General features: G+C 49.2%; 49 protein-coding genes (2 of these 49 running past the window's edge). 33 read left to right on the top strand and 16 right to left on the bottom strand.

The features are described from left to right. A protein-coding gene (locus tag ABEA14_RS15925) for an amidohydrolase family protein (protein WP_345341280.1) crosses the window boundary here: on the top strand, nt 1–2,247 show its 3' portion. The gene continues 945 nt to the left of window position 1, outside the view; 2,247 of the gene's 3,192 nt are visible here — the last part of the coding sequence; the start codon falls outside the window, past its left edge; it ends in the stop codon at nt 2,245–2,247. Nucleotides 2,248–2,316: 69 nt separating this feature from the next. Here the strand turns inward: ABEA14_RS15925 and ABEA14_RS15920 are convergent, their stop codons facing one another. Further along, complete coding sequence (locus ABEA14_RS15920; protein ID WP_345341278.1) at nt 2,317–2,937, bottom strand: hypothetical protein; 621 nt, start codon at nt 2,935–2,937, stop codon at nt 2,317–2,319. Between the two features lie 69 nt (nt 2,938–3,006). Beyond that, the gene (locus ABEA14_RS15915; protein ID WP_345341276.1) at nt 3,007–3,591 is read right to left on the bottom strand and encodes a DNA-3-methyladenine glycosylase I; all 585 of its coding nucleotides are present in this window, start codon (nt 3,589–3,591) and stop codon (nt 3,007–3,009) included. Between the two features lie 123 nt (nt 3,592–3,714). On the opposite strand from ABEA14_RS15915, the gene glyQ reads away from it, so the two are divergent. The 4 genes from glyQ to ABEA14_RS15895 all read left to right on the top strand — a co-directional run bounded on the left by glyQ (nt 3,715) and on the right by ABEA14_RS15895 (nt 9,672). Further along, nucleotides 3,715–4,626 carry a glycine--tRNA ligase subunit alpha gene (gene glyQ / locus ABEA14_RS15910; RefSeq protein WP_345341274.1) on the top strand — a complete coding sequence of 304 codons (912 nt, stop codon included), beginning with the start codon at nt 3,715–3,717 and terminating at the stop codon, nt 4,624–4,626. After that, on the top strand, nt 4,623–6,695 hold the full coding sequence (gene glyS / locus ABEA14_RS15905) for a glycine--tRNA ligase subunit beta (protein WP_345341272.1): 2,073 nt from the start codon (nt 4,623–4,625) through the stop codon (nt 6,693–6,695). The genes glyQ and glyS overlap by 4 nt, the downstream gene beginning before the upstream one ends. A 254-nt stretch (nt 6,696–6,949) precedes the next feature. Beyond that, the gene (locus tag ABEA14_RS15900; protein WP_345341270.1) at nt 6,950–7,387 is read left to right on the top strand and encodes an early set domain-containing protein; all 438 of its coding nucleotides are present in this window, start codon (nt 6,950–6,952) and stop codon (nt 7,385–7,387) included. Between the two features lie 89 nt (nt 7,388–7,476). After that, nucleotides 7,477–9,672: an alpha-amylase gene (locus ABEA14_RS15895; protein ID WP_345341268.1), complete on the top strand. Its 2,196-nt coding sequence runs from the start codon at nt 7,477–7,479 to the stop codon at nt 9,670–9,672. Between the two features lie 783 nt (nt 9,673–10,455). Here ABEA14_RS15895 and gyrB read toward each other — a convergent pair. The 4 genes from gyrB to dnaA are packed head-to-tail and all read right to left on the bottom strand — an operon-like array spanning nt 10,456 to nt 16,562. Continuing rightward, the gene (gyrB, locus tag ABEA14_RS15890) at nt 10,456–12,873 is read right to left on the bottom strand and encodes a DNA topoisomerase (ATP-hydrolyzing) subunit B (protein ID WP_345341266.1); all 2,418 of its coding nucleotides are present in this window, start codon (nt 12,871–12,873) and stop codon (nt 10,456–10,458) included. A 7-nt stretch (nt 12,874–12,880) separates the two neighbouring features. Beyond that, complete coding sequence (gene recF, locus ABEA14_RS15885; RefSeq protein ID WP_345341264.1) at nt 12,881–13,996, bottom strand: DNA replication/repair protein RecF; 1,116 nt, start codon at nt 13,994–13,996, stop codon at nt 12,881–12,883. A 3-nt stretch (nt 13,997–13,999) separates the two neighbouring features. Beyond that, the gene (dnaN, locus tag ABEA14_RS15880; RefSeq protein ID WP_345341262.1) at nt 14,000–15,103 is read right to left on the bottom strand and encodes a DNA polymerase III subunit beta; all 1,104 of its coding nucleotides are present in this window, start codon (nt 15,101–15,103) and stop codon (nt 14,000–14,002) included. Nucleotides 15,104–15,140: 37 nt separating this feature from the next. Further along, complete coding sequence (gene dnaA / locus ABEA14_RS15875) at nt 15,141–16,562, bottom strand: chromosomal replication initiator protein DnaA (RefSeq protein WP_377776217.1); 1,422 nt, start codon at nt 16,560–16,562, stop codon at nt 15,141–15,143. A gap of 407 nt (nt 16,563–16,969) precedes the next feature. Here dnaA and rpmH point away from each other — a divergent pair, with 407 nt between their 5' ends. The 5 genes from rpmH to mnmE all read left to right on the top strand — a co-directional run bounded on the left by rpmH (nt 16,970) and on the right by mnmE (nt 20,883). Next, nucleotides 16,970–17,104, top strand: coding sequence for a 50S ribosomal protein L34 (rpmH, locus tag ABEA14_RS15870; protein ID WP_105051306.1), 135 nt, complete (start codon nt 16,970–16,972; stop codon nt 17,102–17,104). Nucleotides 17,105–17,114: 10 nt separating this feature from the next. Beyond that, nucleotides 17,115–17,474: a ribonuclease P protein component gene (gene rnpA / locus ABEA14_RS15865; RefSeq protein ID WP_345341255.1), complete on the top strand. Its 360-nt coding sequence runs from the start codon at nt 17,115–17,117 to the stop codon at nt 17,472–17,474. Continuing rightward, nucleotides 17,438–17,686: a membrane protein insertion efficiency factor YidD gene (gene yidD, locus ABEA14_RS15860; protein ID WP_345341253.1), complete on the top strand. Its 249-nt coding sequence runs from the start codon at nt 17,438–17,440 to the stop codon at nt 17,684–17,686. The genes rnpA and yidD overlap by 37 nt, the downstream gene beginning before the upstream one ends. Nucleotides 17,687–17,698: 12 nt before the next feature. After that, on the top strand, nt 17,699–19,354 hold the full coding sequence (gene yidC / locus ABEA14_RS15855; protein ID WP_345341251.1) for a membrane protein insertase YidC: 1,656 nt from the start codon (nt 17,699–17,701) through the stop codon (nt 19,352–19,354). A 152-nt stretch (nt 19,355–19,506) separates the two neighbouring features. After that, nucleotides 19,507–20,883 (top strand): tRNA uridine-5-carboxymethylaminomethyl(34) synthesis GTPase MnmE, encoded by a 1,377-nt coding sequence (gene mnmE, locus ABEA14_RS15850; protein ID WP_345341249.1) that lies wholly within the window; start codon nt 19,507–19,509, stop codon nt 20,881–20,883. A 64-nt stretch (nt 20,884–20,947) separates the two neighbouring features. On the opposite strand, the gene ABEA14_RS15845 is transcribed toward mnmE, so the two are convergent. From ABEA14_RS15845 to ABEA14_RS15815, 7 genes are all read right to left on the bottom strand, one after another. After that, complete coding sequence (locus ABEA14_RS15845; RefSeq protein WP_345341247.1) at nt 20,948–22,327, bottom strand: sensor histidine kinase; 1,380 nt, start codon at nt 22,325–22,327, stop codon at nt 20,948–20,950. A gap of 14 nt (nt 22,328–22,341) precedes the next feature. After that, nucleotides 22,342–23,691, bottom strand: coding sequence for a sigma-54-dependent transcriptional regulator (locus tag ABEA14_RS15840; RefSeq protein WP_345341244.1), 1,350 nt, complete (start codon nt 23,689–23,691; stop codon nt 22,342–22,344). A gap of 76 nt (nt 23,692–23,767) precedes the next feature. Beyond that, nucleotides 23,768–24,982 carry an ABC transporter permease gene (locus ABEA14_RS15835; RefSeq protein WP_345341242.1) on the bottom strand — a complete coding sequence of 405 codons (1,215 nt, stop codon included), beginning with the start codon at nt 24,980–24,982 and terminating at the stop codon, nt 23,768–23,770. 13 nt (nt 24,983–24,995) lie between these two features. Beyond that, a complete protein-coding gene (locus ABEA14_RS15830) occupies nt 24,996–26,297 on the bottom strand; it encodes an ABC transporter permease (protein WP_345341240.1) in 1,302 nt (433 codons plus the stop codon). 10 nt (nt 26,298–26,307) lie between these two features. Continuing rightward, nucleotides 26,308–27,024, bottom strand: coding sequence for an ABC transporter ATP-binding protein (locus tag ABEA14_RS15825; protein ID WP_345341238.1), 717 nt, complete (start codon nt 27,022–27,024; stop codon nt 26,308–26,310). Between the two features lie 16 nt (nt 27,025–27,040). After that, on the bottom strand, nt 27,041–27,271 hold the full coding sequence (locus ABEA14_RS15820; RefSeq protein ID WP_345341236.1) for a hypothetical protein: 231 nt from the start codon (nt 27,269–27,271) through the stop codon (nt 27,041–27,043). 20 nt (nt 27,272–27,291) lie between these two features. Then, nucleotides 27,292–28,554 (bottom strand): efflux RND transporter periplasmic adaptor subunit, encoded by a 1,263-nt coding sequence (locus ABEA14_RS15815; RefSeq protein WP_345341234.1) that lies wholly within the window; start codon nt 28,552–28,554, stop codon nt 27,292–27,294. 513 nt (nt 28,555–29,067) lie between these two features. On the opposite strand from ABEA14_RS15815, the gene mioC reads away from it, so the two are divergent. The 20 genes from mioC to ABEA14_RS15715 all read left to right on the top strand — a co-directional run bounded on the left by mioC (nt 29,068) and on the right by ABEA14_RS15715 (nt 51,832). Then, nucleotides 29,068–29,520: an FMN-binding protein MioC gene (gene mioC, locus ABEA14_RS15810; RefSeq protein ID WP_345341232.1), complete on the top strand. Its 453-nt coding sequence runs from the start codon at nt 29,068–29,070 to the stop codon at nt 29,518–29,520. A gap of 373 nt (nt 29,521–29,893) precedes the next feature. Continuing rightward, the gene (gene mnmG, locus ABEA14_RS15805; protein ID WP_345341230.1) at nt 29,894–31,783 is read left to right on the top strand and encodes a tRNA uridine-5-carboxymethylaminomethyl(34) synthesis enzyme MnmG; all 1,890 of its coding nucleotides are present in this window, start codon (nt 29,894–29,896) and stop codon (nt 31,781–31,783) included. Continuing rightward, nucleotides 31,783–32,406, top strand: coding sequence for a 16S rRNA (guanine(527)-N(7))-methyltransferase RsmG (gene rsmG / locus ABEA14_RS15800; protein ID WP_377776216.1), 624 nt, complete (start codon nt 31,783–31,785; stop codon nt 32,404–32,406). Before mnmG ends, rsmG begins: the two co-directional genes overlap by 1 nt. Nucleotides 32,407–32,423: 17 nt before the next feature. Beyond that, nucleotides 32,424–33,215: a ParA family protein gene (locus tag ABEA14_RS15795; protein ID WP_345341228.1), complete on the top strand. Its 792-nt coding sequence runs from the start codon at nt 32,424–32,426 to the stop codon at nt 33,213–33,215. 16 nt (nt 33,216–33,231) lie between these two features. After that, nucleotides 33,232–34,140 carry a ParB/RepB/Spo0J family partition protein gene (locus tag ABEA14_RS15790; protein ID WP_345341225.1) on the top strand — a complete coding sequence of 303 codons (909 nt, stop codon included), beginning with the start codon at nt 33,232–33,234 and terminating at the stop codon, nt 34,138–34,140. 128 nt (nt 34,141–34,268) lie between these two features. Further along, nucleotides 34,269–34,649, top strand: a complete 381-nt coding sequence (locus ABEA14_RS15785) for an ATP synthase subunit I (protein WP_345341223.1) — start codon at nt 34,269–34,271, stop codon at nt 34,647–34,649. A 12-nt stretch (nt 34,650–34,661) separates the two neighbouring features. Continuing rightward, complete coding sequence (gene atpB, locus ABEA14_RS15780; protein ID WP_345341222.1) at nt 34,662–35,543, top strand: F0F1 ATP synthase subunit A; 882 nt, start codon at nt 34,662–34,664, stop codon at nt 35,541–35,543. Between the two features lie 45 nt (nt 35,544–35,588). After that, nucleotides 35,589–35,819 (top strand): F0F1 ATP synthase subunit C, encoded by a 231-nt coding sequence (atpE, locus tag ABEA14_RS15775; RefSeq protein ID WP_345341221.1) that lies wholly within the window; start codon nt 35,589–35,591, stop codon nt 35,817–35,819. Nucleotides 35,820–35,869: 50 nt separating this feature from the next. Continuing rightward, nucleotides 35,870–36,340, top strand: coding sequence for a F0F1 ATP synthase subunit B (gene atpF, locus ABEA14_RS15770; RefSeq protein WP_345341219.1), 471 nt, complete (start codon nt 35,870–35,872; stop codon nt 36,338–36,340). Between the two features lie 15 nt (nt 36,341–36,355). Continuing rightward, complete coding sequence (gene atpH / locus ABEA14_RS15765) at nt 36,356–36,889, top strand: F0F1 ATP synthase subunit delta (protein WP_345341217.1); 534 nt, start codon at nt 36,356–36,358, stop codon at nt 36,887–36,889. 14 nt (nt 36,890–36,903) lie between these two features. Then, nucleotides 36,904–38,445 (top strand): F0F1 ATP synthase subunit alpha, encoded by a 1,542-nt coding sequence (gene atpA, locus ABEA14_RS15760; RefSeq protein ID WP_345341215.1) that lies wholly within the window; start codon nt 36,904–36,906, stop codon nt 38,443–38,445. Between the two features lie 53 nt (nt 38,446–38,498). Further along, nucleotides 38,499–39,359: a F0F1 ATP synthase subunit gamma gene (gene atpG / locus ABEA14_RS15755; protein ID WP_345341213.1), complete on the top strand. Its 861-nt coding sequence runs from the start codon at nt 38,499–38,501 to the stop codon at nt 39,357–39,359. Between the two features lie 28 nt (nt 39,360–39,387). Beyond that, the gene (gene atpD / locus ABEA14_RS15750) at nt 39,388–40,776 is read left to right on the top strand and encodes a F0F1 ATP synthase subunit beta (protein ID WP_345341211.1); all 1,389 of its coding nucleotides are present in this window, start codon (nt 39,388–39,390) and stop codon (nt 40,774–40,776) included. Between the two features lie 43 nt (nt 40,777–40,819). Beyond that, on the top strand, nt 40,820–41,245 hold the full coding sequence (locus tag ABEA14_RS15745; RefSeq protein WP_345341347.1) for a F0F1 ATP synthase subunit epsilon: 426 nt from the start codon (nt 40,820–40,822) through the stop codon (nt 41,243–41,245). 97 nt (nt 41,246–41,342) lie between these two features. Beyond that, entirely contained in the window at nt 41,343–42,704 is a 1,362-nt protein-coding gene (glmU, locus tag ABEA14_RS15740; protein WP_345341209.1) for a bifunctional UDP-N-acetylglucosamine diphosphorylase/glucosamine-1-phosphate N-acetyltransferase GlmU, read from the top strand. 273 nt (nt 42,705–42,977) lie between these two features. After that, complete coding sequence (locus ABEA14_RS15735) at nt 42,978–43,754, top strand: DeoR family transcriptional regulator (protein ID WP_345341346.1); 777 nt, start codon at nt 42,978–42,980, stop codon at nt 43,752–43,754. A 17-nt stretch (nt 43,755–43,771) separates the two neighbouring features. Beyond that, a complete protein-coding gene (glmS, locus tag ABEA14_RS15730; RefSeq protein ID WP_345341206.1) occupies nt 43,772–45,604 on the top strand; it encodes a glutamine--fructose-6-phosphate transaminase (isomerizing) in 1,833 nt (610 codons plus the stop codon). A gap of 159 nt (nt 45,605–45,763) precedes the next feature. Continuing rightward, nucleotides 45,764–47,788 carry an NAD(+) synthase gene (gene nadE, locus ABEA14_RS15725; protein WP_345341204.1) on the top strand — a complete coding sequence of 675 codons (2,025 nt, stop codon included), beginning with the start codon at nt 45,764–45,766 and terminating at the stop codon, nt 47,786–47,788. A gap of 177 nt (nt 47,789–47,965) precedes the next feature. After that, nucleotides 47,966–49,627: an aspartate:alanine exchanger family transporter gene (locus tag ABEA14_RS15720; RefSeq protein ID WP_345341202.1), complete on the top strand. Its 1,662-nt coding sequence runs from the start codon at nt 47,966–47,968 to the stop codon at nt 49,625–49,627. Nucleotides 49,628–49,909: 282 nt separating this feature from the next. Further along, the gene (locus ABEA14_RS15715; RefSeq protein WP_345341200.1) at nt 49,910–51,832 is read left to right on the top strand and encodes a hypothetical protein; all 1,923 of its coding nucleotides are present in this window, start codon (nt 49,910–49,912) and stop codon (nt 51,830–51,832) included. Between the two features lie 68 nt (nt 51,833–51,900). On the opposite strand, the gene ABEA14_RS15710 is transcribed toward ABEA14_RS15715, so the two are convergent. The 3 genes from ABEA14_RS15710 to ABEA14_RS15700 all read right to left on the bottom strand — a co-directional run bounded on the left by ABEA14_RS15710 (nt 51,901) and on the right by ABEA14_RS15700 (nt 56,235). After that, nucleotides 51,901–52,782 (bottom strand): transporter substrate-binding domain-containing protein, encoded by an 882-nt coding sequence (locus ABEA14_RS15710; RefSeq protein WP_345341198.1) that lies wholly within the window; start codon nt 52,780–52,782, stop codon nt 51,901–51,903. 104 nt (nt 52,783–52,886) lie between these two features. After that, nucleotides 52,887–55,265 carry a putative bifunctional diguanylate cyclase/phosphodiesterase gene (locus tag ABEA14_RS15705; RefSeq protein WP_345341196.1) on the bottom strand — a complete coding sequence of 793 codons (2,379 nt, stop codon included), beginning with the start codon at nt 55,263–55,265 and terminating at the stop codon, nt 52,887–52,889. A gap of 10 nt (nt 55,266–55,275) precedes the next feature. Further along, entirely contained in the window at nt 55,276–56,235 is a 960-nt protein-coding gene (locus tag ABEA14_RS15700; RefSeq protein ID WP_345341193.1) for a polyamine ABC transporter substrate-binding protein, read from the bottom strand. A 228-nt stretch (nt 56,236–56,463) separates the two neighbouring features. On the opposite strand from ABEA14_RS15700, the gene rsuA reads away from it, so the two are divergent. The 3 genes from rsuA to ABEA14_RS15685 all read left to right on the top strand — a co-directional run. Then, on the top strand, nt 56,464–57,162 hold the full coding sequence (gene rsuA / locus ABEA14_RS15695) for a 16S rRNA pseudouridine(516) synthase RsuA (protein ID WP_345341191.1): 699 nt from the start codon (nt 56,464–56,466) through the stop codon (nt 57,160–57,162). 51 nt (nt 57,163–57,213) lie between these two features. Then, nucleotides 57,214–57,462, top strand: a complete 249-nt coding sequence (locus ABEA14_RS15690) for a DUF2960 family protein (RefSeq protein WP_345341189.1) — start codon at nt 57,214–57,216, stop codon at nt 57,460–57,462. A gap of 117 nt (nt 57,463–57,579) precedes the next feature. Continuing rightward, on the top strand, nt 57,580–57,671 hold the beginning of the coding sequence (locus ABEA14_RS15685; RefSeq protein ID WP_345341187.1) for a hypothetical protein. Its footprint extends 280 nt past the window's final position; 92 of the gene's 372 nt are visible here — the first part of the coding sequence; the start codon lies at nt 57,580–57,582; the stop codon falls past the right edge of the window.

Raw genomic sequence — 57,671 nt, 5'->3', positions numbered from 1 at the left:
GAGCTGAGTTTGTCGTCTGGTGATAGCCGCGAAGTCGACTTTCATGTGCAGACAGAGAAGCAGGTTCAACGGGCGCTGAGCTACAAACAACGTGTATCGCCAGGCAACTTTGAAGTCAAAATGGTGCGCTTTACTCAGGTATCGCCTTCTGGTTACAACCTGGTATTCGAAGCATTGGGTAAGCTTTGGCTGAAAGAGCTGCCTTACGGCAAACCTCAGCGCCTGACCAAACAGGAAAGCCACTTTGAGCTTTACCCGCAATGGTCAAGAGATGGCAAAAAGCTGATCTACACCACCTGGCATGACCAACGCCAAGGCAGTGTGCGGGTGGTGGATGTCGAATCAAAAAATGAAACGGTACTGACCAATGAACCGGGTAAATACATTGAACCGACGTTTTCTGCCGATGGTAAGACAGCTGTCTATCGAAAGGTGGTTGGCAACAGTCTACTTTCCCATAGCTGGTCGCAGCGCCCTGGGATCTACAAGATAGAGCTGGATAACAAACAAAACGCTGTTCCTGAGTTGGTCACAGAAAAAGGATTTTCACCACAGTTTGGCGCCAGCAGTGACCGTGTTTATTTGACCGAGATTGCTGAGTCACCACAGCTTATCAGTGTCGATCTGAATGGTTACAACTACAAGGTTCACTACACCAACAAACGTGCGACAGAATACAAGCTCAGCCCCAACGGCAAACAACTCGCTTTTGCCGAAGGTTTTCGCATCTATGTCACCCCCTTTATTGAACGGGGCGAAGCGATAGCACTCTCCCCTGAAGGTACCAATGTACCTGTCACCCAACTATCTAAAAAAGCGGGAGAGAGCATCAGTTGGACCGCCGACAGTGAGGTGATTTACTGGACGCTGGGCCCAGAACTGTTCAGTCAATCTGCGAAAAACATGTTTGCGCTTAACAGCCCATCAGACGAGTTGGATCTGTTGTCGCTATCTCAAAATGGCCAGTACATAGGCTTCATGCAGCGCAGTTACCAGCCGAGAAACAAGATCGCTTTTGTCGGCGGTAACATTATCACCATGGAAAAGGGCAAGGTGATAAAGAACGGCACCCTGGTGGTTGATGGTAAGCGCATCATCGCCTTGGGCGAGAAAGGCAAGGTACAGATCCCAGCCGACGCCATCATTATCGATATCACAGGTAAAACACTGATGCCTGGATTGATTGATGCCCACGCACATGGCGCCCAAGGTAGCGACGAGATTATTCCGCAGCAAAACTGGAAAAACTACGCCGCCCTCACCTTTGGCGTGACCACACTGCACGACCCATCGAATGATACTACTGAGATATTCGCGGCCAGCGAACTTCAAAGAGCCGGTTATATCGTAGCCCCCCGAATATTCTCTACCGGCGCAATTCTTTATGGTGCTGAATATCCTGGGCTGACAGCGAAAATCGAAACATTGGAAGATGCACGGTTCCACGTGGAACGTTTGAAACGTGCGGGTGCATTCAGTGTGAAGAGCTACAACCAACCCCGGCGAGACCAACGCCAGAAGATCATTCAAGCCGCCCGGGAAATGAACATGCTGGTAGTGCCGGAAGGCGGATCTCTACTCCAGCATAACCTGACCATGCTGGTGGATGGACACACCACCATTGAGCATTCCATCCCAACGGCAAAGGTCTATGACGACATAAAACAGCTGTGGTCCCAGGTCAAAACGGCGTACACACCCACCATGGGCGTTGCATTTGGCGGTATTGCCGGAGAGAACTACTGGTATGCACATGAAGAGATCTGGCTGCATGAAAAACTGATTAAGTATGTACCCGGCGACATTCTCCAGCCTCGCGCAATGCGCCGCCCCATCGCCCCCCTGCACCACTACAACCACTTTAATGTTGCGCGTGTAGCGAAAGAACTAATGGACCAGGGCGTGATTGCCAACATGGGGGCTCATGGTCAGCGAGAAGGTTTGGCTGCTCACTGGGAGATCTGGATGTTCCACCAGGGAGGGATGACCGCAATGCAGGCGCTCGCAACAGGCACCATAAATGCGGCCAAGACCTTGGGATTGGACGACGAACTGGGTTCGTTGAAAGTAGGAAAACTTGCTGACTTAATGGTCATTGATGGAGACCCACTGAAAGACATCCGCCAATCTGAGAAAGTGGTTTACACCATGGTGGGTGGCCGATTATTCGATGCCACGAAAATGACCGAAGTTAATGGCCCAGCAAAATCTCGCCAAGCCTTCTATTTCGAGACTGAGTCGCCTTAGTAAAGGTAGACGCAAAGTTTGACAGTAAAAGAAAGCCCCATAAAGGGGCTTTCTTCTTTCGGGGTATTGCTAACAGCTAGTTCTCCTCACTCGGCCAGCAAAAGCAACAATCAAAATTCCCAATCCAAGTAACCATGATGGTGGCGTTGGGATCATAGCGCGTGTAACAACCCGCACCCAATCACCCGGCTCTTTTACTCGAGAGTTTAGAGTGAACAAATTACCGGCAACAGAATAACTGTCGTTGCGCTCAAGGCCGCGTAGCCAGAAGGATGCAGGATAACTGGTTCCGCCAGCACCCAGCAGCTCACTGGATGCTGCTTCCAACTTACCGTTTCTATCTGACATCACGCCGATGATCTTGCCATCGAACCACCAATCTACACTGAGGCTGGCAAACAATCGCCCTTCGGTGTTAAGAAATATCATGTGGCTGTTGACGTCCCCACCCAGGATCTCACCGCCATCAACTTCAAGCGGAGCAGCAAGCGAAACGCCCTGCTTTTCATCAAATCCCAGCATTTCGCATGATTGTTCAGGTGAAAACGCGGTACACATAATAGAGTCATCATCGATGACAGCAGGCGCATCAATCAAGCGTCCTCCATCACTCACACCGATAATCGCTGCTAAAGCAGAGGAAGCAAATAGAGTTGCAAATCCTGCAACAAGCCACTTTAACTGAATCATGGCGCTATCCTTATCTATCTACCCATAAATAAGTATAGACTAAAATTATTAACCATAATAAATACGGGGTTATTTGGTTTTCTCCATGCAAACCTGATAGCAGTGACAATCAACCAGATGGTCATTAACCATACCTACCGCCTGCATAAAGGCATAACATATGGTGCTGCCAACAAAATTGAAGCCTATTTGCTTTAACGCCCTGGACATCGCATCTGACTCTGGGCTGGTTGCGGGGACCTGCTCCATTGAATGCCACTGATTAACTTTCTGTGAACCACCGACAAATGACCAGAGAAATTCACTAAAGCTTCCCTGCTCTTGCTGATAGTTAAGAAAGGCTCTGGCATTTTTGATGATCGATTGCACTTTGAGACGGTTCCGAACAATGCCCTTATCCTGCATCAGCGCCTCAATTTTTTCATCGTCATACAGCGCGATAAGCTCTGGATTAAAGTTGTCATAAGCGCGACGATAACCCTCTAACTTGCGCAATATCGTTATCCACGCCAGTCCTGCTTGTTGACCATCCAAGCAGAGTTTTTCGAATAATTCCCGGTCATCATAAACGGGCCGCCCCCAAACCTTATCGTGGTAATTCACATACAAGGGATCGGTTCCTGGCCAGGGACAGCGAGTTTTGTTGTCACACATCACGAAACATCCTTTAGCTACGGCGTTTAGGCGTCAAATTAGCCTACATTCTGTCGCTTGCAAACGGTATACTTGGCGGATTTTCTGTCAATCGACCGTCAGCGATATCGCTGCAGGACCATCATGCAAAAGTTCGATGTAAAGACTTTCCAGGGTCTAATCCTAGCGCTGCAGGATTTCTGGGCACGCCAAGGCTGCGTCATTGTGCAACCACTCGATATGGAAGTGGGTGCCGGCACCTTTCATCCAATGACCTTTCTACGCTCATTGGGGCCAGAGCCAAACAACGCTGCCTACGTGCAGCCAAGCCGTCGCCCTACCGATGGTCGCTACGGCGAAAACCCTAACCGTTTGCAGCACTACTACCAATTTCAGGTGGTACTTAAGCCATCGCCACCAAACATTCAGGAGCTGTACCTGGAGATGCTGAACATGCTCGGCATCGATACACAGGTGCACGACATCCGCTTTGTGGAAGATAACTGGGAATCGCCGACCCTTGGCGCCTGGGGCCTAGGTTGGGAAGTGTGGCTGAATGGCATGGAGGTTACTCAGTTTACATACTTCCAGCAGGTTGGCGGTTTGGAGTGTAAGCCCGTCACTGGTGAGATCACTTTGGGTATCGAGCGACTGGCGATGTATATCCAGGATGTCGATTCTGTGTATGACCTGGTATGGGCTGATGGCCCTATGGGTAAAGTAACCTATGGCGACGTGTTCCACCAGAATGAAGTTGAGCAATCTACCTACAACTTTGAACACGCCGACGTACCCGCTTTGTTTGCTCTGTTCGACCAGTGCGAGAAAGAGAGCGCTGAGCTGATCGAAGCTGGTCTACCATTGCCAGCCTACGAGAAAGTGGTTAAAGCTTCCCACGCATTCAACATGTTGGATGCACGCCATGCGATCTCAGTAACCGAACGCCAACGCTATATTTTGCGTGTTCGCACGCTGGCGAAAGCTTGCGCAGAAACCTATTACAACGCCCGCGAAGCCCTCGGCTTCCCCATGTGTAAAGCACAGGAGGCCAAATGAGCACACAAAACCTGCTGATTGAAATTGGCACCGAAGAACTGCCGCCAAAATCACTTAAGAAACTCGCGATTGCATTTGCAGATAACGTGCAGGAAGGCTTGGAAAAAGCAGAACTGGCATTTGAGAACGTCAGTTGGATGGCCTCCCCCCGTCGATTGGCCGTTCGTGTCACAGCACTGAGTGATGCACAGCAAGACAAAGTTGTAGAGAAACGTGGTCCTTCAGTAAAAGCAGCGTTTGACGCCGATGGTAATCCAACCAAAGCAGCCGAAGGTTGGGCTCGCGGGAATGGGATCACTGTTGAACAGGCTGAACGCCTTGAAACGGACAAGGGTGCCTGGCTGTTACATAGAGCTGAAGTAAAAGGCCAAAAAGTTGATGCCCTGCTGCCAGGGATCACGACGGAAGCCCTGGCCAAACTACCGATTCCAAAACCCATGCGTTGGGGCTGTTCAGATGCGACCTTTATTCGTCCTGTACACACCATCACTCTGCTGTACGGTGGTGAGCTGATTGATGCCACGATCCTGGATATTCAATCTAATCGTGTTGTTCAGGGTCACCGTTTTCACGGTGAAGCTGCTGTCACGTTGGATCATGCTGATAGCTATGAGCAGGTGCTCGAAGAGCAAGGCTTTGTTATCGCCGACTTTGCTCGTCGTCGCGAGATGATCAAAGAGCAGGTTGAAGCAGTTGCAGCACAGGAAGGTGGCGTAGCAGCAATTGATGAAGACCTTCTTGACGAAGTAACCGGATTGGTCGAGTGGCCTGTCACTCTGGTTGGTGGGTTTGAAGAGAAGTTCCTGGAAGTCCCAGCGGAAGCTCTTATCTACACCATGAAGGACAACCAAAAGTACTTCCCAGTGCTAAGCAAAGATGGCGAGCTGATGAACCGCTTTGTCTTTGTTAGCAACATTGCCAGCAAGCAGCCTGAAGCAGTTGTTGAAGGTAATGAAAAGGTTGTACGCCCGCGCCTGGCGGACGCAGAGTTTTTCTTTAATACAGACAGAAAAACAACACTGGCTGACCGCATAGCAAGCCTAGACAACGTTCTCTTCCAAAAGCAGTTGGGTACACTTAAAGAGAAGTCCGAGCGCATCGCTTCGCTGTCTGGTGCTATCGCACAAAAGATTGGCGCAGACAGTTCACTGGCTACCCGTGCAGGTCTGTTATCCAAGACGGATCTGATGACAGAGATGGTGATGGAGTTCCCTGATGTTCAGGGCGTCATGGGCATGTACTATGCACGCTACGATGGCGAAAACGATGCCGTTGCCACAGCCCTGAACGAGCAGTACATGCCACGATTTGCCGGTGATGCATTGCCACAAGGTGATATTGGTGCCGTCGTGGCTATCGCTGACAAGCTGGACACGCTGGTTGGTATCTTTGGTATTGGTCAAACACCAAAGGGCGACAAAGACCCATTTGCGCTTCGTCGCGCTGCACTGGGTCTGTTACGTATTATCGTTGAGAAGCAGCTACCTCTTGATCTTGTTGAACTGGCAGAAATAGCTAAAGCACAGTTTGGCGACAAACTGACCAACGACAGTGTTGTTTCTGATGTGTTTGAGTTTGTACAAGGCCGTTTCCGCTCCTGGTACCAGGATCAGGGCTACCCGGTAGATGTAATCCAAGCGGTTCTGGCGCGTAAACCAAGCAAACCAGCCGACTTTGACGCCCGAGTTAAAGCAGTGGAATCCTTCCGCAAACTTCCTCAAGCAGCAGCTCTGGCTGCGGCTAACAAGCGCGTGGGTAACATCCTTGCCAAGCAGGAAACCGAAGTCAGTAGCTCTATCAACCTTTCCTTGTTGGCAGAAGAGCAGGAAAAGGCGCTGGCCAATGCTGTAGCTCATCAGCAGGAAGCATTAGCACCAATGTTTGCAGACAATAATTACACTGCAGCGCTGGAACAGTTGGCCGCTTTGCAGCCTGAAGTTGATGCCTTCTTCGATGGCGTAATGGTAATGGCAGATGATCTTGCGGTTCGAAACAACCGCTTGGCACTGTTACTTCAATTACGTCAGATGTTCCTCGAGATCGCAGATATAGGTCTTTTGCAGTCATAGTTGAATAATTTCCAGCTGGTTGTAATTTAAACAAAAGGCGGTTAACTGAGAGGTTAATCGCCTTTTTGCCTTATTTCATGGGGCTTCCAGCCTATCCAACTGAAAAAATTTGCAGTTCATCAACTTTCCAAGCCGACGATTTTGTTATAAAAATCCAGCTCCTTAATCAACTGGATTTCTGACCCCATCAGGAACCTAGCAAGGACGTCTAGACACAATCGGATATATCCAAAAGAAAAATATAGGGAATGGCTATGTTTAAGAAACTATTACTCGTAACTCTGGCAGCTGCTGCTCTGGCAACAGGTTGTTCAGGCGGCGGTTCAAGCGGCAGCGGCAAACGTGACCTGAGCGAATTCATGTACCTGCGTGGTGTATTCACTTGGTGGGATGCAGAGCCAGAATTCCAACTGAAAAAAGCTGACAAGCCAGACGTATACTTTGCTTCAGCTGAATTGGTAGCCGACGGCCAGCCTTACGACTTCAAATTTGCTGACGCAGGTTGGAGCGCAGGCAGCAACTGTGGCTTCAAAGGTAAAGAAGACGAAGTTGTTGAAGTTGGTAAGCGTGTTAAATCTAACTGCTCTTCAGCTTTCGAGAACTTCAAGTTCACTCCACCTGAAACTGCAGTATATGACTTCTTCATCGATGTTTCTGGTGAAGTACCAGAAGTTTACATCGAAAAGCAGTAAAATCGGGTAACATACCTCGAGATAACGCCAGCCAATAGGCTGGCGTTTTTGTATCAGCGTCATATATGTAAGCGGTTTAGGATTTTCTTATGCACGGTAAGCACACTCTCAACTTAGTTGCTGGCGCCGTTATGCTGGCAAGCCTTTCAGGCTGCGGCAGTAACGATGTTGCCGAACACTCGCCCGGCCCACTCAATACGCCAATTTATCTCTACTACCCTGGCGGCGCCGGTTGGCAAATGGACCAGAAGTTGAAGCATATTGGTGACGGTGTTTACCGGGCTGAAATGACTTTGGGCAAAGGCCAGTTTCAATTTCGAATCGCAGACAGTGGTTTCACCTGCGGTACCAACTTTGCTGCGATTGACAGCACGCGTTTAAAACTCAATCAAAGTACAAAGCTAAATAGCTGCAACTCTAAGCAAAATTTCCAGCTTAAAGTTTTCCGCTCAGGTAAATATGAAATTCTGTTAGATCCAGCTGCCGAGTCAATTCAAATTTCGTTGGTTGTTCCTCCAGAGGAAAAAGCGGCCGCTCAGACCGCCTCAGCGCCACAACAGTGCGAAGCTTGGGATGGAGGTGACGTTACTGTTGCAGTGGGTGATACATTCGCTGAGGGCAGCCTGGTGCGTGATTTCTACTCGGGTGCCACAGCAACCGTTATTGGTGGAAATGTGACGCTGACACCAGCCCAAGAAAGTGAGGGCTTACTTCTGCTGGAACCAGCAGAAAAAGAGGTTTCTGACGAATTTAGTTGGGATAACGCTACCGTTTACTTTGTTCTTACTGACCGCTTTGAAAACGGCGATCCCAGCAACGATAACAGCTATGGCCGCCAAAAAGATGGCAAAGACGAGATCGGCACCTTCCATGGTGGCGACTTAAAAGGCCTCACAGCCAAACTGGACTATCTGGATGAATTAGGTGTTAACGCAATCTGGCTATCAGCCCCATACGAGCAGATCCATGGCTGGGTCGGAGGTGGTATTCGTGGTGACTTCAAACACTACGCCTATCATGGCTACTATGTTCTCGACTACACCAAGGTTGATGCCAACATGGGTACCGAGGAAGAGTTCCGCACCTTTGTAGACGAAGCACACAAGCGTGGTATCCGTGTTGTAATGGACATAGTGATGAACCACACCGGTTATGCAACGCTCGGTGACATGCAGGAGTTCAAGTTTGGTGCTTTCCAGGAATTTGAACAGCCACTGCAAGAAATTATTGGTGTCGAGAGCTGGAACGACTGGGAGCCAGGCCCCGGCGAAACCTATCACAGCTTTAACAACCTGGTAGATTACGGCAACCCTATCTGGACCGAGAACTGGTGGGGACGTGATTGGATTCGTACAGATATCGCCGGACATAAGAAGCCCGGGCGCAACGACAGAACTATGATGCTGGCCTACCTGCCAGACTTCATCACTGAGTCAACACAGGCAGTTGATCTCCCCCCTATTCTGGCGAACAAACCCGACACCAAGGCAAAACCGATTGAAGGATCCACGGTGCGTCAGTACCTGATTACCTGGCTGACGGATTGGGTGCGCGAGTACGGCGTCGATGGCTTCCGTGTTGATACCGCCAAACACGTTGAGATGGAAGCCTGGGCCGAACTAAAAGTTGAGGCAACAAAGGCATTGGCCGAGTGGAAAGCAGCGAACCCAGACAAGGCAATCGACGATAAGCCGTTCTGGATGACAGGTGAGGTTTGGGGACATGGCGTCAACAAATCCAACTACTTCACTGAAGGCGGATTCGATTCGATCATTAACTTCCGCTACCAGAACGATGGTGCGTTACAGGGTATGGAGTGCTTCAGTAAGTCTGAAGAGGTTTACAACAACTACGCGGCTAAGATTAACAGTGATGACAGCTTTAACGTACTCACCTATCTGTCTAGCCACGATACTAAGTTGTTCTATAACCGTAACGCCAAAGATAACGTAGCGGACTATAAGCAAGTGGCTGCGCCGTTCTTGTTACTACCAGGCGGCGTTCAAATCTTCTATGGTGACGAATCAGCGCGTCCATTTGGTCCTACAGGTTCTGACAAACATCAGGGTACACGTTCAGATATGAACTGGGCTGACATTGCTGAAGGCGGTGATGCCGAACGTGCCGACTTACATAAGCATTGGCAAAAGCTGGCGCAGTTCCGTCGTAAGCACAATGCTATTGCAGCAGGTCAGCACCAGAAACTCAGCGAGTCTCCTTACGCATTTAGCCGTACACTTGGCGAAGATAAAGTTATGGTAGTGTTTGGTGGTAAGCCGATGTAACACCCTGAACGTTAGACTATAAAAAGCAGCTTTCGGGCTGCTTTTTTTTGCGAAGAATTTAGTAAATGACAAGGTTTGGGATACCCTAGCTACCCTAGAAGAAAATCGACCTAATGGTTGTCGGCCTTTTGCTGGCTTATGCTTGGTTACTCAGTAGCTAGTTACTTAGCGGCTTAGTTTTTAACTTGCTCACTTAGCGTTTAGTGCCTAGATTGATGCCCTTCGAGATCATGGCACTCTTCTATATTGGGCGGGCGCTTCCAGTTGATTCTGTTGCCATAATTACAGATATGAGCGCAGCCTCCACCAATGTGTTCACCCAAGCCTTTATTAAAGCAATAGACATAGCAATCATCTATTGGGTTGCAGCGCGAAGCCAATTTCTCAATAACACACAAATGCTGGGCATCAGCTACCACCGTCTCTTTGATTTCATAGTTACAAGTACCGTCTAATCTCTGTCTCATCTCCAGCAAATCATCTCTATATGACGAGTCGGCCAAAACGGCTGCTATGGAAAAAAGAGAGATCACAATGAGAAGTGACCGAAAGAGAACCTTCACGCGAGCTGTTTTCAAGGTTACATCCACCCGATGTATCAAGAGGGAGTGTTATACATACTATGAAATCAGGGACGTCATTCAAACGCTCAACGGAAATCAAGTTATATCAACCAGAGAACCACACACATAGAAGTCAGTATACCTCTTTGGACATCATTAATGTTTGCGCATAAAAAAAGCGGCCTTTTAGAGGCCGCTTTTTCACTTTGGTTGATGCTAACTACACGTCGAGGTTAGCAACCTTCAATGCGTTGGTTTCGATAAACTCACGACGGGGTTCAACCTGGTCACCCATCAGGGTAGAGAACAGCTGATCCGCGCCGATCGCATCTTCAATCGTTACCTGCAACATACGGCGAACTTCAGGATCCATAGTAGTTTCCCAAAGCTGGTCAGGGTTCATTTCTCCCAAACCTTTATATCGCTGAATGTATTGGCCACGCTTAGATTCCGCCATAAGCCAATTTAGCGCTTCTTCAAAACTGCCAACGCTCTTCTTACGCTCGCCACGTACAACGTAACCGCCCTCTTCTATCAGGCCATTAACTTCAGTCGCCAAATCAGCGAGAACTTTGTAGTCGCTGCCATGGAAGAAGTCATAACCCAGTTCGTAACGGTATTCGACGCCATGATGACGTACATTGAACACAGGGAAGAACAGGCTTCTTTCATCATCGTGTGCGACTTCACCAGTAAACTGAGTAGCACCAGCACCCGATTCTTGCAGTGAGGTAAGAATACCCTGCAGCCAGTTTTCAACATTGGCTTTGTCAGCAAGCGCTTCAACAGACAACGCCGGCGCATAGATGAGTTGGTTCATCAAACCTTCGTTGTAGCGACGCGCTAATCGCTCTACTGTCACCATACCTTTCTGATACAAGCGAACGATGCTTTCCAAACCCACGCCTGTAATCGCAGGAGAGTCTGCATTTACATGCAACGCTGCGTTATCAATTGCCAACGTAGTCAGGTACTCATTCAGCACATCATCATCTTTGATGTAACGTTCTTGCTTACCTTTCTTCACTTTATAAAGTGGCGGCTGAGCAATATAGATATGACCACGCTCAATCAACTCAGGCATCTGACGATAGAAGAAGGTCAACAGCAGTGTACGAATGTGGCTACCGTCGACGTCGGCATCGGTCATGATAATAATATTGTGATAACGCAGCTTATCTGGGTTGTACTCATCACGGCCGATACCACAACCCATCGCAGTAATAAGGGTTGCCACCTCTTGAGATGAAAGCATCTTATCGAAACGCGCTTTTTCTACGTTAAGGATCTTACCTTTCAGCGGCAGAATCGCCTGATTCTTACGGTTACGCCCCTGCTTCGCTGAACCACCCGCAGAATCACCCTCCACAATATAGAGTTCAGAAAGCGCAGGATCTTTCTCTTGGCAATCGGCCAACTTCCCAGGCAAACCGGCTAAATCCAAGGCGCCTTTACGGCGCGTCATTTCACGCGCTTTACGAGCAGCTTCGCGGGCACGCGCGGCGTCAACAATCTTCATCACGATAGTTTTCGCATCGCCAGGTTTTTCCAGCAGGTATTCACCCAGCTTCTCACCCATGGCCTGCTCTACTGCCGTCTTCACTTCTGAAGACACCAGTTTATCTTTCGTTTGAGAAGAGAATTTAGGGTCAGGCACTTTAACGGAGATAACTGCGGTCAAACCTTCACGCGCATCATCACCAGTAGCAGAAGACTTCATCTTTTTATTGAGGCCTTCTTTCTCCATGAAGTTATTCAAAGTACGGGTAAGCGCAGCTCGGAATCCAGCTAGGTGTGTACCACCATCTCGCTGAGGAATGTTGTTAGTGAAGCAGTATATATTTTCTTGGAATCCATCATTCCACTGCATCGCAACTTCTACCGCAGTGCCGTCTTCGCGCTCACTCGTGAAGTGGAAAACATCCTGGTGAATAGGTGTTTTGTTTTGATTCAAGAACTGAACAAACGCCTGAATACCACCTTCATACATGAAGTGGTCACTCTTATCGTCACGTTCATCAACCAGTTTGATTGATACACCTGAGTTTAGGAATGACAGTTCGCGAAGGCGTTTGGCCAAAATATCGTAGTGGAAATTGATGTCAGTGAATATTTGGTCACTTGGCCAGAACCGGATAGTTGTACCCGTACTGTCGGTATCACCAATTGAGGTTAATGGCGCTTTTGGCTCACCGAGATGGTATTCCTGCTCATGCACTTTGCCGTGGCGACGAATCGTTAATTCCAATTTATCTGACAAAGCGTTTACTACCGATACACCTACACCGTGTAGACCACCAGACACCTTGTAAGAGTTATCATCAAACTTACCGCCAGCGTGCAGAACCGTCATGATAACCTGAGCTGCAGAAACGCCCTCTTCTTCGTGAATATCGGTAGGAATACCACGGCCGTCATCACTAACAGACACAGAACCATCAGCATGGATGGTAACGATAATGTCGCTACAGTGGCCGGCCAATGCTTCGTCGATAGAATTATCAACAACCTCAAATACCATGTGATGCAAGCCGGTACCGTCATCAGTATCACCGATGTACATACCCGGACGTTTTCTTACTGCATCAAGCCCTTTTAAAACTTTAATACTTGAGGAGTTGTAGCTAGTCTCAGACATAGTGCTCTCAATCATTATTATTGGTGGTGTTATCACCCTTGATTTGCCAAGGTGTGATGTACCCTTGTTCCACGTGGAACACTCGATCAGATTCTTCAAGTTGTTCAGAAATCGCTTCTACATTAATAAGCGATATCAACACTTGAGAACCCAAGGTTCGAAGCTGTTCCAATACTCTTTGGCGATTAGTGCCATCAAGCTCAGATTCAATATCATCCAGAAGAAAGACTGGCTTAAGGCCCCGCCATTCGAACAGGTGCTTTGCTTGCGCCAGTTTAAGACAACAAACCAGTAACTTTAATTGTCCACGAGAACAGATACTCTCTGCCGCTTGTCCGTTTACACGGATATGAAAATTGGCGCGATGTGGACCTGACTGCGTATGGCCATATTTCTGGTCCCGCTCTATATCTCGAGAGAGAACATCAGCCAACGTTTCGCTCTGGTTCCATCCTGGATGAAAGGAGAATTTTACCTCATATTCGGGGAAAAATGCTTGTGCTAGCGTCGAAAAATAGGGCAGAAGTTTGTCAATATATCTTTGTCTTAAAAGGTTGAGTTCATGCGCCACACTCGAGAACTCTTTGTCCCATGGCTGCAACTCTCTATGCGACACCCTGCGTTTAAGCAAACTATTCCTTTGAACCAACAACCTTTGACATCTTCGCCACAGATTATGGAAGGAGTGTTCCACGTGAAACACTCCCCAATCGATATACTTTCTTCTTTCCTTGCTTCCGCCTGAAAGCAAACTGAAGGACTCTGGACTCAGAATTTGGGTGGGTAATAATGCGGACAATTGCGATAAAGTTGAGACGTTCTCGCCATCCACTTTTGCACTAAAACCGCCGGACCTTTCACGCATCAATCCGATCTTAGTAACGCCCTCTTCTTCAGACTGACGTTCCAAAAATACAGTCAAAGCTGACTCGCTGCTGGAGATCACTTTGTTTAGATCTGAGGTTCTGAAAGATCGGCCAGCATGAATTATATAAAGCGCTTCCAATAGAGAGGTTTTGCCAGCGCCATTTTCACCGAAGAAGAAATTAAAAGTGGGCCCCAGTTGCAGGCCCACTTTCTTTAGATTTCGAAGATTAGATATTTGAAGGCGAGTGATGGACATCAATTACAAACGCATAGGCATCACAACATACATCGCCTGATCTGTCGCTGCGTCTTCAATCAGGGCACTGCTGTTTGCATCGGCCAGCGTAATTTTTATCTGCTCGCCACCAATCACATTTAATACATCAAGCAGGTAGCTGACGTTGAAGCCCATCTCAAGAGATTGGTCCTGATAGTCAATTTCAACTACCTCTTCTGCTTCTTCCTGTTCGGGGTTGTTGGCGGTAATTTTTAGCTCGCTAGGATCGATGTTAAATCGAACACCACGGAATTTTTCGTTGGAGAGAATAGCCGCACGCGCAAGTGCATCCCGAATCGTCGCGCGATCTGCAATAACAATTTTGTCGCCACCGCGAGGTAAAACACGCTGATAGTCTGGGAACTTGCCATCGACCAACTTACAGGTAAATGTAAATCCGTCGACTGTTGCACGCAGATGATTTTCACCAATTTGCAATGTGATGGTTTGGTCTTCTGTACCGATTAAACGTTGCAGCTCCAACACGCCTTTTCGAGGAACGATGCATTGCAAAGGCATACCTTCCGACAAGTTCGCTTCCACCGTGGCGAGTGCAAGACGATGTCCATCCGTTGCGACGGAACGGAGAACGGTGCCATCCAAGTCAAACAACATGCCATTTAGGTAATATCGTACATCCTGGTTAGCCATTGAAAAACTGGTGCTATCCATCAACTTCTTTAAAGACAGTTGTGGCAAACTCACTTCGCAGATACTGGTCCAAGCTTCGATATTTGGAAACTCAGCGGCAGGTAAGGTAGCCAAGTTAAATCGAGAGCGACCGGAACGAACCACCAAACGATCGCCTTGCTCTGTTAATTCGATATCTGCGCCTTCTGGTAAGCTCTTACAAATATCGAGGAATTTCTTTGCTGGCACTGTCGTGCTTCCTGGCTGGGTAACCAGCTGTGCAGGAAAACGAGCGACCAACTCAACTTCCAGATCCGTGCCTGTTAATGCTATCCCCTGCTCGTCCACATTAATCAATACATTGGCCAGTACGGGTAACGTTTGTCGACGCTCGACGGCGCCAGATACCAACTGCAAAGGCCGAAGAAGTTGTTCGCGATTCACCGAAAGCTTCATCACTTCACCTTACTAATTTTTATTATCCAGAATCTGCTTATGAAGAAAGGGTACGGATCAAGTTTGAGTAGTCTTCCTTAATATCGTGACTCTCTTCCCTTAACTGCACTATCTTACGACAAGCATGCAGTACAGTGGTATGGTCGCGACCACCAAATGCGTCACCGATCTCAGGTAAACTATGGTTAGTCAGTTCTTTCGCTAGTGCCATGGCGATCTGTCTGGGACGAGCGACTGAGCGACTGCGACGTTTCGACAAGAGATCTGCGACTTTAATCTTGTAGTACTCAGCAACCGTCTTTTGAATGTTGTCGATGGTGATCAGCTTTTCCTGCAGCGCTAGAAGATCACGCAGCGCTTCTCTGACAAAATCGATGGTAATGGGTCGGCCGGTAAAATTCGCATTAGCGATCACACGGTTTAACGCCCCTTCCAACTCACGTACATTTGAACGTAATCGTTTGGCAATAAAGAAGGCAACTTCGTCAGGCAGGTGAATTGCATTCTCCTGTGCCTTGCGCATCAAGATGGCGACACGGGTTTCTAATTCTGGTGGATCGATAGCGACAGTCAGACCCCAACCAAAACGCGACTTAAGTCGGTCCTCTACCCCATCAATCTCTTTTGGATAACGATCACTGGTAAGAATGATCTGGTGATTGCCTTCGAGCAACGCATTAAAGGTATGGAAGAACTCTTCCTGACTTCGGTCTTTATGAGCAAAGAATTGAATATCATCGATCAGCAGCGCATCCACACTGCGGTAATAACGTTTAAACTCTTCAATCGCATTGTTCTGTAGTGCCTTGACCATATCCTGCACAAAACGCTCAGAGTGCATATAGACGATCTTGGCATCCGGTTTCTTATCAACAATGCCATTCCCCACGGCATGTAACAGGTGAGTTTTACCTAAGCCTGTACCGCCATAAAGAAACAGCGGGTTGTACGCACCACCCGGATTATCTGCAACCTGTCTGGCAGCTGCACGTGCCAACTGGTTCGATTTACCTTCTACAAAATTGTCAAAGGTGTAGTTCAGGTTGATATTACTTCGTTGTCCGGCGGGTTTAACTTCTTCCGCCGTAGCAGGAGGCGCCGAAACTTCTGCTGCACTACTCGCAGTCGTGTTTGGCTTCAGTGCAGGCTTTTCTTTACTGGAGTTATCCACAGCCGCAGGTTTCGGCATGGTTCCGACATCTAAAACCAACTTGACTTGGTTATCACCAGTCACCTGCTCAATGGTTTGATTCATACGCAGCAAATAGTTGTCGCGCACCCAATCCAATACAAATCGGTTAGGGGCGAACAAGGTCAAACGGTCTGACGTAACTTGGGCTTGTAATGGACGGATCCAGGTGTTGAATTGCTGGACCGGTAACTCGTCCTTAAGTACCGACAGGCACTGTTCCCAAAGGTTGCTGGGCACGAAAAACTCCTTATCCCGACAATAAAACATTGTCAGGGTATAAAACCTAGAATAGTTATTATTCAATGTGGGGCGACCGGGGAAGACCGACTACTTTTCTCTCTGTAGCTCTTTTCACGTCGCCGCGTAATGGATCCCTATTATGGATCGAAATAGCAGGATCAGCCTAGATCGATCTGATCTAATAACGCATGGGTTATAAGATCTATCTATCTGTTTTTTATTGACAAACAGGAACTGTTAGGATCCTGTCCACAGGTTATACATATACATTTATTATGCCACGGATCTGACAAAGATCCTTTTTGATCGAAGAAAAATATGTTTTGACTTCACTACCCTGACGGTCTAAAATTCGCCCTCTTTTTTTGGGTGCTGGTCAAAATTTAACTTTAACCAACATCTTTTATTAGTAACTGTTAACCGGCGGATTAGCTATGAAACGTACATTTCAACCGAGCGTACTGAAGCGCAAGCGCAGTCACGGCTTCCGTGCACGTATGGCCACTAAAAACGGTCGCGCTGTACTGGCTCGTCGTCGTGCCAAGGGTCGTGCTCGTCTGAGTGCTTAACCCGCCAATCGTGGCAACGCACGCATTCGGTCGGGAGTTACGTCTGTTAACTCCCGCCCAATTTCAATCTGTATTCGCGAAACCTATTCGCGCAAGCTCCCCACAACTCACTCTCCTTGCTCGCCATAATCAGCTGGAACATCCCAGGCTGGGTCTTACTGTTGCAAAAAAGCATGTCAAACGGGCCGTAGGTCGCAATCGCATTAAACGTCATATGCGAGAATACTTTCGCCTGCACCAAGCTGAACTGCTCAACATAGATATCGTGGTAATAGCAAAAAAAGGGATCGGCGAGCTCACCGATAAAGAACTGCGCGCATTAATTGCCCGACTATGCAAACTATTAAACAAGCGTTGCAAGCAGCGCTGATATTGTTGATCAGGGGCTACCAGATTATCATTAGCCCCCTGTTGGGACCACGCTGTCGATTTCATCCCACCTGCTCTGAATACAGCATTCAAGCAATTAAGGTGCACGGAATAGTAAAAGGCAGCCAGTTGGCCATTCGCCGTATCGCTCGATGTCATCCTGGAAACCCAGGCGGGGTCGATCCGGTACCACCAAAAGTTGACGATAAATAAGCTGATAACACAATGGAATCACAACGCAATTTACTGCTTATCGGGTTTCTGCTGGTTAGCTTTCTGCTGTATCAACAGTGGGTAGCTTATACTCAGCCGGAGCCAACTCCGGTTGAAACCGCACTGACCACCCCAAGTGACACAGATGCATTGCCGCAAGCCAGCCAGGCTGGTGAAGGCGGTATTCCTGAAGTCACAACAGCGGCACCAAAATCCGAAGCCCCTGCTGTTCAAACGTTAGCTCCGGCCAACCGACTGGTCACCGTGACCACTGATAAACTCAAAGTCACCATCGACACTCTTGGCGGCGACGTGGTCCATTCTGACCTGCTTGAGTTCCCATTGACGCTGGATTCCGACGAACCGTTTACGCTCCTGGAGCAAACATCTCAGACACGCTACACCGCCCAAAGCGGTTTAACTGGGATAGACACTCGAGAAAGCCGTCCTCTCTATTCAGCTGCTCAAGCTGAATATATGCTCGCCGACGGTGAAGAAGTTCTCGCAGTGCCACTGAGCTATCAACGTGATGACGGCGTTATGGTTGCCAAGGTGTTCAAATTCCATCGTGGTAAACATTCTGTAGACGTAGAATTCCGCATCCATAATGGCAGCAGCCAACCTGTCACGACTCAGCTTTGGGCGCAGTTGCGTCAGACCATGGCTGGCGAAAGTGGCTCAATGATGATGCCGACTTACCGTGGTGCAGCATACTCGACCGCTGATTCTCGCTACGAAAAGTACAGTTTCGAAGATATGACCGACAAGCGTCTGAACAAACAGACCCAAGGTGGTTGGATCGCGATGCTGGAGCACTACTTTGTTAGCGCCTGGGTGCCCGGAGCCGAAGACAACAACGAGATCTACAGCGCGACTAGCAGCGGCCAGGGCATTATTGGTTATCTGGCACCCGCAACCACTATCGCAGCGGGTGCAGACCAAACCCTCAGCTCAGTACTTTATATGGGCCCTAAAGACCAGGCCGCACTAAAATTGCTCTCAGAGACCCTCAACCTGGTTGTTGATTATGGTTTCCTATGGATGTTGGCACTGCCTCTGCACTGGTTGTTGACCTTCTTCCAAAGCTGGGTAGTTAACTGGGGCCTGGCAATTATCCTGATTACCATCACGGTAAAAGGCGGCATGTATCGCCTGACCAAAGCTCAATTCACTTCTATGGCGAAGATGCGCAAACTGCAGCCTAAACTGACTGCACTGCGTGAACGTTACGGTGATGATCGCCAAAAGATGTCTCAGGCAATGATGGAGATGTACAAGAAGGAGAAGGTGAACCCAATGGGTGGCTGTCTGCCTATCCTAATCCAAATGCCAATCTTCATCGCCTTGTACTGGGTACTATTGGAAAGTTATGAACTACGTCAGGCACCCTTCTTCCTCTGGATCGATGACCTGTCAGTGAAAGACCCCTACTATGTACTGCCATTACTGATGGGTGGTTCCATGTGGCTGATGCAGAAGATGTCACCCACAACCATCACGGATCCAACACAGCAAAAAGTAATGCAGTTTATGCCTGTTATCTTTACTGTAATGTTCCTATGGTTCCCGTCAGGTCTGGTACTGTACTGGTTTGTGTCCAACCTGATCTCCATTGCCCAGCAGTGGTATATCTACCGCCAAATGGATAAACAGGAAGCAAAAGCTTAGCTTCTACAAGCAAGACAATGATAAAAGGGGCAACCAAGGTTGCCCCTTCTTTATATCTGTCGCTCTGTCACATACTACGCCAGACCCATTTGTTCCAATTACAGGAGCCCTAGGGTATATACTCTGACAAAACTCAAGTTTGCCAATCACCTATGCCAAGTCATATCGATACTATTGCAGCACAGGCAACACCTCCCGGACGCGGGGGTGTCGCTATCATTCGTGTATCCGGTCCTGAAGTCGAAAAAGTCGCCGAAAGGTTACTGCCCCGTGTCCCCTCTCCCCGTATCGCAGAATACCTGCCGTTTAGTGATGGTAAAGGCACAGTCATAGACCAAGGTATCGCTTTACTATTTAAAGCACCTAACTCCTTCACAGGCGAAGATGTATTAGAACTGCAAGGCCATGGTGGCCCTGTTGTGGTTGATATGCTGCTGAGAGCGATATGCGAGCTTCCGGGGATCCGGATAGCCAACCCCGGTGAATTCAGTGAGCGAGCATTTCTTAACGACAAATTGGACCTGGCCCAGGCTGAAGCCATTGCAGACCTGATTGAGGCCAACAGCGAAGCTGCTGCTAAGAGCGCCCTGCACTCATTACAGGGGGCTTTTTCATCCCAGGTTCAGGATCTGGTTGAGCAACTGACACGCCTGCGCATCTATGTTGAAGCGGCTATCGACTTTCCAGACGAAGAGGTGGACTTTCTCTCAGATGGCAAGATCAGCGGCGACTTGGCACAGATAGAAAGCCAGCTAACAGATGTACAGTCCCAGGCACGTCAGGGCAGCTTGATCCGAGAAGGTATGCGGGTGGTGTTGGCGGGTCGCCCCAATGCGGGTAAATCCAGCCTGTTGAACGCACTGGCTGGCCGCGAGAGTGCCATCGTCACCGAGATCGCGGGCACCACACGAGACGTATTGCGGGAGCACATACACCTCGACGGCATGCCTCTGCATATTATCGACACGGCGGGACTTCGTGAGAGCCCGGATAAAGTCGAACAGATAGGGATCGCCCGTGCCTGGGAGGAGATTAATCAGGCAGACAGGGTTCTGTTCCTGGTCGATGCGACAGAAACCGACGAGACAGATCCCCATAAAATCTGGCCTGAGTTAGCTGATAGGCTACCAGAGCACGTTCCACTCACGGTAGTAAGAAACAAAGTCGATCAGCTACCAGAACACAAAATAGTGGCTAACGATGCTTCCTCAGAGCAACCGATGATCGCCATTTCGGCAAAAAACGGCACCGGTATTGATGACCTGAAAGCCCACCTGAAACAGATCATGGGTTACGAAGGTCAAGGCGGGGAAGGTCAGTTCACCGCGCGCCGTCGTCACATTGAAGCGCTGAATCTGGCCGAACAACACCTACAGAATGGCCGAGAGCAGTTAGATGTTTATTGTGCAGGGGAGCTGTTAGCCGAAGAGTTGCGGCTGGCTCAGCACGCCTTGGCAGAGATCACTGGCGAATTCAGCTCAGATGACTTGCTGGGAAGGATATTCTCTTCTTTTTGTATCGGCAAATAGAAATAAAAACACATAAAATCAATTTCTTAGCAAATAAATAAGCCTACCTATTGTTTCGCTCCCATTAAACCGGGAGCGCTAAGCTTACTTCCAATCCGCCCCCATCACGATTTCTGAGGCTGATGTTGCCGTCATGGGCTTCAATAATCTCTTTTGAAAGCGCCAGGCCAAGGCCCGTACCAGTCTGTTTGGTTGAGTAGAAAGGAAGCAATGCCTGTTGCTGTACCTCCACCGACATGCCAGGACCACGATCAGACACTTTCAGCACCACATATTCATTGGGGACGCCCTCTTCAGAGCCGACGGTCAATATGCTGGACTGCTCCAGTGTTATAGCAATGTCATCAAGTGAACTACCTGACTCATGGGCATTTTTAAGGAGATTCAACAGCACTTGTTCTAGCTGAACAAGATCTGCCTGACAAGGCGCTTCCGGGTAGTGTTCAGGCAGCCTGAAGGCGTAGTGTTGCGCCAGCTGATTCATCAACTTTTTCCAGTCAATATCCCGCTTATTAGGTTTAGCCAGCTTGGCGAATCGAGCGTAACTGAAAATGAATTGGCTGAGATGTTCAGCTCTGTCTTCAATGGTATCAAAGATAAGGGCAAGCTTTTCATCATCCAGCTCCCTGGTCAGCATACGCCCAGAGTTCACCATAGATACGATGGGCGCCAGGGAGTTATTCAACTCATGACTGATAATACGGATCACCTTCTTCCAAACAGCAACTTCCTGTCGATTCAGGTCCTGGGTCATCTGTTTTAGAAGATAAAGGTGGTGGTACTGACCGTTCAGCAAAAAACGGCCACGGGAAAGGTGCCAGGTTTGTGGTTCGCCAGCTTCATCTTCAAAGCTAAACAAACCCCCTTTGGGTTGCGTCAGCGCGGTTTTAAATTCAGCAGTTAAGTCATGTGTCAGGGTTTCAAAATCAAACCCTGCTATCGCCACACCTTGGTTAAAAAAGTGGCGAGCGGCGTCATTGGCATAGATGACCTTTTCCGAGTCATCTAACAAAAACATGATATTGGCAGAGCTTTGAATCACCTTATCAAGCAGCATCTCCCTTTGATAAATAAACTGGCGCTGCTCGCGAAGGCTGATAGCTGATTCATTAAACAACTCGCAAAGCCGATTCAGTTGGGCGTCGGACTGGCTGGGCAGAGTGACCGAAAAGTCATTATCCTTGAAGTTGAGCAGGCCCACTTCGAAGGCATGCAGCGATGCGGCAAGATTTTTACTGGCAAAATAGCTGAGCAATGCCGCAGCTACCCCACTAATAGACGCAACCAGCAAATAGAGTGCAGCAGGAGCAATCACTGAGCCCTGCTCCACCATGGCCATCCACAAAGAAAAGGCCACCAACCATGCCAACTGCGCACAGATGATCGTACTTATAATTAATTTGGCGCGCATGGACAGGTTGCGCCAAAATCGCCATTCTCTCATCGCACTGCTTCTTCTTACTCTTTTTCTATACCGAGCTTTTCCATTCGCCGATAGAGTGATTGACGACTCAAACCCAGCGCTTTAGCCGCTCTTGCTATCACACCATTATGTTCCGCTAACAGCGCCTCTATGGCGGCTTTAGTCAATGTTGGTTGATTGCTCTCACTCACCTCACCCGCTTGTTCTGCGCTGGCTACGGATAAGCCAAAGTCATCAACACCCAAGGCTTTGGTTGATGCGAGGATCACTGCGCGTTTACAGGCATTTTCTAGCTCTCGCACATTACCGGGCCAGCTATGCTGCTCAAGTGCACTCGCAGCCTGTTTATTGATGTGATATTCGCTGCCGATAAAATGATTCACCAGCGGAATAATATCAGCCACTCTTTGCTTCAAAGGTGGCACTGAAAGCTCGATAACATTTAGCCGGTAGTAAAGATCTTCGCGAAAACGGCCAGCTTCTATATCCTCTAAAAGATTGGCATTGGTTGCACTGATCACCCGGACTTTTACTTTGCGAGTCTGATGTGAGCCGAGTCGCTCAAACTCGCCTGTTTGCAACACTCTCAGCAGCTTTACCTGTCCACTTAACGGCAGATTTCCTATCTCATCTAAAAACAGCGTGCCGCCATCGGCAGCCTCAAAACGACCAATTCGAGTTTTGTTGGCACCTGTAAATGCGCCCGCTTCAGCGCCAAACAGCTCAGCTTCAAGCAGATCCATCGGCAATGCGCCGATATTAACTTTCACCAGAGGTTTGTCTTTCAGACTCGAGTTGGCATGAAGAATATCGGCAAGCTTGTCTTTACCGGCGCCATTAGGGCCGGTAATCAACACAGGAACATCAGACTTAGCGATCTGCAAAGCCAAATCGACACAGCGCTGCATTACTCCACTGGCAAACACAATACCGCATAGATTGGCGTTATTAATCGGTGCCATTCGCTCGGCATCCAACCGTTTAAGCTTGTGGTTATCGGTGGAGAGCTTATACATGGAGGTGAGATTGTTCACGCTGATAAGCAGTTTGGCATCGTCCCAGGGTTTTCCCAGGTAATCTGACGCCCCAGAGCGTACCAGTTCCACCGCAGTTTCAAGCTGAGTCCAGGCCGTGAGCAGAATGACCGGCAGTTCAGGGTCTATCTCGCGCAGCGCGTAAAACAGGGTTCGCCCCTCTTCACCTGAAGTGGTGTCGTTGGTGAAATTCATATCCTGAATCACCAGAGACACTGGCTCGCTTTGTACCAGCTTAATCGCCTCATCCGGGGTATAGCAGCTCAACGTTTGATAACCATTAAGCTCCAACATCAAGGACAGCGCCTGGCAAACAGCTTTGTTGTCATCGACGATTAAAATGGTATCCATCAAATTGCAAACGTCCTTAGCAGATAGACTTAAACTGGCAATGCGTTTGCCAGTTTAAGCAGTGAATAAAATAAAATCACACGGTTCGTGTTGCGATGGCCGGAGAAATTTTAGCCGCCTTGCGTGCGGGAAATACCACGGCAATGGTGGTTAGAACAAACAACCCAGCGACGGTGACCACAGGATAGACAAGCGCCAACTTTGGCAGATCATACAAACTCATCAATTGTTGACCCAGCTGCACCGCCAGCAATCCACCGATGACCCCGCCTACCAGTGCAATCAGATAGTTTTCCACCAGAAAGAAGCTCACTATATCGCGCTTCTTCGCACCAAGGGCTCGACGGGTTCCAATCTGCTTGGTCCGGCGCTCGATATTGAACATTACCATCCCAGTCAACCCCAAGCTGGTGATCATCAGTAGCAATATCACCATCATACTTAATACCGAAGCCATCAATTCGTGAGATTGATAAACCCGCTGGCGATGCTCGCTTATCATTCGAAAACCATCAATCACCCGGTCTTTATTTTCTTGATGCAACGCTGCGGTAATCAGGGGCTTAAGTTCAGTCATAGCCCCCGCATCAGCGCGCACCAAAAACTTAGTGAAAGGCCACAACCCTAATTCGACATTCAGTATCATTGCATTATCCAGATGGGATGAGTTGACCCATGCCCCCTGAAGTTTTTCAACCACACCTATCACTTCCAGCGCCTGTTCACCCCACCCGCCTGCGTACAACGTTTGACCAATGGGCGATTGCTCACCAAAAACATGGGTGGCAAAGGCCTTGGACAGGATCACTTTAGTTGCGCTGTCAGGATGTCCCACCTGAACTTCTTCGGGGTAGAAATTACGCCCCTCAATCAACTTCACCCCCATCGCTTCCATCATTTGCTCATCGCCATAGTACATAGCAGCCTGGGGGGCTGATTTATGAGACTCTTCGCTGGGACCATAGGTCAAAGTGGAAGACCAGCCGCCCCCGCTCAGAGGCGTCATACTGGTTGAAGTTGCGGCCTTAACACCGGGAATGTCACGGATTATCTGCATGTCCAGGCTGTTCTGTAAGCCATAGTCGATACCCGCACCGAAGTTATAGATGTTGATATCAAACACCTCATCTTCGGCCACGCCTGAGTCTCGAGACATCAGTGCTAAACGTTCGTTGATGATAAAACTGGCATTGGCGACAATCGCCACGGACAGAATGATCTGAGCAAGCAACAGCAGTGGACCACTTTTACTGCGCAGCAGGGTGCTGATGATAGGTTTAATATGAAACATGAATACGCTCCCTCTACTGGCTCTTCAAATGGCTACTGGGATTGGCAATGCAGATTTGCCATGCTGGATACAGGCCGGCGACTAAGGCACTGGTAATGGCAACAGTTGGCGCAATGATCCACATACTCATATCCAATTGGGTCAGAGACTCTTCCAGGCCAAACCTTGAAGAGAGCACACTCAAGGAGACAGCCGCCCATATCAATCCAATCAAACCTCCCCAGAAACCAACGACGCCGACCTCGACCATATGCTGCATAAAAATCTGCGTGCGACTGGCACCAATCGCTCTGCGAACGCCCACTTCCGGCGCACGTTTAAGAAACTTAGCCAGCAGTAATCCCAGCATGTTCACTAGACAAACAATTAAAAACAGCGCACTTAGCCCCACCAACACCTTGCTGTCTTCGGGAACGACTTTGTTAATGACTAGCCACTCAGATACGTCAGAAATATCGGCATAAGGGCTATCAGAGGCAAAACGACCAAGCAATTGCTGCTGCGCAATATAGCCTTCAAGCCACTGCTCATACGCCTGTTTTTGTTCAGGTGTGTTCAGCTCGACCCAGTATTGATTCCAGTGGGTTTCAGAGGCCAGCTTGTCTTGGTAGGTAACGATCGATTCATTCTTCCAACTCTGATTGTTACCCCAACTCTGATACTCCTCTATGGGCGCAAGTGAATAAGGAACGTAAAGGCGCTCACTATCGTTAAAAGCACCATTGTTTACATCGTAGTACTTCGGGCTCGGTTTCCAGTCATCAATAACGCCAGCTACCTTGTAGGGTTTCTGGTTCAGATAGAGCACTTTACCTACGCTGTTCTGCCCACCGAATAGCTCCTGATTTAGATCAGCCCTAATCACGACTTGGTAACCTGGCTCTTTATCAATGGCTTTGTCCCAAGGCCCACCATAGATAAATGGTATGGAAAAAAGCGCAAAAAAATCGCTGTCAGAGACACGCGCACTCTCAAGTAAAGGCGCTTGTTTAGGATCTTCCGTTTGGATCGCCATGCCTGTCATAAACATAGGGGTCTGGCGTGTTGGAATATCGCTCTGACGCAGATTAAAACCATCTTGATAGGTAATCTGCGGATTCATCTCATCCCAGCTGTCCGCTTCCTGACTCCATAAGCGAACCTCATAAAGCACGGATGAACGTTCTCCCGCGGGATTAACAGAGGCCATCTGGTAGATGTTCAACGTCGTGATAGTGATACCAATACCGATAGAAATGGCCAACACCATCAGCAATGACAACAACGGCGTATTTTTGATACTGCGCCACGCCAAATCGAGATAGTAAATAAACATTCTGCGCCCCCTATCCTGCAACCTGTTCAAGGGGCGTTTGCGATTTGCCACCGTTATACAGAGTAAAATCACAGACTTTGCCATCAACGATCTGGATGTTTCGCTGTGCACGACGTGCCAGCTCGGGGTCGTGAGTTACCATAATGATGGTGGTACCGGCTTTGTTAATGTCCTCAAGCAGCTCCATCACCTGCCGAGCCATGATGCTGTCAAGGTTACCGGTAGGCTCATCCGCCAACAGAAAGCGAGGTTTACCCGCCAAAGCACGTGCAATAGCGACCCGCTGCTGCTGACCTCCAGATAACTGAGATGGTAGATGTTTCATGCGAGCGCCGAGTCCAACCTGCTCCAAGGCTTCCTTGACCCTTTTCGCACGCTCCTTGCTGTTAAAGCCACGATAGCGCAGGGGAACTTCTACATTCTCGGCAAGGTTCAGATCGGGAATCAGATTAAATCCCTGAAAGATGAAACCAATTTTTTCATTGCGGATCCTGGAACTGGCATTATCACTGAGATTGGCGATGTTTACGCCATCCAGGTGATACTCTCCGCCCGTTACACCTTCCAACAATCCGGCGATGTTCAGAAACGTGGTTTTTCCAGAACCGGAAGGACCGGTCACGGCCACAAACTCACCTTCACTAACTTCCAAGTTAAAGTCGCGTAACGCGTGTGTTTCGACCAAATCTGTTTTAAACACCTTACTTATGTTCTGCATTGACAACATGATTCTCTCCTTGGTGTTAAATAAAATTGATTTCCAAAAGCAGTCTGACCAGCTCGATCAACTGTTGGATTGCCTGTTCGATAGAGGTATCACTCTGCACGCCGCATGATTTAGGGGCTGGTTGGCTGTGCAACAGGTATTGTTGGGTACTGCTGTGAAACAAATGCACCGCCAGCATAAGCAACGCAAGTGGTGAAAAACTGACGAACTTCTGGACCAAAGCGCTAACATCAAATGGTAGGTTCATGGGTTTATCCTTAATTCGAATTAGTTGATCAGCACTTGTTCAGCACCGTTCAGATCGTGAATAGAAGAGATCACCCACACATCCCCAGGCTTACCACCACTAATCACCTCGACATGACTTGAGCTGCGGGCTCCCAGGCGAATGCTCTTTTTCACAGCTTGCTCTCCCTCGACAACGTAAACCTCACGTCCTCCACCACTGGTGACAAATGCGCCGCGCTTTACCATCAGCACATCTTTTCGATTCTCCAGTAATACTCTCGCTGAAAGCCATTGATTCTGGCGAAGCTTCAATCCTGATTGCTGGGCAAACCTTACTCTTGCAGTCACCTCACGATTACGTACCTCTGGAGAAATCGAGCTCAGTTGTCCCATCACTTTGATGGCGCCAAAACTCAGCTCCACTTCCATCCCCAGACCAAGATCATCGGCATAAGACTCAGGCACCATCAGCTCAGCTTCAAAAGCGGTTAGATCAACAACGGTTAAGATCGCAGCATTGGCTTCAATACGCGCTTTCTGCTCAACCAGCCAATTGCCGATAATCCCTGCTACCGGCGCTTTGATAGCCAACGCCTCAACCTGACGTTTAAGTTCCTCGACAACCAATACCTGCCTGTTAACCTCAGCCTCAAGGTTCTGAAGCTCAAACGCCAGAGTGTCTTTCATCAGACCGGCTTCCTGTTTGGCATGACCGTAGAGCATTTTTGCTTTTTTCAGATCATCTTCATTCTTCTCAAAATCGATCTGGGAGATCAGCTTGTCGGCGATAAGTTGATGGCCACGACGACTTTCCCGGGCAGCAGCATCCAGGTCGACCTTAGCCATATCTATGGTTTGCTCAGCCTTGATTAGGTCGCGACGGGCATTAAGGTGGGCTCGTTGCAAACTGCTTTTCATGCCCTCAAGCAATGCCTGCTGCTGCTTGAGGTTATTCAGCAACGTGGGGCTTTCGATTTCCGCAACAATGTCGCCTTTGGCGACCTCATCACCCGGTTTGGCCAGCAGAGTAACAGTGCCTTTATCCAGGCTGTAAAGGACCGGTGCGTTGGCAGCCACGATCTTTCCAGACGTGGCAATATCTCTAATCAGATCGCCTTTGGTCAGCGTGGCAAAACGGAGATCCGCTCTCGCTATCGAATGGTTCGCAGTACTGGCGGTAACCGTCCCCCACAGCAAAACTCCCAGACCCAGAGCAAACACACCCCACAACAGAGGTTGCTTAAAGCGCTTAGATACACTGGGCGAAACAACTGTGTCCTGAGCACTGGTGTCTTTGATCATCGGTCGACTCCTTGATGGGTAACAAACTGCGCTACATCGATTTTTGGAATTGCGACTACCATTACAATTTACGTACCAATGCAACAAAGTATTTACAAAACATACAGATAAGAAATAAAAAGCAAAAATCGGACGAAGATAGAGTGTCCGCGGACACTCAAAAAGTGTCCGTTTGGAAATGAACTGTCCGGTTAAATTGAACGACGGGACCAAAGTACGTTTTTGAGATAAAGCTGATAGAAAACAAAGGTAGGTCAGGTGGAGGATTATCTGCGTACATAGAGATCGGGTGTACTTTGAGCTCAATCCACCCACGCAAACAATATGAAAAAGTGAATAAAATTATTTAATATCAGTATATTAGAATTCAATCCTCACTAAGAAATACACCACCATCATTAAGGTTATTCATATCTTAATCACAGCGATCGATCGGATCTTTCCACAGAGTTAGCCACAACTGGTTTAGCCAGTTACAATAGCGCCCATTATCAGCCAATCATCGAGGTTTAAATGTCAGAGTCAGTTACTCTCTTGGTCGGATCTATGTTGGGTGCCACTGAATATGTAGCAGATCACGCCGCTGCGCTGCTTAAAGAAGCGGGTTATGCCCCAGAGATTGTCACTGATTTTAATGTTTGGAAACCTGAAGCAGGCAGCGATCAGAACTGGCTGATTTGTACCTCAACCCACGGTGCTGGCGATCTGCCAGACAATATCCAACCGCTTGCTGAATACCTGATGCTGCACCGCCCCAACCTGGCACAGGTGAAGTATGGTGTGATTGGTTTAGGCGACTCAAGCTACGATACCTTCTGCGAAGGCAGCAAAACCATGGATACGGTGTTGGAAGACCTGGGCGCGTTTAAGCTTCTTGACCGACTTGAGATTGATGTTCAGGAAACACCAGTGCCTGAAGACGCCGCAGAAGCCTGGTTGCCAGAATTTATTAAAAAGCTGAATTAATAACCCTGGATCTTTTCTGTGTATAAGTTGGTGTTTTACCCACAATAAACAAGAAAAGATCCAGAATATCTTTATTTGGTAGATCCCCCATGTGGATAAGATCCCATTTTATCCACGATCATTCCCACCTAGATCCCAGCGATCACACAAGTTATTTACACGTCAACACATTGTTTTGCAAAGGTTTATTTAGTTAATACACAGGGATCTCGGATCTTATTAATAGATCAAATAAGATCAATCTAAAGATCTTTTTGATCTTATTTAAAAAGCAAAGATCCTTTCTGCTTCACCCGCAAAGCCGCATCAAGTAGAATATTCCGCCCTAAAATGATCCTTAGATCTTTTTGACTCGCTTAGTTAAGAGGCCACCATGCTTTTCGATAAAAAATTTGACGTGATCGTTGTTGGCGGTGGCCATGCAGGCACGGAAGCGGCCATGGCTGCTGCACGTATGGGTGCAGAGACCCTGTTGCTGACACACAACATAGATACACTGGGTCAGATGTCCTGCAACCCTGCTATTGGCGGTATTGGTAAAGGTCACTTGGTAAAAGAGATCGATGCCTTGGGTGGTTTGATGGCGACAGCGATCGATCATGGTGGGATCCAATTCAGAACTCTGAATGCCAGTAAAGGTCCTGCAGTGAGAGCGACACGAGCACAGGCCGACCGTCAGCTCTACAAAGCTTTTGTCAGGCATGCATTAGAAAACCAACCTAACCTGACCTTGTTTCAACAGTCCTGTGATGACTTGATCGTTGAAAATGATCGCGTAACCGGTGTAGTTACCAAGATGGGGCTGCGCTTTAGTGCTGAATCTGTTGTTCTAACGGTTGGCACTTTTCTGGGCGGTCAGATCCATATCGGTATGGAGAACTACAGCGGTGGTCGTGCTGGAGATCCTCCTTCCATTGCGTTAGCACAACGACTTCGAGAACTGCCGTTTCGTGTTGGACGCTTGAAAACAGGTACACCACCGCGTATTGATGCACGCAGTATCGATTTTTCCGTGATGGAAGCTCAGCCTGGTGACAATCCAACACCAACGTTCTCGTTTATGGGTGATCGGAGTCAGCACCCTCAGCAGATCCCTTGTTACATCACACATACCAACAGCGATACCCATGACATTATTCGCGGCGGCCTCGATCGTTCACCCATGTACGCGGGTGTGATCGAAGGTGTTGGTCCTCGCTACTGTCCCTCTATCGAAGATAAGGTGATGCGTTTTGCTGACAAGCAATCCCATCAGATATTTGTTGAGCCTGAAGGGCTGACAACACATGAAGTTTATCCCAACGGCATCAGTACCAGTCTGCCATTTGATGTGCAGTTAAACCTGGTTCATTCGATCCGCGGTTTTGAGAATGCGCACATCACTCGTCCCGGTTATGCGATCGAATATGACTTCTTCGATCCTCGGGATCTTAAGGGCACGTTGGAAACGAAATATATCGGCGGGCTTTATTTTGCCGGGCAGATCAATGGCACTACCGGTTACGAGGAAGCTGGCGCACAGGGTTTGATTGCGGGCATGAACGCGGCTCAGGCTGCCAAACGGCGCGAGCAGTGGACGCCTCGTCGTGACGAAGCATACATCGGTGTGTTGGTTGATGATCTGGCAACCTTGGGTACCCAAGAGCCTTACCGTATGTTCACCAGCCGTGCTGAATACCGTCTGCTGCTCCGTGAAGACAATGCCGATCTTCGACTGACGCCGAAGGGGCGTGAATTGGGCCTTGTCGACGATCAGCGTTGGCAGGCGTTTAATGAGAAACTTGAACTGATCGAGCAGGAGAAACAGCGTCTTAAACACACATGGATCCAGGTTAATTCAAAAGCCGCAGAACAGCTCAATCCTCAGTTGAAGACGCCATTGTCCCGTGAAGCCAATTTGGAAAGTCTGCTGCGTCGCCCTGAAGTCAGCTATGAGATGCTGTCTTCGCTGGAAGATACAGGCGAGTCATTGAAACATGTTCAAGCTGCAGAACAGGTTGAGATCCAAACCAAGTACGCAGGATATATCGAGCGTCAGAAAGATGAGATAGCCAAACTGCAACGCAACGAAAATACGCTGTTGCCATTGGAATTGGATTACGCCAACGTGCCAGGCTTATCAAATGAGGTGATCGCCAAATTGAACAATGCCAAGCCTGAAACTATTGGCCAGGCATCACGTATCTCGGGCATAACCCCGGCTGCGGTATCTATTCTGCTGGTTCATTTGAAGAAGCTTGGTCTACTGAAGAAGAGTGCCTGATGCAAGAATTTCGTGGTCTGCTTGAAGATAACTGCGGTGCAATGGGGATATCCTTGAGCCTGCAGCAAACTGACAAACTGTTAGGATTTTTGGCGTTACTGCACAAGTGGAACAAGGCGTATAACCTGACCTCAGTACGTGACCCGAGAGAGATGCTGGTACGTCATCTGCTCGATAGTCTGGTGGTTTCGCCTCACCTGCAAGGGTTAAATCGCATCATTGATGTGGGCACAGGACCGGGTTTACCGGGTATTCCGCTGGCTATTTTGATGCCCGATATTCAATTTACACTGCTTGATAGTCTGGGCAAACGGATCCGCTTTCAAAAGCAGGTTTGTCATGAGTTAGGGCTTACTAACGTCGAATCTATCCAAAGTAGAGTCGAAAAATTCCAACCTGATCACCCATTTGATGCGGTGATCAGTCGCGCGTTTGCCTCGATAGGTGATATGCTCAGTTGGTGTGACCATTTAGGCTGTTATTTTCTAGCCATGAAAGGGACTTATCCTGAGCAGGAGTTGATTGAGATTCCTGAAAAGTACCGTGTAAATCAGGTACACTCTTTGGATGTTCCGGCGCTGGATGAAGCTCGTCATTTGGTCGAGATCGTACGCAACCAATAACACAATTGGGGTCTGTCGTGGGTAAAGTCATTTCGATAGCAAACCAGAAAGGTGGGGTTGGTAAAACCACCACTGCAGTAAACCTGGCCGCTTCTCTGGCCGCTACTAAGCGCAAAGTTCTTTTGATCGATCTCGATCCTCAGGGCAATGCCACCATGGGTAGCGGCGTTGATAAGTATGAAGTGCCAAAAAGCGCCTACGAGCTTCTGATTGATGAAGAGCCGTTTGAGCAAGTTGTCGTCACAGAGACGACAGGCGGTTACGATCTGATCGCGGCTAACGCGGATGTGACTGCTGCAGAGATCAAACTGATGGAAGTTTTCTCTCGCGAGACTCGGTTGCGTAATGCACTTCATCCTGTGCGCGATACCTATGATTTCATCTTCATTGATTGCCCGCCGTCATTGAACCTGTTGACGGTGAATGCCATGAGCGCGTCCGACTCAGTGTTGGTGCCAATGCAGTGTGAGTATTTTGCGCTGGAAGGACTGACCGCTCTAGTTGATACCATCAGTAAACTGTCTGCGGCTGTGAACCCTGGACTGCATGTTGAGGGGATCCTCCGCACCATGTATGACCCGCGCAATCGCCTATCTTGTGACGTTTCTGAACAGCTGAAACAGCATTTTGGTGACAAGGTTTACCGAACGGTTATTCCTAGAAACATTCGTTTGGCTGAAGCGCCAAGCTTTGGTACCCCAAGCATGTACTACGATAAGAATTCTACAGGGGCTAAGTCTTATCTTGCCCTGGCTGGCGAAATACTGCGCCGTGCCGAAACCAGCAATACCAGCTCTGAAACTGCTTAATGCCTGAAGGATTATAATGTCAACGACCAAACGCAGAGGTCTTGGACGCGGACTGGATGCACTGCTTAGCACCAGCCAGGCAGCCCGTGAACGCGTCGATGCAGCCGCAGAAAAAGAAGCCGCTGCCGCCCCCGCTCCTGTAGCGGCTCCGAAAGGCGAGATGCAGAAACTGCCTATTGAGCAGTTAACTCCAGGCAAGTATCAACCGCGTAAAGATATGTCTCCAGAGGCACTGGAAGAACTTGCGCAATCGATCGAGGCTCAGGGCATTATTCAGCCAATCGTAGTTCGAAAAATGTCTGCGGATAGCTTCGAAATTATTGCTGGTGAGCGACGCTGGCGAGCTTCTCAACTCGCAGGGTTGGATGTTGTTCCCTGTATGGTCAAAGATGTGCCTGATGAGGCGGCTGTCGCAATCGCGTTGATTGAAAATATTCAACGAGAAGACCTGAACGCAATGGAAGAAGCTATAGCGTTGAAGCGTCTCATGACCGAATTTCAACTCACCCATCAAGAGACCGCTGATGCGGTGGGCAAATCGCGCACAACTGTCACAAATCTTTTACGTTTGAATAATCTCAACGAAGACGTAAAAGTGATGTTGGAGCATGGTGATATTGAGATGGGCCATGCCCGTGCCTTACTTACCCTTGAAGGGGAGCAACAGTCTGAGGCTGCCAGAACTGTTGTTGGTAAAGGCATGACTGTGCGAGAAGCTGAGCGCTTGGTGCGTAAGCTATTAGAGCCACCCAAAGAGAAAACTGAGGCCGCGCCAGATCCAAACGTTGTCGCACTCGAAGAGAAGCTTTCGCAGACTGTAGGAGCAAAAGTTTCTATTGCTCACAACAACAAAGGTCGCGGAAAATTAGTCATTAACTATACTTCTCTCGACGAGTTAGATGGTATTTTGGCGCACATCAAGTGATAACAATTGAAACTTATCGTTAACATATTTTCTTCAGATGCTAATTGCGCTTGGTCAACGTATATAGATATACTGCGTCGCAATTAAATATCTAAGAATAATAAACGCCTAAACTTGAAACTTTTCCCGTGATCCCTCAAATCGAACAGGCGCGCCGTCACAGTCGCATACAACTCTTTGTATTGCTTGTGCTAGTCGCGTTTATTGCTACCCTTTGGGGGGTACTACAGGTATCAGAAGCGGGTTATTCGGCGTTTTGCGGTGGTTTTGTCGTCATTATGGCGCAACAGGCATTTAGCCGCTCCGCATTCGCCCATGGCGGCGCAAGTAAATTGTCCCAAGTTCAAGGGGGCTTTAAGCGCGGCATGGTATTAAAGTGGTGTACGGTGCTGATTTTAAGCACTGTGCTACTTTCGGCAGGGACATTGCCAGCCCTGCCCTACTTAACAACGTTTTGTATAACGGTGGTACTGAATTCAGTAGCGCCGTTGTGGTTTTCAAAAAATTAATCAGGATGAGTTATGGCTGCTTCAGGTGAACCACTCACTTCACAGGGGTATATCCAACACCACCTCCAGAACTTCCAAGTCTGTACCAAAGATGGAAGCTTGTATTGGGGAAATTGTTCCGATGTAGGTTTCTGGTCACTGAACGTTGATACCCTTATCTGGTCAATCGGCCTTGGTATCTTCTTTTTGTGGCTTTTCCGCTCTGTAGGTAAGAAAGCTACCTCAGGTGTTCCCGGTAAGCTGCAGTGCTTCGTGGAAATGTTGGTCGAATTTGTTGACGGCAACGTTAAAGACACCTTCCATGGCCGTAATAAACTGATTGCTCCGTTGGGACTGACTATTTTCGTCTGGGTGTTCCTGATGAACCTGATGGATTTGGTACCTGTCGATTTAGTACCACGCCTGGTCGCTGAAGGTACGGTCGCTGCGGGTGGCGCCAATGATATCCATGAGGTCTACCATAAGATTGTTCCTACCACAGACCTCAACCTGACATTTGCCCTTGCACTGGGTGTCTTTGCGCTGATGATTTTCTACAGTGTTAAAGTTAAGAGTCCACTGGGCTTCCTGAAAGAGCTGACGCTGCATCCGTTCAGCAGTAAAAACATGTTTGTTCAGACGCTACTTATCCCAGTGAACTTCCTGATTGAAAGTATTACTTTGCTCGCTAAGCCTGTTTCTCTCGGCTTACGTCTGTTCGGCAACCTCTATGCCGGCGAATTGATTTTTATCCTGATCGCACTGCTATACAGCGCAGGTGTTGTGCTCGGTACTCTTGGTGGCGTGTTGCAACTGGGCTGGGCGATCTTCCATATCCTGGTCATCACGCTACAAGCGTTCATTTTCATGGTGCTTACCATCGTGTATTTGAGCATGGCGCACGAAGACCATTAATTTTATTTTGACAACAACCATCCTAACTAAAATTGGAGACTTAAGATGGACGTAGAAGGCCTGAAATTTATTGCTGTTGCCCTGATGATGGGTCTGGCTGCTCTGGGAACTGGTATCGGTTTCTCAATCCTGGGTGGCAAGTTCCTGGAAAGTTCTGCTCGCCAACCTGAGCTTGCGCCACAGCTGCAAGTTAAGATGTTCATCGTTGCGGGTCTGCTTGATGCAATCCCAATGATCGCTGTAGGTATCGGTCTTTACATTCTATTCGCGGCTTAATTCTCGATAACTATTTCTACGCGTTTAGAAGTTAAAAAGGAGGAGGTGTTGTGAATATCAACGCTACCTTAATTGGCCAGATGATCTCGTTCGCTGTCTTTGTGTGGTTCTGCATGAAATATGTATGGCCACCGATCATGGCAGCTATCGAAGAGCGTCAGAACAGAATCGCTGATGGTCTTGCTGATGCAGACCGCGCCGAAAAGAGTCTCGAACTGGCCCAGGAAAAGTCCAAGGACCAGCTCAAAGTAGCCAAGCAACAGGCTCATGAGATCATCGAGCAGGCGAACAAGCGTAAAAACCAGATTATCGAAGAGGCAACAGAAGAAGCCCAGTCCGAGCGTGCCAAGATCATTGCTCAGGGCCAGGCGGAAATTGAAGCCGAGCGTAATCGCGCTAAAGAGGAACTGCGTCAGCAGGTTGCTGCCCTAGCCGTTAGCGGCGCTGAGCGGATCCTTGAGCGTTCCATCGATAAAGCTGCTCACGCCGACATACTCGATAAGTTGGCAGAGGAACTTTAAGCAAAGGGATGACCCATGTCTGATTTGACAACTGTCGCTCGCCCCTATGCTGAAGCAGCTTTTGAATTTGCTGTCGAGAAAGCGGCGCTGGATAAATGGAGTGAGATGCTGGACTTTGCTGCGCAAGTAGCACAAGACGACCAGATCCAAGCTTTATTCACCAGCCAACTGTCAGCCGAAGCGTTGGCAGAACTGTTTGTTACCGTGTGTGGTGAACAACTCGATGAGCATGGCCAGAACCTGATTCGGATGATGGCGGAAAACGAACGCTTGAAGGCGCTGCCTGACGTGGCGGGTCTGTTCCATATATTGGTTGCCGAGCACAACGCAATCGCTGAGGTCGAGGTTAACTCTGCCAGCGAACTGAGTGCTGACCAAGAGAGCAAGATCGTCGCGATGATGGAAAAGCGTCTGGATCGCAAAGTTAAGCTGAATTGCAATGTCGATAAAACACTTCTGGCAGGCGTGCTGATCAAGTGCGGTGACCTGGTGATCGACGGTTCGGTAAGAGGCAAACTAGACCGCCTCTCCGATACGTTGCATTCATAATTGGGGATTAGAGCATGCAACTGAATTCCACTGAAATCAGTGAACTGATCAAACAGCGGATTGAGAAGTTCAATGTTGTGAGTGAAGCTCGCAACGAAGGCACTATTGTGTCTGTAAGTGACGGGATTATCCGTGTCACTGGCCTTGCTGACTGTATGCAGGGCGAAATGATCGAACTGCCAGGTAACCGCTACGCTATCGCACTGAACCTGGAGCGTGACTCCGTAGGTGCGGTTGTGATGGGCCCTTACGCTGACTTAGCGGAAGGTGTCAAAGTGAAAAGCACTGGCCGAATCCTGGAAGTACCAGTAGGCCGCGGTCTGCTAGGTCGTGTCGTTAACACCCTGGGTGAACCTATTGATGGTAAAGGCCCAATCGATAACGACGGTTTCTCTCCGGTAGAAGTTATCGCACCAGGCGTTATTGAGCGTCAGTCAGTTTCTCAGCCTGTAGAAACAGGTCTGAAAGCGATTGACTCAATGATCCCAATCGGCCGTGGTCAGCGTGAGTTGATCATTGGTGACCGTCAGACGGGTAAAACCGCGATTGCTATTGATGCCATCATCAACCAGAAAAACTCTGGTATTAAGAGCATCTATGTAGCGATTGGTCAGAAAGCTTCAACCATCGCTAACGTGGTTCGTAAGCTTGAAGAACACGGTGCACTGGAAAACACCATTGTTGTAGTTGCATCAGCGTCTGAAGCTGCGGCACTGCAATATCTGGCACCATATTCTGGCTGTTCCATGGGTGAATATTTCCGTGACCGTGGTGAAGATTCTCTGATCGTATACGATGACCTGTCCAAACAGGCCGTTGCTTATCGTCAGATCTCATTGCTGCTTCGTCGTCCGCCAGGCCGTGAAGCATTCCCTGGTGACGTATTCTATCTTCACAGCCGTCTGCTTGAGCGTGCTGCTCGAGTAAATGCTGACTACGTTGAGAAGTTCACCAATGGTGAAGTGAAAGGCCAGACTGGTTCATTGACTGCGCTGCCAATCATCGAAACCCAGGCGGGTGACGTATCGGCATTCGTACCTACCAACGTAATTTCGATTACAGATGGTCAGATCTTCCTGGACAACGACATGTTCAACTCAGGCATTCGCCCTGCGGTTGACCCAGGTATCTCTGTATCTCGTGTAGGTGGTGCAGCTCAGACCAAGGTTATTAAGAAGCTTGGTGGTGGTATTCGTACCGCGTTGGCGCAGTACCGTGAAGTTCAGGCATTCGCACAGTTTGCTTCAGATCTTGATGATGCAACTCGCCGTCAGTTGGAGCACGGTCAGCGTGTTACCGAGTTGATGAAACAGTTGCAATATAGCCCGCTCAGCACTGCTGGTATGGCTGTGTCGCTGTATGCTGCAGAGAAAGGTTTCCTTGACGACATCGAGTTGAACAAGGTGATGGATTTCGAAGCTGCCCTGCAATCTTACATGGCTAGTGAGCACGCTGAGTTGATGGCTAAGATCAACGAAAGCGGCGACTACAACGACGAGATTGATGCTGCGCTGAAAGCTGCTCTGGAAGCGTTCAAGTCAACTCAGACATGGTAATCACGTTGGGGCAGTGCTTCATTGCTGCCCCGCAAGATTAGGAGTGAACAGAGATGTCTGGCGCAAAAGAGATTAAAAGCAAGATCCTGAGTGTTCAGAACACTCAGAAGATCACCAGTGCTATGGAGATGGTCGCCGCGAGTAAAATGCGCAAAGCGCAGGATCGCATGACGGCGTCACGTCCCTATGCTCAGAACATGTACAAAGTGATCAGTCACATTGCCTTAGGTAGCTTGGAGTATCGTCATCCTTATGTTGAGGAGCGCGAGGTCAAGCGAGTAGGATACATCGTTATCTCTACAGACCGTGGCTTGTGCGGTGGTCTCAATGTCAACCTGTTCAAAAAAGTCACTGCGGATGTAACCGAGTGGAAAGAAAAAGGGGTTGATGCCTCTTTTGCGGTAGTGGGCTCTAAAGCAGCTGCGTTTTTCCACAAGTTTGGTGGTGCAGTGAAAGCTCAGGTCACCGGCCTGAGTGATGATGTGGCACTGCAGGACCTGATTGGTACCGTTAAGGTGATGCTGGAAGCATACGATAATGGCGAAATTGACCGCCTCTATATCGTGGCTAACAGATTCGTTAACACCATGAAGCAGGACCCAACCATACTGCAGCTTCTCCCCTTGCCTAAGGCGGAAAATGAAGAGCTACAGCACCTCTGGGACTACATCTACGAGCCGGACGCCAAAGAGCTACTCGATGCGCTAATGGATCGTTATATCGAATCCCTCGTGTATCAGGGCGTGGTTGAAAACCAGGCCAGTGAGCAGGCGGCACGTATGGTGGCCATGAAGGCGGCTACCGACAACGCGGATAACCTCATTGATGATCTTTCTCTGGTGTATAACAAGGCCCGTCAGGCCGGTATTACCCAGGAATTGACCGAGATCGTCTCCGGGGCGGCTGCGGTTTAGGTGACTGAACAGAATTAGAGGAAATGCAATGAGTACAGGTAAGGTTGTACAGATCATCGGCGCAGTCGTTGACGTTGAGTTCCCGCAAGACGCGGTACCCAAGGTGTATGATGCGCTGAAAATTGAAAGTGAAGGCGAATGTAAAGGCCTGGTGCTGGAAGTTCAGCAGCAAATGGGTGGTGGTGTTGTTCGTACCATCGCTATGGGTTCATCTGACGGTTTGCGTCGTGGATCTGATGTTCTCAATACCCAGGACCCAATCAAGGTTCCTGTAGGTACTGAAACACTTGGTCGCATCATGAACGTCTTGGGTGATCCGGTAGATGAAGCTGGCCCAATTGGTGAGCAGGACCGCTGGAGTATCCACCGCGAAGCACCAAGCTATGAAGAGCAGGCGTCATCAAATGAGCTGCTTGAAACAGGTATTAAAGTAATCGACCTGGTTTGCCCATTCGCTAAGGGTGGTAAAGTTGGTCTGTTCGGTGGTGCCGGTGTAGGTAAAACCGTAAACATGATGGAGCTGATCCGTAACATCGCGATCGAGCACTCAGGTTACTCTGTATTCGCCGGTGTAGGTGAGCGTACCCGTGAAGGTAACGACTTCTACCACGAAATGAACGAGTCCAACGTATTGGACAAGGTAGCCCTGGTTTACGGTCAGATGAACGAGCCACCGGGTAACCGTCTTCGCGTAGCATTGACCGGCCTGACAATGGCTGAGAAATTCCGTGATGAAGGTCGTGACGTACTGTTGTTTGTTGATAACATCTATCGTTACACCCTGGCGGGTACTGAGGTATCAGCACTCCTGGGTCGTATGCCATCAGCGGTAGGTTATCAGCCTACTCTGGCTGAAGAGATGGGTGTTCTGCAGGAACGTATTACGTCGACTAAGACAGGTTCGATTACGTCAATCCAAGCGGTATACGTACCAGCGGATGACTTGACTGACCCGTCACCAGCGACCACTTTCTCGCACTTGGACGCAACCGTAGTATTGAGCCGTAACATTGCTGCTCTGGGTATTTACCCTGCGATTGACCCGCTTGATTCTACTTCACGTCAGCTGGATCCACTGGTTGTAGGTCAGGAGCACTATGAAGTGGCTCGTGGCGTTCAGACCGTTCTTCAGCGCTATAAAGAGCTGAAAGATATCATCGCGATCCTGGGTATGGACGAACTGTCTGAAGAAGACAAGTTGTTGGTAGCTCGTGCTCGTAAGATCCAGCGCTTCCTGTCTCAGCCATTCTTCGTAGCTGAAGTATTTACAGGTTCTCCAGGTAAGTACGTTTCGCTGAAAGATACTATCTCCGGCTTCAAGGGCATCCTTGCCGGTGAATACGACCACCTGCCAGAGCAGGCATTCTACATGGTCGGCGGTATCGACGAAGCTGTTGAGAAGGCGAAGTCTGTTTAATGTCTTTTAAAGACGTTAAATACGACTACTAAATGCGGAGGATATTATGGCGATGACAGTACACCTTGATGTTGTGAGTGCAGAAAGCATGATCTTCTCGGGTCGAGTGGAATCGCTTCAGGTAACTGGTAGTGAGGGTGAGTTGGGTATTATGCCTGGTCACTCACCACTGCTGGCCGCGCTGAAGCCTGGTATGGTTCGCATGGTCAAACAACACGGTCACGAAGAGGTATTTTACCTCTCCGGCGGCATGCTGGAAGTTCAGCCGGGTAATGTTACCGTGCTGGCTGATACAGTAATCCGTGCAACTGACATCGACAAAGCTGAAGCTGAAGAAGCTAAGCGTCGTGCTGAAAGCAATATCAGCAGTTTGTCAGGCGATTTCGACTATGCCCAAGCAGCACAGGAGCTGGCAAAAGCGATTGCTCAGCTGCGTGTAGCTGAATATTCCAGTAAAAACATTGGTTAGTAGCTGGAATTGATGAGAAAAGGCGGCCCATAGGCCGCCTTTTTTGTATACTCCAAGCAGTTTCAAGATCCCCTGTTTCAAATACGATGAGGACCCCATGTCACTGACCGTCGTTATTCTTGCCGCTGGCAAAGGCACACGGATGCGCTCCAATTTGCCGAAAGTACTCCACCCTGTCGCTCACAAACCTATGGTGCAGCATGTTATTGATGCCGCCGCAGGTGTAGGTGCCAGCAAAACCTGCCTGGTTTATGGCCATGGGGCTGACCAGATAACCCAAACCCTTACCGATCCAAGCTTGGTTTGGGTAGAGCAGGCTGAGCAGTTGGGCACCGGGCATGCGGTTGCGCAGGCGATCCCCCACTTTGATGATCAAGACAAAGTGCTGGTGCTCTATGGTGATGTACCGCTTATCACCAGCGACACCCTGGATAAGTTGTTGGCAGTGCAACCAGAGGGAGGCATTGGCCTGCTGACGGTTAATCTGGATGATCCAACGGGTTATGGTCGTATCTTGCGCTTGGAAGAAGCTGTTTGCGGTATCGTTGAGCAAAAAGACGCGACGCCAGAGCAGTTGGAAGTACAAGAGGTGAATACGGGGATTCTCGTCGCCGAAGGCGCTGATATGAAGCGTTGGTTGGCCAATCTGTCTAACGACAATGCTCAGGGTGAATACTATCTTACTGATGTCATTGCGATGGCTTACAACGAAGGTCGTCGTATCGAAACCGCGCAACCTTCAACTGCGATTGAAGTTGAAGGCGCTAATAACCGTCTTCAGCTGGCAACGTTGGAACGTGCTTATCAGCAGCGTGCAGCCGAACAACTGATGACCGAGGGGGTGACTCTGCGTGACCCTTCGCGTTTTGATTTGCGTGGTGAGTTAACTTGCGGCGAAGACTGCATTATCGATGTGAATGTGATTGTCGAGGGTAAAGTTACCCTGGGTAAAGGCGTAAATATTGGTGCCAATAGCATTTTGACTGACTGTGAGATCGGCGATAACACAGTGGTTAAACCAAACTCCATAATTGAGTCTTCCAAGGTGGGAGCTAGCTGCTCTATCGGTCCTTATGGCCGCATTCGTCCAGGCTGTGAAATGGCTGATGACAGCCATATCGGCAACTTTGTTGAGATGAAGAAGGTAGTGCTGGGTGAAGGCTCTAAGGCCAACCATCTCACCTATCTTGGTGACAGCGAAATTGGTGCTGGCGTGAATATCGGTGCGGGCACCATCACCTGTAACTACGATGGCGCGAATAAATCTAAAACCGTTATTGGCGACAATGCTTTTATCGGCTCAGATTCTCAACTGGTAGCGCCAGTGACTGTCGGCAAGGATGCAACGGTAGGTGCTGGCAGCACCATCACCAAGGATGTGCCAGACGCTGCTTTGGCTATTTCTCGAAGTAAGCAGGCCCATATCACCAGCTGGCAGCGCCCGGTTAAGAAGAAGTAATCAACAACCGTATGCTCGTAAAGGCAGCCCTCTGGCTGCCTTTTTTATGTACAGGATGTACGGTCGAAAATAGCTCCATGCATTTTCGACATTTTCGCTTTCCTTGGCGGTCGTATGCCTGACTGAGAGCGCATGGTATCCAATCACTTCAATAATTTATTGCTATTCAAAACTCCCAACTGAAAACATAGTCTGTCGAAAAATAATACCGTTCACCTTGCGCATCTCAAATTCCTGTGCATAATTACGTCAACTTTCAAAACGAAACTTTTTATTTTGAAGCGAAATACACAACAAAGACGGCGCGCTATTGTTGACCTAGTTAATGAACTGGGTGAAGCAACGGTTGAACTGCTAGCCTCCAAGTTCGATACCAGTGCCGTAACGGTAAGAAAAGATCTGGTTGCGCTGGAGGCTGCAGGTCTTTTGCTTCGAAAGTTTGGTGGTGCGATGTCAGTGCCAAAAGAACTTTCAGCAGATCCTCAAGGTCATAAAGTTTCGAAACGAAAGAAGTTGATTGCAAAAGCGGCTGCAGACTGCATTCGCGACCATTACCGGGTGATTATCGACAGTGGCAGCACAACAGCGGCCATGATCCCCGAACTGAATCAAAAGCGGGGATTGGTGGTCATGACTAACTCCCTCGCTGTCGCTAATGCGCTGCATGGACTGGAAAATGAGCCAACGCTATTGATGACTGGCGGTACCTGGGACCCCCACTCAGAGTCGTTTCAGGGACAAGTCGCTGAGCAGGTGTTGCGTTCATATGATTTCGACCAACTTTTTATCGGCGCTGATGGCGTTGATTTAAGTCGGGGAACCACTACGTTTAATGAACTTATAGGTTTAAGTCATGCGATGGCGGAAGTGGCGCGAGAAGTGGTCGTGGTGATCGAGTCCGACAAAATCGGTAGGCGTATTCCAAACCTTGAGTTGCCCTGGCAACAGATTAATCGATTAGTGACGGATGATGGCTTGGCCCCAGAGGTCCGTCAGACCATAGAAAAACTGGGTGTAGAGGTCACAGTGGCCTCTACCCAAGCAGACTGAATAAGAGAGGAAAGCTTATGTGTGGCATCGTGGGTGCAGTGGCGCAACGTGATGTAGCTGAGATCCTGCTGGAGGGACTCAAACGCCTGGAATACCGTGGTTATGATTCAGCCGGTGTTGCCGTGATTGGTGAATCAGGTGATCTGCAGCGTGTGCGTCGTGTCGGTAAGGTTCAGGCGCTGGCAGATGCAGTTGCCGAAACCCCCGTGCCGGGTGGTACCGGTATCGCGCATACCCGCTGGGCTACTCATGGTGAGCCTAACGAAGCCAATGCCCATCCTCATGTTTCAGAAGATACAATTACCGTCGTTCATAACGGCATTATCGAAAATCACGCCGAGCTGCGTAGCCAACTTCAAGCCAAGGGGTACACTTTTAGCTCAGATACCGATACTGAAGTGATTGCACACCTGGTCAACGAAGAACTTAAGTCGGCGGAAACCCTTCTCGCGGCAGTACAAACAGCGGTTAAACAACTGACAGGTGCCTACGGTACCGTCGTCATGGATACCCGTGACCCTTCCCGTGTTGTTGTTGCTCGCTCGGGTAGTCCGCTGGTGGTTGGCTATGGTGTCGGTGAGAACTTTATCGCCTCAGATCAACTCGCTCTGCTTCCCGTGACCCGTCGTTTTGCTTTCCTTGAAGAGGGCGATGTGGCCGAAGTGACTCGCCGTGACGTGTCTATTTACGATGTCGATGGCAATCCTGTTGAGCGCGAGATCACCGAATCTAACGTCTCTCATGATGCTGGCGATAAAGGTCAGTACAAACACTACATGCTCAAAGAGATCTACGAGCAGCCTGCTGCCCTGCAGCGCACGCTCGAAGGGCGTATTGCGGGTGGTAAAGTGGCAGACGACACCTTTGGTGAGCGCGCCGCAGACCTTCTGAAAGATGTAAAACATGTTCAGATCATCGCCTGTGGTACCAGCTATCATGCGGGTATGGTGGCTCGCTACTGGTTCGAGGAGCTGGCAGGCGTTTCTTGCAATGTCGAGATCGCGTCTGAGTTCCGTTATCGCAAATCCGTGGTGCTGCCAAACTCCTTGCTGGTGACTATTTCTCAGTCCGGTGAAACCGCAGACACGCTTGCAGCATTACGCCTGGCCAAAGAGCAAGGCTACATGTCTTCTCTGACCATCTGTAACGTGCCTGGCTCATCACTGGTGCGTGAGTCAGATATGGCTTACATGATGAAAGCTGGTGCTGAGATTGGTGTTGCTTCTACTAAGGCCTTTACCGTGCAGTTAGCCGGTTTGTTGATGTTGGTAGCCGCTATTGGTCGTCACAACGCAATGACAGTGGAAAAAGAAGCGGCGGTTGTCAGTGCACTGCAGGCGTTGCCAGCGAAAGTCGAACAAGCGCTGAGCCTGGACAGTGACATTGAAGACTTGGCGGAAGAGTTTGCTGACAAATATCACAGCCTGTTCCTGGGCCGGGGTAACCAATACCCTATCGCGATGGAAGGTGCGCTCAAGCTTAAAGAGATCTCCTATATCCATGCTGAGGCCTATGCCGCGGGTGAACTTAAACATGGTCCGCTGGCACTGATTGACGCCGAGATGCCGGTGATTGTGGTAGCGCCGAACAACGAGCTGTTGGAAAAGCTGGCTTCGAATGTTGAAGAGGTGCGCGCACGTGGCAGCATCATGTATGTGTTCGCAGACAAAGACGCACACTTTGCCAGTGACGAAACCATGCGTGTGGTAGACGTACCACACTGTGATGAGTTGATTGCGCCTATCGTCTATACCCTGCCACTGCAGCTGCTTAGTTATCATGTAGCGCTGATCAAGGGTACCGACGTTGACCAGCCTCGTAACCTGGCCAAGTCTGTCACCGTAGAATAATCGGTTCTATTTGCCACTCTTGTGCCGACCTTAAATTAGAAAAGGCGTCTTTCGACGCCTTTTTTATTTGTTGCTTGAGCAAATTAACTCGCAATTGCTGCCGGGTCAGAGCTAAGATCCTCATCAGCAAACGAAATTCTGACGTTAGTGAAGAAAGCTATGAAAACCACTCTCACCCTGGCCGCTGCCAGTGTTAACACAGTGCCAATGGATCTGGAACACAATGTTGGTCTGATAAAACAGGCGATGGCTGCGGCTGTTGAAGCGGGCGCGGAGGTGTTATTGCTACCTGAGCTGTCACTCACCGGTTATGGCTGTGAGGACATGTTCTTTTGCAGCGAGTGGCTGGACGATGTTCAGGATGTGTTGATCACGCTGAGCGCAGAGGTTCCAGAGACGCTGATCACCAGTGTGGGTTTCCCGCTGTGTTACCCCGGTGGTCAGGTGTTTAATGCCGTGGCGCTCCTTGCAACAAATCGCATATTGGGGATTGCCTGTAAGCAGACATTGGCACGCTCAGGTATTCATTACGAATCACGTTGGTTTGCCCCCTGGCCTGCTGACCAATTCACCCAGATCCAATTGGGTGGCCAGATGGTGCCGGTGGGAGATCGGGTATTTGATATCGATGGTATCCGGTTTGGCTTTGAGATCTGCGAAGACAGCTGGGTTGCCGCCCGTCCGGGTCGTCGCCTGTATGACCGTCAAATCGATGTGCTGCTGAACCCCTCTGCCAGTCACTTTGCCCTGGGTAAACATGAAGTGCGTCGCCGTTTCGTTCAGGAAGGCTCCCGTGCGTTTGGCGTGGTGTGTGCTTACGCCAACCTGCAGGGTTGTGAGGCCGGACGTGCTGTGTATGACGGCGGCAATATGATCGCGTCTAACGGTGAGCTGGTGGCAGAGGCCGAGCGCCTGCAATTCTGCGAAGTTACCTTGATATCTGCAACGGTAGATCTGCTGGCAAATCGTTCCCAGCGTATTATCTCCAGTCAACTGCAGTCAGAGATGCAACAGGACGATGTGGTCGAAATCAAAGGATTGTTGACCCAGCGTGGCAACTTCAATATTGCCCCTGCCCTGTCTCAATATGCTGAGCTGGATGAACACGAAGCCGCGATCCGTACCGCGTCTCTGGGGATGTGGGACTGGATGCGCAAAACCTATACCCGCGGATATGCGGTAAGCCTCTCTGGTGGCGCAGACTCAGCCTTGTGTGCTTCTCTGGTGTATCTGTCCCATGCCTACGCAGCTTATGAACTGTCCGCCGAAAGTTATCAGCGGGCTCTGGCCAATGTCGGCCTTAAGTTGACCGTGCCAGAGGATAAAGCGGCACGACTGGCTTGGATAAAAAGTGACGTGCTACCTCAACTACTGACCACGGTTTATCAGGGCTCAGACAACAGCAGCGATACTACCGCCAATGCGGCTAAGGCAGTTGCTAACCAGCTGGGTGCCAAGTTTGTAAACTGGTCTATCTCTTCGCTGGTGGAAGAGTACTGCAGTCGAATCAGTGGTATGCCCAATGCAGAGCCTTTGAGCTGGGAGAAGGACGATCTGACACTGCAGAATATTCAGGCCAGGGTCCGCAGCCCGGGGATCTGGATGGTAGCCAACCGTGAGAACAAACTGCTGGTGGCAACCTCTAACCTGAGTGAAGCGTCGGTGGGTTATACCACCATGGACGGCGACACCAGCGGGGTACTCTCGCCCATCGGTGGTATCAGTAAGACCCGAGTGTTGAAACTCAATGCTTACCTCGAAACTCAAGGCGTGATCCTGCGTGGTGACAACGGTGATTCAGAGCGCCATCCGCTGCCGGCACTTCACGCCGTCAATAGCCAGAGGCCGACAGCCGAACTGCGTCCGGTAGAACAAACCGACGAAGCGGATTTGATGCCATTCCCGATCATGGATGAGATCCGCAAGTTGGGACAGGTGCAGTACCTCAGCCCGCAGGGCGTGCTAAATCGCTTAGCGGATAGCCCACTGACAGAGGGCGCAGATCGTACTCAGTTGATTGAGTGGATCCGTCGTTATTATCAGCTCTATTGCCGGAATCAGTGGAAGCGTGAACGTTTAGCTGTCGGTTTTCACATTGAATCAGACAGTGCCGACCCTAAATCTTATCGTCGCTTCCCAGTGCTTAATTCGCAGCTGAAACGCGAGTTGGCAAGCTTGTCCTAGACTCTCTTGTGAGGTATCTCGTTAGCTCAATTTCTTAAGGCGCCGTCAGGCGCCTTTTTTGTCTCTAAAATCATAAAATAAATTCGAAAATTCAACCGGCTACTATCACCAGGTTAACTATCCTTAGAGGTAACTTTCGCGGGTTCAATCGAGATTTGCTCAAACAGGGAGAGGCCGATGATCGAAGAGTTTATGACCTTTATGCAAAACCAGCCTGTGCTGGTTTTCTTTCTGGTATTGAGCCTGGGTTATGCCGTCGGGCGTATCCCATTGGGTGGCATTACGTTGGGACCCGCGGGCGGGGTATTGTTGGCCGGGCTGTTCTTTGGCCACCTTGGTTTCACCATGTACTCGGCTATCCAAACCATGGGTTTTGCCATCTTTATCTTTTGTGTGGGGTATCAGGCTGGGCCTAAATTTTTTGATGTGCTGATGACCGATGGCTTGAAATACCTGTCGTTGGCGTTGGTAATAGCAGCCACTGGTTTTGGATTGTCAGCGTTTCTCGCTGGGCTATTGGATTTTCAGCCCGGCATGGCCGCAGGCATGCTCGGTGGTGCCTTGACTACCACTCCCACTCTTGCCGCTGCACAGGATGCGGTTAGTTCCGGTATTGCTCCCGTTCCAGAAGGTTTTACCGAACAGCAGGTACTTACTAATATCGGTGCCGGTTACGCCCTGACCTACCTGTTTGGTCTGATAGGCCTGATCCTCTCTATCCGCCTTTTGCCCAAGTTTCTCGGTATTAATCTGGCTAAAGAAGCGGCAAAACTTACGGGGGGCAGTGATGAAGAACAGGGGGTTAATCTTGGCAAGATCACCCGACGCACCTATCGCATCACCAAAACCGAAGGTTTGGATAGAAATGTCGGTGATATCGAGATGTCTGCACCGGGCAAAATTAAGGTCGTGGCCATTCGTCGCAATGGCGAAGTCATCCCCGTTCTTCGAGATACGCTGTTTCAGGTCGGTGATGAAGTGCTGGTGTTGGGTGATGTGAAATTCCTGCTGGTGGAGACCAACGCCGTGGCTGAAGAGATCTCTGACGACGAAGGCCTGTCTGTGGCTATGTCGACGGTGAAAGTGGTGGTTTCTAACAAAGAAGTGGTGGGAGTCAAAGCCAAAGATCTACGTCCTGAGCAACATGTCGGCGCAATTCCTTTGTCCTTACATCGTCATCGCCAATCTTTGCCTTTATCTGGAGATCTGGAACTTCGACTTGGGGACGTTATCGATTTTTACGGACCAGAAGAGGCATTTGATCGTTTGGCTGAGCATGTGGGCCATGTAGAGCGAGAGATTGAAGACACTGATCTGCTTACTTTTGGTTTAGGGATCGCCGCGGGCATTATGCTGGGTACGCTGGCGATCACCATCGCTGGGGTCACCATTGGCCTGGGTATGGCCGGAGGCTTGTTGATAGTAGGTCTGCTAATCGGTTTTGTACGCTCTATTTGGCCGGTGTTTGGCCGTGTGCCTTCCGCTTCCCGTTGGGTGTTATCTGAGTTGGGGCTGATGATGTTTATGGCGGGGGTCGGGCTTAATGCTGGTGGCGGCATTGTTGATATCGTACAAACCGCCGGTATTAAGCTGATTGGGGCAGGTATTATCGTGACCCTTATTCCTGTGTTTATCGGCTATACCTTTAGCCGCAAAGTGCTCAACCTTAATCCGGCTGAAGCGTTTGGCGGTGTCACCGGGGCGATGACATCTGGGGCGGCTTTGAGTGTGGTGTGTGAAGCATCAAAGAGCTCGGTTCCTGCGCTTGGTTATACCGGTGCTTACGCCTTTGCCAATGTTATTTTGACCCTGGCGGGTACCCTGATGATGCTGATGTGACGATGTTTTGTTTACCACGTGAAAGGCGCCATTAGGCGCCTTTTTTGATTAGCTTATAGACGCTTGTTGTAGAAAACGGGGCAAATTTTTTTGTGATAATCCAATAAAATTTTAGGGAATCCCATAAACCTCACAAATACTAAAGTCCCTGATTGCACCAGTCTTGGTGCCGAGATAATTTACACCGGCCTTTTACTATTTTTTATATAAAAATTAGCTAGTTGCTGCTCACTTTCTATTCGAAACGTGAGTTTTTGCTGTTTGCGTACAGGAGAAGTCGCTGTGGCATATGATTTTGGGAGTCTCAAGCTTGGTATTAAGAACCCATTCAAGCTTGAAGGTTTAGTGAATACCCTGGCGGGTATTGCAATTGTGGGTATCGGTTTAGGTCCATTGTTAAGTGTGGCCAGTGTTATTCAGGAAGATAAAATACGCGCCTGGATTTACGCCTTGCTTGGGTTGTTTCTGCTGATCGTCGGTCTTCGCCGTGCCGGCATGGGATTGTTCCAGCTATTTCGCTTCTTCGTTGGACGTTCGGTACCGACCTCATTGTCTTACAACTGTAACCCCAGTGAGCAGGATAACGCTAAGGCAGAGCACAGATTTACCGCCTATAACGCCAAGCAGCTTGAATCTATGTTGATGGGCCGTAAGAACACCACCTTTGTCGAACCTCAAGGATGGTTAGCCCGCTTGCTGCACAGTCTGGTGCCAAAACTTATTACAGCGCCCTATCCGCTGCGTAACCTGGCACAGGAACTATTTACCGTGGTTGCGATGACAGCGACCGCTTTTATCGCATTTGGCATCGCGTCCTTTGTTTGTGCCACAGGTCTAGCTGGTGCGGCGGGTAACCTGATTATGCCGCTGATGTCGGTTATGCTGTTGGTGTACATCACTCTGGTGTGGCGCTCTACCGGTGGTCGCCTCAAAGATGGTCGTTTGGGTCGTCTGCAGGCGAAAGGCCCAGGCAGTTTGGCGCGTCTGTTGGCGTTCGCCATTCTGGTACCTGTACTGATTGGTTATGGCTATGGCCAACTGAATCTGCGTCCTGATGAAGCTGTGCTGTTCAACCAGATGATTGAGCTGGTGAGTTTTAATGCCTGGCCAAATCTGACCTATCTGTTAGTGATGGTTGCGGTGGTACTGGCTTCCACCATCCTGCTGTTTATTGAGCGTATGAAGCTGACTCAGGCTCATACCGACGTCAGTGAGTATCGCGATAACCTGCAGGAGTCGATTCATCCCAACGAGATCTTTATCAACACAGAATCGATTGTGTTGGCCAACCGTCGCTACCAGGAGATCCCTAACCGCAGCTATCAGGCGTTCGATCCTAAGCTGAACGAACAGAGCGAAGGCAAAGGTGCATTTGATGGTCAGCTCCTGATCGAAACTCAGCCCGAGTTTAAAGAGCTACCTCATTCTGCTTTGTTCAAGCTGTGCCGTACCGCCGCCACTATTGTTGGACAAACGCTGTTGGTGATCGGTTTGGCGACGTTTGCCTATGTGGTGATGAATGGTTACGACATCTATCTGTTGGCTGAAAACGTGTTTCAGAGCGACCTGATCCCGGCATTGCGGGGTGTTCGTGATGACGCAATGGCGCTGGAGATCGCTACGCCTATCCTGCTGCCTGTTACTGAAGAGATTGATAGCCTGATTGTGATGCTGTTCCTGAGTCTGGCTTCGACTGCGGCGGGCAATATTCTCGCTCGCGGTGCACATCTGTTCTGGGGTGAGATGCATTGGGATAGCTTGTTGATGTGGATGAAGATGGAAGGCACGTATACCGAGTCTAAAGTGTCGACTGGAATGTCTATCCACGACTCTACACGTTCTGAGAACGTCGTTGTGCGTAGCTCCATTACACCATGGATCATCAGCAGCCGTATCCGCACAACCTGCTTTGCGACCAGTGGCTCCAATAATCTGGAGATGCCACGTTATGTTCTTGATATGCAGAAGAATGATGCCGAGTTGAACGAGATTGTCGGAGAGATTAAAGACTTCCTCCGCGGTCGTGAAAACATCGCTTCCATCACCAATGAAAATGACTTGGCCAACGCTAAGAACATTTACGATGTGAATCAGGTCAGCAGAGCGCATCTGAGCGCGCCGCAAACGCCTGCGCCAGGTCAGCACAGTCTGGAAGAGCAAGCGGCACACCACCAGCGTCAGGAAGCGCTGGAAAAGAGTGATTAAGCAGCGTTGTTAGCTTAATTGAAAAAGGCCTCAACAGAGGCCTTTTTGTTGTTGTGCGAATGAGGATATTACAGGTCCGAAGACTTGAGCTCAGGCGGATTAGGCAGGTGCTTCATCCAGGCCGCGCTCTTCATCCATTTCGCCTGCATCAGTGTCAGCATGCCACTCTTTTCCAGGGTGTCGAAATAGTTGCTCAACACGTTGGCAAACTGTGGGTCATTCTTGTTAATCGCAATCCCCAACGGCTCCAGGTTAAATGGTGGCTCGGAAGTCACCAGGTTGTCTTCCGGGAACATGAGTTGCGCCATTATACAAACAGGCATATCTGCCACCATACCGTCGGCTTCACCGTTGCGCAGACTCTCAATGCCTTCGAGGTAGTGTTCAACCTCAATCAAACTCGACCTCTTCAGCTTTTCGCCAACAAAGGTTGCGCTGGTTGAGCCTTTCAGTGCCACAACACGATATTGGTTATCGTTTATATCATGGGGCTTAGCCAACTTCTCCAGTGTGGCCTTGGTGGTGAGTAACGATTTTCCGGATAACAGATAGGGGCCAACAAAGGTGAACTCTCTGCCCCTCTCAAGTGTAACGGCCATACCTGAAATCACCATATCAACCTCACCACTCTTCAGGGCAGGCAGCAGTTCGGCAAACGGCTTGCGCACAATAGAAAGTTTGACCCCCATGCCCTGGGCTAAGGTGCGCGCGATATCGACATCCAACCCCATCGCCACCCCCTCTTTGCTAATCACATTAAATGGCGGTTGCTCCGTGGTCATGCCTACACGGATGATCTGATCAGCAAGAATACGGTCTATTGCTGAGGTGGCAACGGGAGCAGTGGTTTGTGGGGTATCGTTATTGTTTGCGGTGGTACTGGCGCAACTGACAAGAAACGCCAATGCCAATCCCAAAGATAAGCAACGCTTGAATATCTTATTGATCATGGTTGAGCTTCCTTTGCAAAAGGTGGGAACGGGTTGTTATTGAAGGTTCTCCTACCGCATCTAAGCATAGGATATGATCGCTAAGATTCTTGGTTTTTAACGAGTTATGCGACCGAAAGCTTTTTGGTCAGTTCCTGCCAGGGTACCGGTTTACACAGATAGTAGCCCTGTGCACGATTACATCCTTTATCCCGCAGGTAGTTCAGCTGTGCTTTAGTTTCTACCCCTTCAGCCACAACTCGCAGTTTGTAGAGCTCGGCAAGGGAAAGAATGATGTCCACCATAGGCTGCTTCTTGGTTTTCTTCTCTCCCACCTGATTGGTGAACGAGCGGTCGATTTTCAAAGAATCAACCGGATAAGCTGCCAACTGGTTAAAAGCGGTATAGCCGGTACCAAAGTCATCTAATGACAGTGTCAGTCCCATCGATTTGAGATTATTCAGGGTCGTCAGGCTGGATTCATCATCGTTAGATAGGCTGGTTTCGGTCAGCTCAAGCTCCACCAGTGAGGTATCTATCTGATACTTTTCAAGCAAGCGGCGGACCTGCTCTGGATAGTGCTTGTTGTGTAGTTCTACCGCGGAAACATTGATTGAAAGGTAATATCCCGTAAATGCGGGATCATCTCTAACTTCATTGAGATTCTGCAGCGCCCGCTCCATCACCCAAAGATCTATCTGCTTAATTAAACCGGTTGACTCTGCAACGGGGATAAACTGGTCTGGATAGATCCCTATTTTTGCCAGTCGGGGACAACGAATCAGCGCTTCCGCGCCTACGGCTTGCAATGAGTCGATGTCGTAGATCGGCATAAACACCAGTTCGAACCCATCCTCTTCCAGCGCCAGACTTAGAGATTGTTCGATCTGCTGTTTTTGCGCCAGTTCCAGAGCTATTGCTTTGGTAAAGAACTGGTAACGGTTTTTACCCAAGGATTTTGCCCGATACATGGCGGCATCGGCGTGTTTCAGTAACTGCTGAGCGTGCAATCCATCTTGAGGAACCATCGCAATGCCTATGCTGGCCTGTACGTTATGAATGGTGCCTTCCACTTCTATGCCGCCCTCGAACATTTCTAAGATGCGTTGGGCCACCGTTGCTGCTGATTGCGGGCCTTGAACACTGCTAAGCAGTACTGCAAATTCATCGCCAGCCAGTCTGGCCAGGGCTTTAGTGTGCATGGAGGCGGCGAGATCCGTTGGCCGTATTGAGGTAATAAGGCGTTCACTGAACACCTTGAGCAATTTGTCTCCCACCTCATGACCATAATGGTCATTCACCTGTTTGAAGTTATCAAGGTCAATAAACAGTAATGCCATGGGCTGCTGGGTTTTCTCAAACCGTTGCAGTTGGCGTTCCAGCCACAACTGGAAACTATACCGGTTCGCCAGACCGGTTAAGGTGTCATTGGTTGCCAGGTGTTGAACGTCATCCAACAGTTCAATGTAGGCATTATTCAGCTCAGAGACTTCGTCACTGCTGTCTTTGTGTTCCAGAGAGATATTGTTCTCGGCCCTTGAAGCCTGGATCTGCTCGATCAGGCTGTTAATAGGTTTTATCACCTGTTTGTTGATCAGCCCCCTGAGTACAACAAACGAAACCAGAGTCATTGTCAGTACTAAGCCTGTCAGCACCAGAGTCAGGTTGCCCATCAATGGCGCATTGGCTTTGTAAGGCAGTGTCAGCGCGAGTTTGAACTGCGAGGTGCGAAGTTGAAACAGGTACTGACCATAAGGACCTCTGCCAGAGGACACCAATGGTGTGGATGCTTTGGTATCTTTGACCTGGCTTGTCCAATTAATTTTTATCTCGTCAGGTGATAATTGATAGCTCTCCATCAGCTTTTCGCGCAGTGCTGACAGTTTATTTACTGCGCCTCCCAGCAATAGCAGGTTATGCTTTTGTTTGGGTATTCTGGATAGATCTTCCAATAGCAGTTTGGGCGAAAATGGCTGCAGCAGACCAAACCTCAACTTCGATTGAGCGTCCATGTAGATAAATTGCTGTGCTGTTAAGTCGTCATCGTTTGAGTTGCGCTGATACTGATAACGGTTGAACACATAATCGGGAAATGGCAGCAGTACCGGGTCACTGAATGGGTCGTCATTATCACTGTTAGCGATCAGTATGTTGAGGTCTTGGTCCAGCAGTTGTACCTGCTCGATCTGTTGCGAGTTTTGGCGGGCGCTGGCAAGTAGCTTGCGCATACGGATCTCAAACGCATAGGCTTGAAATTGCGGGTTTGCGCTATTAAGAAACCTCACTAATTCTGCACTATTCAGGATCTCGTTGGCGGTGGCTCGGTTGCGCTGAAGTGTCTGTTCTATTTCCTCCGCGAAAAAGTGCAACTCTCGGGTGACGGACGAAGCCAGAACCTTTGCGCTGTGATTGGCAAAAAACAGGTACGCCAACACGCTGGCAAAGCTCAGCACTCCCAAAATGATCGGAACCAGAATAAAGTTAACGCGGTTAATCAGTTTCACTGTCGGGATACTACTCCAGGCTACCTATCATGCGTTCTCTTATCCTCATCGCTTTTGGCTCCAGCCGTCTGTAAAGGCTGCTTTTTTCCAAAATTTTCTGATTTGGGAAAAGCGCCTGGTCACTTCGGTACTCTTCACTGGTGAGCTTTAGGGCGGCATTGCTTGGTGTCGCAAACCAAATCGTTTCGGCATTTTTTGCGGCAACCTCAGGCCGTGAGATAAACCTTAAAAAAGCCTGTGTAGCGGCATTCAACGGTTTACCCGTCGGTGCTGCTAGACACTCAGCCCATAGCAATGTGCCCTCTTCTGGCACCACATATACCCAGTCACTCTGCCCCGTCTCTTCCTGCATTACATATTGATCATCGGAGTAACCCAGCGACATCGTCATCTGGCTCTTGGCTTTCATTCTTAGCGCATAGCCGTAGCCATACTCCTTCGCCAAAAGGTATTTTTGTTGTTCTTTCAGTAGGCTATACGCTTTTTTCAGCGTTTTTTTATCGTCCGTAAACGGATCTTCTTTAATTGCCAATAAGGCCGAAGAGGGAGCGTCCAGTACATCCATATACATCACTACCTTGCCCTGATGCTCTTTAGGGGGGGTGAATAGCTGCTGCCAGGAGGTGATAGGGGTATCTGAAACTGAGGTGCGGTAGACAATGCCGACCGTGCCCCAGCTATAGGGCAAACCATACTGACCACAAAGCGCAGACCAGCGTGGGTCAAAGTCGTCTTTTAGCTCTGCGTTAATCTCATCAAGTGAATGAAAAAAGCCCTGCTCTGCCATCAGTTGTAGAGAGGCGCCATGCATCATAATCAGGTCATAGGCTTCCCCTCTGCCACTGGTGATCACACTATCCCTGATCTCTTCATCATCGAAGTATGTCTGGGATATTTTATGCCCTGTCTCTTTGGTGAATTGAGCAATAACCTCGGGCGCCAGATACTCCTCCCAAGTGTAGAGCTGCACCGTATCTGCCCAGCTTTGGAAACAAGCAAATAAGCAAGTGGTTGCCAAAGCACAGTGGTGTCTCATAGGGCTATAGTTCCGAGCTGGGTTGGATCTATTCATCAGTATAGTTGCGCCACAAATAGCAGGCTGATTTCACAGCAAAACCCGCATTTGGATCACGGCTTTTGGGTTAAAGGCGAATATTTGGGATAATGGACAAATATCAACGCCAACGATTGATCTGCAATGAGACTCGATAAATACCTCAGCACCTTCGCTGACCTCACCCGTTCCCAGGCAAAACGCGCCCTTAAAAACGGCGAAGTGGAGTGTGATGGTGAGCTGATTAAAGACCCCAGCTTTAAAGTGACTGCCGATCACCATATCAGTCTGGTAGGCATGCCGCTGGAGCCAGTGGGTGAGCGCTATATTATGTTGCATAAGCCCGAAGAGAGTGTTTGCAGCCATGTCGATGATGGCTACATGTCGATTTTCTCGCTGATGGAACTGCCGCGGCCGGACAAGCTTCATGTGGCCGGTCGCTTAGATGCTGATACTACCGGGTTAGTGCTTATCACCAGTGATGGTCAGTGGTCCCACGCGCTGACTTCGCCCCGTCGACACTGCAGCAAGCGTTATCGGGTTTGGTTGGCTGATCCCATCACCGATGGAGCTATTTCGCAGCTTGAGCAAGGCGTTGAACTGCACGGCGAAGATAAACCCACTCAGCCCGCTCAGGTTGAACAGGTATCTGATACCGAGATCCTGCTAACCATTAGTGAAGGTAAATATCATCAGGTCAAACGCATGCTCGCTGCGGTGGGCAATAAGGTCGCAGCCTTGCATCGAGAATCGATGGGCGATATCGAACTGGATGAAGATCTAGAACCCGGAGATTGGCGTTATTTAACCGAAGATGAGATCGCTTCTGTGGATAAACGCTAGTCTCCAAGGCTTCCATTATCGACTCAACTGATCACCCCCGAGTATATGAAGATGCCAAGACAGGTAACCTACAAGTTTAAAAAACAGGTCAAAGTGATCCCTTTTGCGTTTGACAAGTTCAACGACCCCTATGAAGCGGTTGCCGCTGCAGAGGGGATCGACATTCGCGATTTTCTGATGATGGAGCAGCAGGTCGCCAGTACCACCCGTGAAAAGTCGGCGTTGCGAGACTTTCGGATCAAAAGCTTCGCCAAGTGGGGCATCACTGACGTCGCTTTTGTCCGGGATGAAGAAAGCTAGCAACCAGGAGTGACTGTTTTGGTTACTGCTTAAACCTTTCTGTTCTAACAGTTGGAAAACGAGTCACCAATGCTGAGCTAGCATTAAAAGTAACTCAGTTGCATCGAGATTGATGCCATGCCAATCGGTTCTGTTAACGCCAGTGTCCCTCAGTTGTCGAATGTGCCTGCTTCAACCACATCAGCCACACTCAACAACACACAATCGCA

The sequence above is a fragment of the Corallincola platygyrae genome, from assembly GCF_039544265.1.
In the GTDB taxonomy this organism is placed as follows: domain Bacteria; phylum Pseudomonadota; class Gammaproteobacteria; order Enterobacterales; family Neiellaceae; genus Corallincola; species Corallincola platygyrae.
The sequence above is the reverse complement of the archived record's forward strand: the minus strand, read 5'-3'. Positions and strand labels throughout refer to the sequence as shown.

What these genes read in the sequence shown, in the direction of transcription:
- ABEA14_RS15830 (WP_345341240.1), bottom strand. Translation starts at nt 26,297, where the DNA reads ATGTTTATTTACTATCTCGATTTGGCGTGGCGCAGTATCAAAAATACG.
- glmU (WP_345341209.1), top strand. Translation starts at nt 41,343, where the DNA reads ATGTCACTGACCGTCGTTATTCTTGCCGCTGGCAAAGGCACACGGATG.
- nadE (WP_345341204.1), top strand. Translation starts at nt 45,764, where the DNA reads ATGAAAACCACTCTCACCCTGGCCGCTGCCAGTGTTAACACAGTGCCA.
- yidD (WP_345341253.1), top strand. Translation starts at nt 17,438, where the DNA reads ATGCAAACTATTAAACAAGCGTTGCAAGCAGCGCTGATATTGTTGATC.
- ABEA14_RS15900 (WP_345341270.1), top strand. Translation starts at nt 6,950, where the DNA reads ATGTTTAAGAAACTATTACTCGTAACTCTGGCAGCTGCTGCTCTGGCA.
- glmS (WP_345341206.1), top strand. Translation starts at nt 43,772, where the DNA reads ATGTGTGGCATCGTGGGTGCAGTGGCGCAACGTGATGTAGCTGAGATC.
- ABEA14_RS15690 (WP_345341189.1), top strand. Translation starts at nt 57,214, where the DNA reads ATGCCAAGACAGGTAACCTACAAGTTTAAAAAACAGGTCAAAGTGATC.
- ABEA14_RS15840 (WP_345341244.1), bottom strand. Translation starts at nt 23,691, where the DNA reads ATGGATACCATTTTAATCGTCGATGACAACAAAGCTGTTTGCCAGGCG.
- glyS (WP_345341272.1), top strand. Translation starts at nt 4,623, where the DNA reads ATGAGCACACAAAACCTGCTGATTGAAATTGGCACCGAAGAACTGCCG.
- mnmG (WP_345341230.1), top strand. Translation starts at nt 29,894, where the DNA reads ATGCTTTTCGATAAAAAATTTGACGTGATCGTTGTTGGCGGTGGCCAT.
- atpG (WP_345341213.1), top strand. Translation starts at nt 38,499, where the DNA reads ATGTCTGGCGCAAAAGAGATTAAAAGCAAGATCCTGAGTGTTCAGAAC.
- atpH (WP_345341217.1), top strand. Translation starts at nt 36,356, where the DNA reads ATGTCTGATTTGACAACTGTCGCTCGCCCCTATGCTGAAGCAGCTTTT.
- ABEA14_RS15895 (WP_345341268.1), top strand. Translation starts at nt 7,477, where the DNA reads ATGCACGGTAAGCACACTCTCAACTTAGTTGCTGGCGCCGTTATGCTG.
- ABEA14_RS15720 (WP_345341202.1), top strand. Translation starts at nt 47,966, where the DNA reads ATGATCGAAGAGTTTATGACCTTTATGCAAAACCAGCCTGTGCTGGTT.
- ABEA14_RS15820 (WP_345341236.1), bottom strand. Translation starts at nt 27,271, where the DNA reads ATGAACCTACCATTTGATGTTAGCGCTTTGGTCCAGAAGTTCGTCAGT.
- ABEA14_RS15815 (WP_345341234.1), bottom strand. Translation starts at nt 28,554, where the DNA reads ATGATCAAAGACACCAGTGCTCAGGACACAGTTGTTTCGCCCAGTGTA.
- mioC (WP_345341232.1), top strand. Translation starts at nt 29,068, where the DNA reads ATGTCAGAGTCAGTTACTCTCTTGGTCGGATCTATGTTGGGTGCCACT.
- ABEA14_RS15790 (WP_345341225.1), top strand. Translation starts at nt 33,232, where the DNA reads ATGTCAACGACCAAACGCAGAGGTCTTGGACGCGGACTGGATGCACTG.
- ABEA14_RS15825 (WP_345341238.1), bottom strand. Translation starts at nt 27,024, where the DNA reads ATGTTGTCAATGCAGAACATAAGTAAGGTGTTTAAAACAGATTTGGTC.
- ABEA14_RS15915 (WP_345341276.1), bottom strand. Translation starts at nt 3,591, where the DNA reads ATGTGTGACAACAAAACTCGCTGTCCCTGGCCAGGAACCGATCCCTTG.
- rsuA (WP_345341191.1), top strand. Translation starts at nt 56,464, where the DNA reads ATGAGACTCGATAAATACCTCAGCACCTTCGCTGACCTCACCCGTTCC.
- glyQ (WP_345341274.1), top strand. Translation starts at nt 3,715, where the DNA reads ATGCAAAAGTTCGATGTAAAGACTTTCCAGGGTCTAATCCTAGCGCTG.
- dnaA (WP_377776217.1), bottom strand. Translation starts at nt 16,562, where the DNA reads ATGTTTTATTGTCGGGATAAGGAGTTTTTCGTGCCCAGCAACCTTTGG.
- gyrB (WP_345341266.1), bottom strand. Translation starts at nt 12,873, where the DNA reads ATGTCTGAGACTAGCTACAACTCCTCAAGTATTAAAGTTTTAAAAGGG.
- rpmH (WP_105051306.1), top strand. Translation starts at nt 16,970, where the DNA reads ATGAAACGTACATTTCAACCGAGCGTACTGAAGCGCAAGCGCAGTCAC.
- rsmG (WP_377776216.1), top strand. Translation starts at nt 31,783, where the DNA reads ATGCAAGAATTTCGTGGTCTGCTTGAAGATAACTGCGGTGCAATGGGG.
- atpE (WP_345341221.1), top strand. Translation starts at nt 35,589, where the DNA reads ATGGACGTAGAAGGCCTGAAATTTATTGCTGTTGCCCTGATGATGGGT.
- atpA (WP_345341215.1), top strand. Translation starts at nt 36,904, where the DNA reads ATGCAACTGAATTCCACTGAAATCAGTGAACTGATCAAACAGCGGATT.
- mnmE (WP_345341249.1), top strand. Translation starts at nt 19,507, where the DNA reads ATGCCAAGTCATATCGATACTATTGCAGCACAGGCAACACCTCCCGGA.
- ABEA14_RS15710 (WP_345341198.1), bottom strand. Translation starts at nt 52,782, where the DNA reads ATGATCAATAAGATATTCAAGCGTTGCTTATCTTTGGGATTGGCATTG.
- ABEA14_RS15835 (WP_345341242.1), bottom strand. Translation starts at nt 24,982, where the DNA reads ATGTTTCATATTAAACCTATCATCAGCACCCTGCTGCGCAGTAAAAGT.
- atpD (WP_345341211.1), top strand. Translation starts at nt 39,388, where the DNA reads ATGAGTACAGGTAAGGTTGTACAGATCATCGGCGCAGTCGTTGACGTT.
- recF (WP_345341264.1), bottom strand. Translation starts at nt 13,996, where the DNA reads ATGTCCATCACTCGCCTTCAAATATCTAATCTTCGAAATCTAAAGAAA.
- dnaN (WP_345341262.1), bottom strand. Translation starts at nt 15,103, where the DNA reads ATGAAGCTTTCGGTGAATCGCGAACAACTTCTTCGGCCTTTGCAGTTG.
- ABEA14_RS15920 (WP_345341278.1), bottom strand. Translation starts at nt 2,937, where the DNA reads ATGATTCAGTTAAAGTGGCTTGTTGCAGGATTTGCAACTCTATTTGCT.
- atpB (WP_345341222.1), top strand. Translation starts at nt 34,662, where the DNA reads ATGGCTGCTTCAGGTGAACCACTCACTTCACAGGGGTATATCCAACAC.
- ABEA14_RS15845 (WP_345341247.1), bottom strand. Translation starts at nt 22,327, where the DNA reads ATGAGAGAATGGCGATTTTGGCGCAACCTGTCCATGCGCGCCAAATTA.
- yidC (WP_345341251.1), top strand. Translation starts at nt 17,699, where the DNA reads ATGGAATCACAACGCAATTTACTGCTTATCGGGTTTCTGCTGGTTAGC.